Origin of the sequence: Bradyrhizobium arachidis, assembly GCF_015291705.1 — a bacterium.
Lineage (GTDB): Bacteria > Pseudomonadota > Alphaproteobacteria > Rhizobiales > Xanthobacteraceae > Bradyrhizobium > Bradyrhizobium arachidis.
This window is the reverse complement of sequence record NZ_CP030050.1, coordinates 506,271-563,941: the sequence shown is the minus strand read 5'-3', so window position 1 is coordinate 563,941 and position 57,671 is coordinate 506,271. Positions and strand designations below refer to the sequence as shown.

General features: G+C 65.3%; 45 protein-coding genes, 1 tRNA gene and 1 pseudogene (2 of these 47 cut by a window edge). 28 read left to right on the top strand and 19 right to left on the bottom strand.

Features of this window, described 5'->3' with window-relative positions; translation table 11 throughout:
- Positions 1-49: transfer RNA gene (locus WN72_RS02635), tRNA-Ser, on the bottom strand (it extends 41 nt beyond the left edge of the window).
- A gap of 196 nt (positions 50-245) precedes the next feature.
- Between WN72_RS02635 and WN72_RS02630 the strand changes: the two genes are divergently transcribed.
- The gene (locus WN72_RS02630; RefSeq protein WP_092218520.1) at positions 246-587 is read left to right on the top strand and encodes a hypothetical protein; all 342 of its coding nucleotides are present in this window, start codon (positions 246-248) and stop codon (positions 585-587) included.
- Between the two features lie 156 nt (positions 588-743).
- On the opposite strand, the gene WN72_RS02625 is transcribed toward WN72_RS02630, so the two are convergent.
- From WN72_RS02625 to WN72_RS02615, 3 genes are all read right to left on the bottom strand, one after another.
- Positions 744-2,207 (bottom strand): trehalose-6-phosphate synthase, encoded by a 1,464-nt coding sequence (locus tag WN72_RS02625; protein WP_027563537.1) that lies wholly within the window; start codon positions 2,205-2,207, stop codon positions 744-746.
- 334 nt (positions 2,208-2,541) lie between these two features.
- Positions 2,542-3,357 carry a trehalose-phosphatase gene (gene otsB / locus WN72_RS02620; RefSeq protein ID WP_092218476.1) on the bottom strand — a complete coding sequence of 272 codons (816 nt, stop codon included), beginning with the start codon at positions 3,355-3,357 and terminating at the stop codon, positions 2,542-2,544.
- 3 nt (positions 3,358-3,360) lie between these two features.
- The gene (locus tag WN72_RS02615; protein ID WP_092218475.1) at positions 3,361-4,848 is read right to left on the bottom strand and encodes an MFS transporter; all 1,488 of its coding nucleotides are present in this window, start codon (positions 4,846-4,848) and stop codon (positions 3,361-3,363) included.
- Positions 4,849-5,020: 172 nt separating this feature from the next.
- On the opposite strand from WN72_RS02615, the gene WN72_RS02610 reads away from it, so the two are divergent.
- Complete coding sequence (locus WN72_RS02610; protein ID WP_092218474.1) at positions 5,021-5,404, top strand: DUF3175 domain-containing protein; 384 nt, start codon at positions 5,021-5,023, stop codon at positions 5,402-5,404.
- A gap of 237 nt (positions 5,405-5,641) precedes the next feature.
- On the opposite strand, the gene WN72_RS02605 is transcribed toward WN72_RS02610, so the two are convergent.
- Positions 5,642-7,675: a methyl-accepting chemotaxis protein gene (locus WN72_RS02605; RefSeq protein WP_245003223.1), complete on the bottom strand. Its 2,034-nt coding sequence runs from the start codon at positions 7,673-7,675 to the stop codon at positions 5,642-5,644.
- Between the two features lie 206 nt (positions 7,676-7,881).
- Positions 7,882-9,921, bottom strand: coding sequence for a methyl-accepting chemotaxis protein (locus WN72_RS02600; RefSeq protein ID WP_194482976.1), 2,040 nt, complete (start codon positions 9,919-9,921; stop codon positions 7,882-7,884).
- 341 nt (positions 9,922-10,262) lie between these two features.
- On the opposite strand from WN72_RS02600, the gene WN72_RS02595 reads away from it, so the two are divergent.
- The 4 genes from WN72_RS02595 (at position 10,263) to WN72_RS02580 (ending at position 15,303) form a co-directional block, all read left to right on the top strand.
- On the top strand, positions 10,263-10,748 hold the full coding sequence (locus tag WN72_RS02595) for a (2Fe-2S)-binding protein (RefSeq protein ID WP_027563543.1): 486 nt from the start codon (positions 10,263-10,265) through the stop codon (positions 10,746-10,748).
- 84 nt (positions 10,749-10,832) lie between these two features.
- Positions 10,833-13,175, top strand: a complete 2,343-nt coding sequence (locus tag WN72_RS02590; RefSeq protein WP_027563544.1) for a xanthine dehydrogenase family protein molybdopterin-binding subunit — start codon at positions 10,833-10,835, stop codon at positions 13,173-13,175.
- A 13-nt stretch (positions 13,176-13,188) separates the two neighbouring features.
- A complete protein-coding gene (locus tag WN72_RS02585) occupies positions 13,189-13,989 on the top strand; it encodes an FAD binding domain-containing protein (protein ID WP_092219435.1) in 801 nt (266 codons plus the stop codon).
- Positions 13,990-14,196: 207 nt separating this feature from the next.
- Positions 14,197-15,303, top strand: coding sequence for a CaiB/BaiF CoA transferase family protein (locus tag WN72_RS02580; RefSeq protein ID WP_027563546.1), 1,107 nt, complete (start codon positions 14,197-14,199; stop codon positions 15,301-15,303).
- Between the two features lie 192 nt (positions 15,304-15,495).
- Here the strand turns inward: WN72_RS02580 and hppD are convergent, their stop codons facing one another.
- Positions 15,496-16,614: a 4-hydroxyphenylpyruvate dioxygenase gene (gene hppD, locus WN72_RS02575; protein ID WP_092219437.1), complete on the bottom strand. Its 1,119-nt coding sequence runs from the start codon at positions 16,612-16,614 to the stop codon at positions 15,496-15,498.
- A 122-nt stretch (positions 16,615-16,736) separates the two neighbouring features.
- On the opposite strand from hppD, the gene WN72_RS02570 reads away from it, so the two are divergent.
- Both WN72_RS02570 and WN72_RS02565 read left to right on the top strand, forming a co-directional pair.
- Positions 16,737-17,216, top strand: coding sequence for an Lrp/AsnC family transcriptional regulator (locus tag WN72_RS02570; RefSeq protein WP_167381117.1), 480 nt, complete (start codon positions 16,737-16,739; stop codon positions 17,214-17,216).
- Positions 17,217-17,287: 71 nt separating this feature from the next.
- Positions 17,288-17,599: a DUF1272 domain-containing protein gene (locus WN72_RS02565; protein ID WP_092219441.1), complete on the top strand. Its 312-nt coding sequence runs from the start codon at positions 17,288-17,290 to the stop codon at positions 17,597-17,599.
- A gap of 119 nt (positions 17,600-17,718) precedes the next feature.
- Here WN72_RS02565 and fahA read toward each other — a convergent pair whose 3' ends face one another.
- The 5 genes from fahA to WN72_RS02540 all read right to left on the bottom strand — a co-directional run bounded on the left by fahA (position 17,719) and on the right by WN72_RS02540 (position 23,323).
- A complete protein-coding gene (gene fahA, locus WN72_RS02560; RefSeq protein WP_092219443.1) occupies positions 17,719-18,990 on the bottom strand; it encodes a fumarylacetoacetase in 1,272 nt (423 codons plus the stop codon).
- A gap of 139 nt (positions 18,991-19,129) precedes the next feature.
- Complete coding sequence (gene hmgA, locus WN72_RS02555) at positions 19,130-20,476, bottom strand: homogentisate 1,2-dioxygenase (RefSeq protein WP_167381118.1); 1,347 nt, start codon at positions 20,474-20,476, stop codon at positions 19,130-19,132.
- A 2-nt stretch (positions 20,477-20,478) separates the two neighbouring features.
- Complete coding sequence (locus WN72_RS02550; protein WP_092219447.1) at positions 20,479-21,435, bottom strand: MBL fold metallo-hydrolase; 957 nt, start codon at positions 21,433-21,435, stop codon at positions 20,479-20,481.
- A 35-nt stretch (positions 21,436-21,470) separates the two neighbouring features.
- Complete coding sequence (locus WN72_RS02545; protein WP_092219450.1) at positions 21,471-21,695, bottom strand: DUF2783 domain-containing protein; 225 nt, start codon at positions 21,693-21,695, stop codon at positions 21,471-21,473.
- Between the two features lie 8 nt (positions 21,696-21,703).
- A complete protein-coding gene (locus tag WN72_RS02540; protein ID WP_092219452.1) occupies positions 21,704-23,323 on the bottom strand; it encodes an FAD-dependent oxidoreductase in 1,620 nt (539 codons plus the stop codon).
- 110 nt (positions 23,324-23,433) lie between these two features.
- Here WN72_RS02540 and WN72_RS02535 point away from each other — a divergent pair, with 110 nt between their 5' ends.
- The 3 genes and pseudogenes from WN72_RS02535 to WN72_RS47565 form a co-directional block, all read left to right on the top strand.
- Positions 23,434-23,976: a MarR family winged helix-turn-helix transcriptional regulator gene (locus tag WN72_RS02535; RefSeq protein WP_092219454.1), complete on the top strand. Its 543-nt coding sequence runs from the start codon at positions 23,434-23,436 to the stop codon at positions 23,974-23,976.
- Between the two features lie 85 nt (positions 23,977-24,061).
- A complete protein-coding gene (locus tag WN72_RS02530; RefSeq protein WP_092219501.1) occupies positions 24,062-24,781 on the top strand; it encodes a methyltransferase domain-containing protein in 720 nt (239 codons plus the stop codon).
- Positions 24,782-24,869: 88 nt separating this feature from the next.
- Positions 24,870-24,950, top strand: a pseudogene (locus WN72_RS47565) (MarR family winged helix-turn-helix transcriptional regulator); the annotation flags it as partial.
- Positions 24,951-25,008: 58 nt separating this feature from the next.
- On the opposite strand, the gene WN72_RS02520 reads toward WN72_RS47565, so the two are convergent.
- Positions 25,009-25,815, bottom strand: coding sequence for an N-acyl homoserine lactonase family protein (locus WN72_RS02520; RefSeq protein WP_027563557.1), 807 nt, complete (start codon positions 25,813-25,815; stop codon positions 25,009-25,011).
- A 382-nt stretch (positions 25,816-26,197) separates the two neighbouring features.
- Between WN72_RS02520 and WN72_RS02515 the strand changes: the two genes are divergently transcribed.
- The 4 genes from WN72_RS02515 to WN72_RS02500 all read left to right on the top strand — a co-directional run bounded on the left by WN72_RS02515 (position 26,198) and on the right by WN72_RS02500 (position 32,791).
- Positions 26,198-27,739, top strand: coding sequence for a caspase family protein (locus WN72_RS02515; RefSeq protein ID WP_092219458.1), 1,542 nt, complete (start codon positions 26,198-26,200; stop codon positions 27,737-27,739).
- 146 nt (positions 27,740-27,885) lie between these two features.
- Positions 27,886-28,560, top strand: coding sequence for an OmpA family protein (locus tag WN72_RS02510; RefSeq protein WP_167381119.1), 675 nt, complete (start codon positions 27,886-27,888; stop codon positions 28,558-28,560).
- 158 nt (positions 28,561-28,718) lie between these two features.
- A complete protein-coding gene (locus WN72_RS02505; protein ID WP_092219462.1) occupies positions 28,719-29,648 on the top strand; it encodes an efflux RND transporter periplasmic adaptor subunit in 930 nt (309 codons plus the stop codon).
- Positions 29,648-32,791, top strand: coding sequence for an efflux RND transporter permease subunit (locus tag WN72_RS02500; protein ID WP_092219464.1), 3,144 nt, complete (start codon positions 29,648-29,650; stop codon positions 32,789-32,791). Before WN72_RS02505 ends, WN72_RS02500 begins: the two co-directional genes overlap by 1 nt.
- A 31-nt stretch (positions 32,792-32,822) precedes the next feature.
- Here the strand turns inward: WN72_RS02500 and WN72_RS02495 are convergent, their stop codons facing one another.
- Positions 32,823-33,497, bottom strand: coding sequence for a Crp/Fnr family transcriptional regulator (locus WN72_RS02495; protein ID WP_027563562.1), 675 nt, complete (start codon positions 33,495-33,497; stop codon positions 32,823-32,825).
- Positions 33,498-33,732: 235 nt separating this feature from the next.
- Here WN72_RS02495 and WN72_RS02490 point away from each other — a divergent pair, with 235 nt between their 5' ends.
- The 4 genes from WN72_RS02490 to WN72_RS02475 all read left to right on the top strand — a co-directional run bounded on the left by WN72_RS02490 (position 33,733) and on the right by WN72_RS02475 (position 42,469).
- Positions 33,733-35,793, top strand: coding sequence for an AsmA family protein (locus WN72_RS02490; RefSeq protein ID WP_092219503.1), 2,061 nt, complete (start codon positions 33,733-33,735; stop codon positions 35,791-35,793).
- A gap of 258 nt (positions 35,794-36,051) precedes the next feature.
- On the top strand, positions 36,052-38,499 hold the full coding sequence (locus WN72_RS02485; RefSeq protein ID WP_027563564.1) for an adenylate/guanylate cyclase domain-containing protein: 2,448 nt from the start codon (positions 36,052-36,054) through the stop codon (positions 38,497-38,499).
- Between the two features lie 226 nt (positions 38,500-38,725).
- Entirely contained in the window at positions 38,726-39,592 is an 867-nt protein-coding gene (locus tag WN72_RS02480; RefSeq protein WP_027563565.1) for a hypothetical protein, read from the top strand.
- Positions 39,593-39,718: 126 nt separating this feature from the next.
- Entirely contained in the window at positions 39,719-42,469 is a 2,751-nt protein-coding gene (locus WN72_RS02475; protein ID WP_092219466.1) for a beta strand repeat-containing protein, read from the top strand.
- A gap of 286 nt (positions 42,470-42,755) precedes the next feature.
- On the opposite strand, the gene WN72_RS02470 is transcribed toward WN72_RS02475, so the two are convergent.
- Both WN72_RS02470 and WN72_RS02465 read right to left on the bottom strand, forming a co-directional pair.
- Positions 42,756-44,012, bottom strand: coding sequence for a Spy/CpxP family protein refolding chaperone (locus WN72_RS02470; RefSeq protein WP_244553957.1), 1,257 nt, complete (start codon positions 44,010-44,012; stop codon positions 42,756-42,758).
- Between the two features lie 151 nt (positions 44,013-44,163).
- Positions 44,164-45,183: a LysM peptidoglycan-binding domain-containing protein gene (locus WN72_RS02465; RefSeq protein ID WP_092219472.1), complete on the bottom strand. Its 1,020-nt coding sequence runs from the start codon at positions 45,181-45,183 to the stop codon at positions 44,164-44,166.
- 170 nt (positions 45,184-45,353) lie between these two features.
- On the opposite strand from WN72_RS02465, the gene WN72_RS02460 reads away from it, so the two are divergent.
- The 3 genes from WN72_RS02460 (at position 45,354) to WN72_RS02450 (ending at position 49,481) form a co-directional block, all read left to right on the top strand.
- Positions 45,354-46,049 carry a hypothetical protein gene (locus WN72_RS02460; protein ID WP_092219474.1) on the top strand — a complete coding sequence of 232 codons (696 nt, stop codon included), beginning with the start codon at positions 45,354-45,356 and terminating at the stop codon, positions 46,047-46,049.
- Positions 46,050-46,284: 235 nt separating this feature from the next.
- Entirely contained in the window at positions 46,285-48,948 is a 2,664-nt protein-coding gene (locus WN72_RS02455) for a bifunctional diguanylate cyclase/phosphodiesterase (protein ID WP_092219476.1), read from the top strand.
- A gap of 173 nt (positions 48,949-49,121) precedes the next feature.
- The gene (locus WN72_RS02450; RefSeq protein ID WP_027563571.1) at positions 49,122-49,481 is read left to right on the top strand and encodes a hypothetical protein; all 360 of its coding nucleotides are present in this window, start codon (positions 49,122-49,124) and stop codon (positions 49,479-49,481) included.
- A 61-nt stretch (positions 49,482-49,542) separates the two neighbouring features.
- Here the strand turns inward: WN72_RS02450 and WN72_RS47445 are convergent, their stop codons facing one another.
- Both WN72_RS47445 and WN72_RS02445 read right to left on the bottom strand, forming a co-directional pair.
- Entirely contained in the window at positions 49,543-49,665 is a 123-nt protein-coding gene (locus tag WN72_RS47445; RefSeq protein ID WP_265441090.1) for a hypothetical protein, read from the bottom strand.
- 96 nt (positions 49,666-49,761) lie between these two features.
- A complete protein-coding gene (locus tag WN72_RS02445) occupies positions 49,762-49,938 on the bottom strand; it encodes a hypothetical protein (protein ID WP_156950902.1) in 177 nt (58 codons plus the stop codon).
- Between the two features lie 132 nt (positions 49,939-50,070).
- Here WN72_RS02445 and WN72_RS02440 point away from each other — a divergent pair, with 132 nt between their 5' ends.
- From WN72_RS02440 to WN72_RS02430, 3 genes are all read left to right on the top strand, one after another.
- Positions 50,071-50,208, top strand: coding sequence for a hypothetical protein (locus WN72_RS02440; protein ID WP_156950903.1), 138 nt, complete (start codon positions 50,071-50,073; stop codon positions 50,206-50,208).
- A gap of 126 nt (positions 50,209-50,334) precedes the next feature.
- Positions 50,335-51,450: a lactonase family protein gene (locus tag WN72_RS02435; RefSeq protein ID WP_027563572.1), complete on the top strand. Its 1,116-nt coding sequence runs from the start codon at positions 50,335-50,337 to the stop codon at positions 51,448-51,450.
- Positions 51,451-51,642: 192 nt separating this feature from the next.
- Positions 51,643-52,530 (top strand): efflux RND transporter periplasmic adaptor subunit, encoded by an 888-nt coding sequence (locus tag WN72_RS02430; RefSeq protein WP_027563573.1) that lies wholly within the window; start codon positions 51,643-51,645, stop codon positions 52,528-52,530.
- 130 nt (positions 52,531-52,660) lie between these two features.
- Here WN72_RS02430 and WN72_RS02425 read toward each other — a convergent pair whose 3' ends face one another.
- Positions 52,661-53,509: a caspase family protein gene (locus tag WN72_RS02425; RefSeq protein ID WP_027563574.1), complete on the bottom strand. Its 849-nt coding sequence runs from the start codon at positions 53,507-53,509 to the stop codon at positions 52,661-52,663.
- A gap of 426 nt (positions 53,510-53,935) precedes the next feature.
- On the opposite strand from WN72_RS02425, the gene WN72_RS02420 reads away from it, so the two are divergent.
- From WN72_RS02420 to WN72_RS02410, 3 genes are all read left to right on the top strand, one after another.
- A complete protein-coding gene (locus WN72_RS02420) occupies positions 53,936-55,663 on the top strand; it encodes a hypothetical protein (RefSeq protein WP_092219505.1) in 1,728 nt (575 codons plus the stop codon).
- Between the two features lie 236 nt (positions 55,664-55,899).
- Positions 55,900-56,622 (top strand): thermonuclease family protein, encoded by a 723-nt coding sequence (locus WN72_RS02415; RefSeq protein ID WP_092219479.1) that lies wholly within the window; start codon positions 55,900-55,902, stop codon positions 56,620-56,622.
- 106 nt (positions 56,623-56,728) lie between these two features.
- On the top strand, positions 56,729-57,671 hold the 5' portion of the coding sequence (locus tag WN72_RS02410) for a pyridoxal-phosphate-dependent aminotransferase family protein (RefSeq protein ID WP_027563577.1). The gene runs 245 nt beyond the window's last position; the window shows 943 of its 1,188 coding nt (coding positions 1-943); it begins with the start codon at positions 56,729-56,731; the stop codon falls past the right edge of the window.

Below are 57,671 nucleotides of genomic sequence, written 5' to 3'. Positions count from 1 at the left end.
GCACACACGCTTTCCAAGCGTGCGCCTTAAGCCACTCGGCCATCTCTCCGGAGCGCCCTCTCTTGAAGGGGCGCCGATGATTTTGCAAGGGATCGCGGGAAAATCGGATGATTTTTCCGCAACATATTGTGTTTGCAAGAGAATATCGCGTGTCACGAGACCGCTCGGAACCGCCGATGGGCTGAACCGGCGGCGGGTTTGGCGCGACGATTCACCTGAGCCCACCAATGACCACCGGGGACGCCATGACCATCCGCAAGACCATCGCCGCGCTGAGCCTGATTTCGGCCCTTGGCTCCGCGCTCGCCGCACCGGCGCTCGCCCAAGTCTGCACCCGGCAGGGCGTGGACGTCAGCTGCGACGACGGGCGGCGCGGCATCCTGTCGGGCAACGCCATCCTCTGGCCGGACGGGACGCGCTCGAGCTCGACGCCGCATCAGAGCGTGATCATCGGCAACAAGAGCTCGATCCATGTCGGCCCCGGCGTGTTCGTCGGCCAGGGCAAGGGCATGGTGCCGCTGGATGATCCCAACGCGCCGAACAAGCGGCAATGCGCGATCCTGGATGGCGTGTCGTATTGTTATTGAGGTTTTCGTCTTCACCTCTCCCCGCTTGCGGGGAGAGGTCGGCTCGCCTTTGCGATCCGGGTGAGGGGATACAGGTCTCTCGATGGATCTCACATGTGGAGAGAGGCCCCTCACCCCCGACCTGCTCCCCGTAAGAACGGGGAGAGGGAGGAGAGGCTAAATCAGCCGCACGCCCGAGATCGCCGACTTCAGCCAGCGCAGCGCCTGCGGCGGCTGGGAGACAAGCGGGGCGACTGCGGCCTTCTCGGTCCGGCACTTCTCGAGCTCGGCGACGAAGTCTGCCGACCATTGCTGGATGGTGTGGCCGCGCAGCTTTTTCATCATCGCGTCCCAGCGCATCTTGCGCTCGGTGAGCGGCATCGCGGCGGCGACAGCGATGGCGCGCGCCATGCCGTCGATGTCGTGCGGATTGACCAAGAGCGCGGTGTCGAGCTCGTTGGCGGCGCCGGCGAATTTCGACAGCACCAGCACACCGGGATCGGCCGGGTTTTGCGCGGCGACGTATTCCTTGGCAACCAGGTTCATGCCGTCATGCAGCGGCGTCACCACGCCGACCTGCGCGGTGCGGTAGAGACCGGCGAGCACGGCCTGGCTGAAGCCCTTGTTCAGATAACGGATCGGCGTCCAGTCGACCTCGCCATGGCGGCCGTTGACGTCGGTGACGAGGCGCGCGACCTCGTTCTGGAGATTGCCATAGGCCTCGATGCCGCCGCGCGAGGGGTTGGCGATCTGGAGCAGCGAGATGCTGCGCGAAAACTGCGGCTGCTCGGTCCAGAGCCGATCGAACGCGCTGATGCGGTTGACGAGGCCCTTGGAATAGTCGAGCCGGTCGACGCCGATCGCAAGCCGCTCGCCGTTGAGGCTGCGGCGCAGCCGCGAGACATCCGGATGCGACGCTGACTTCGCGGCATAGGCTGCGAACTTCTCCGCATCGATACCGATCGGGAAGACCTCGCAGCGGGTGCGGCCGTGCTGCGAAAGCACGATACCATCCTCGACGGCGAGGCCGAGCTCACCGCCGACATAGGAGAGGAAGTTCTGGCGATCCTCCTCGGTCTGGAAGCCGATGAGATCGTAGGCCAGCATCGCCGTGATCAGCTCGCGATGATGCGGCACGCCCTGCATCACCGCGGCGACCGGCCACGGCGTATGCAGGAAAAAGCCGATCGGATCGTCGACCGAAAGATCGCGCAGCTCCGCGCCGAGCGCGAGGAAATGATAGTCCTGCACCCAGAACGCGGTCTTGGGTTTGCGGAAGCGCATCAAGGCGCGCGCCATGAAGGCGTTGACCTCGCGATAGCTGACATAGTCGTCGCGCGAGACGCGGATCAGATCGCTGCGCGAATGCAGCGCCGGCCACAGCGCCGAATTGGCAAAACCTTCGTAATAGCCGCCGTAGTGCGCCGCCGGCAGATCCAGCGTCGCAATCGCGCCGGAACCCAGCGCCTCGATCTCGGCAAACGGTTCCTTCTGATGGCCGTCGCGCACGCGGCCGGAGGAACCCACCCAGATCGCTCCTGAATGTTCAACAACTGGAAGCAACGCGGCCGCCAAGCCGCCCGTCATGGGCTCGTTGGGCTTGCCGCGCGCGACACGATTTGAAACGACAACCAAGTTCACAGGTCGTCCCCTCCTGTTCATTCCACCCCGTTTAACTGCCGTTCATCAATATGGTTCCTGTCATGATTTCTTCGGATTGAAACCAAAATCGGGCATGCGCGTTGGAACTGGTTTTCCTTGCGGAACCTGAAATTCCACTGCAAAGACAGTATTTGCGACTGATCGCGCAGCAGGCATTCCGGCGCGCAATGATACCGCGCCGGGTTTATTGTGTCGGTGACGTGGCGTTGCCTTGGTTTTACCTAAAGCGCGTTCGCGCTTTAGGTAATTTTGAGCATGATGCTTTCGGAAAACCGATCGACACTTTGCGCCAACGCGGCCCTTCGGGTCCGGATCATGCTTTCGGGTCGAGCAGGTGCGCGAGGAACGCGCGCACGTCGCTCGGCGCGTCGAAGTGGCCGTTGACGCCGATGGCGCGGCGGCCGACCGAGAAGGCGAGGCCATTCATATCGGGCATGATCGCGAACACGGTTTCATCCGTGACGTCGTCGCCGATGAAGATCGGGCGGCGTCCCTTGAAGGGCTCGTGCTTCATCAGCTCGCGCACGCCGCTCGCCTTGGTGAAGCCCGAATGCTTGATCTCGCAGACGAACTTGCCGGGCAGCACCTCGATCGGCGCATTGGGCAGGTCGGCGCGGATCAGCGAGACGGATTCGTAGATCGCCTTCTCCGCATGCGGCGCAAGGCGGTAATGCAGTGCCAGCGAATAGCCCTTGTCCTCGAGCAGGATGCCGGGGCTGAGCTTGGCGATCGCAGCGAGCCGCCGCTTCAGCTCCTTGTCCAGCGGCGGTGCGTGCACGTCGTCCGCTTCGCTGTCGACCGACAGCCGCATCTCGGCGCCGTGACCGGCAACGGCGCGGAAAACATCCGGCGCGAAGATCAGGTCGATGTCGTTGAGCGATCGGCCGCTGACCAGCGCCAGCGCGCCGGAGGTGCGCTCCACCAGCGCTTTGAGCGTCTCCGACAGGCCCGGCGGCACCCACACCTCGCGCGGCGTCGGCATCAGGTCGAGCAGCGTGCCGTCGATGTCGAGCAGGATCGCGGTTTCGCCGAGATGCGGCACGAGCGCATGCGGCACCGGCACGGCGTCGGGAGCTTCATCATCGGCCATGGCGCGCATCTGATCCAGTTCAGCGAGTTCTGATGTCATAGTCTACTCCATGAAGGCGAGCGGCCGCGCAATTTGTTCGAGCGATTTGCGTTCCGCGGAGACGGCATAGCGCCACGCCACGATCGCGGCCGCGATCATCAGGAACGATCCCAGCAGATAGCCGGCGAACACGCTCGTGCGCGATCCCGTGTCGATCAGCGCGCCGAACAGCGCCGGCCCGATCACGCCGCCGATGCCGGTGCCGACCGCATAGAACACCGCGATCGCCAGCGCGCGGACTTCGAGCGGAAACGTCTCGCTGACGGTAAGATAGGCCGCGCTCGCGGCGGGCGAAGCGAAGAAGAAGATCACCATCCAGGCGATGGTCTGTCCCTGCGCGCTCAAGGCGCCGATCGAGAACAGATAGCCCGACAGCGCCAACAGCAGGCCCGACATGCCATAGGTGAACATGATCATGGTGCGGCGGCCGAGCGTATCGAACAGGCGGCCGAGCAGCAGCGGGCCGAGGAAGTTGCCGGCGGCGAAGGGAAGCAGATACCAGCCGACGTGTTCGGCACCAATGCCGTAGAAATCGGTCAGCACCAGCGCGAAGGTGAAGAAGATGGCGTTGTAGAAGAACGCCTGCGCGCTCATCAGCACGAGGCCGACCAGCGCGCGCTGGCGATAGACGAAAAACAGCGTGTGCACGACCTCGCGGATCGGCGTGTGATCGCGCATCTTCAGCCGGATCTTTGCGAAGCGCCCGTCGCTCGCATGCTGGTCATGGCCGATCACCGAGCGTTCGATCTCATCGACGATCGCATGGGCCTGGTCAGGCCGGCCATGGATCATCAGCCAGCGCGGACTTTCCGGGATCCACATCCGCATCAAGAGCACGACGAGGCCGATGGCCGCGCCGATCAGATAGGCGAGGCGCCAGCCGAGATCGGGACCGATCACGGCGGGATCGAGCAGGACGATGGCTGCAACCGCGCCCATTGCTGCGCCGATCCAGAAGCTGCCGTTGATGACCAAATCAGTCCAGCCGCGATAGCGCGCCGGCACCAGCTCCTGGATCGTCGAATTGATCGCGGTATATTCGCCGCCGATGCCGGCGCCGGTGAGGAAGCGGAACACCGCGTAGCTCGCGATATCCCACGACAGCGCGGTCGCGGCCGTCGCGGAGAGATAAAGCGCGAGCGTGATGAAGAACAGCTTCTTGCGGCCGATACGGTCGGTGAGCCAGCCGAAGCCGAGTGCGCCGAGCACCGCGCCGGCGAGATAGGCGGAGTTGGCAATGCCGAGATCGAGATTGGAGAATTGCAGCACCGGGCTCTGCTTCAGCGCGCCGGAGAGCGCGCCGGCCAGCGTCACCTCGAGCCCATCCAGGATCCAGGTGATGCCGAGCGCCAGCACGACGCGGGTATGAAAGCCGCTCCACGGCAGCGCGTCGAGCCGCGAAGGAATGCTGGTCTCGACGATGCGCTCAGTCGCGGCCGCCGCCGAGATCGCAGGTCCATAATTCAACGCTGGGCTCTGCTGCAATTCCATCGCGTTGTTGTCTGACCAATGAAAGCAGCCCCGGTTCACAGGATGTGGACAGGGGCGATGATGGAGCTGGGGCATTCGACCCACCTGCGACAACGTCTGCGGCGAAGGCAGGTTCCCTTGGGAACGGCCGCCAATACCGCCCGTTTCCGATGGAGCTGCAAGGAGTTGACGCATGGCTCATGTCAGAAAGACGACACATTCGCGCAAAACAGCCGGCCACAAGACCGCGCGCCGGAAGACCAGCGCCCGGCGCAGCACCGCGCGCAAGAGCACCAAGCGCGCCGCGCCAAAGCGCTGGTCACAGCGCGTGACAAAAGAGAGCGACGCGCTCGACCTCAAACAGGGCGTATTCAAGCTGACCAGCGCGAAGAAGATCGCGGCCTCCCTGAAGCGATCGGCCGAGCACAGCTCGCGCCGCAAGACCGGCGCGTACCGGTCGGCGCTGTCGATGCTGACCTTCTACATCAATCGCGCCGGCAAGACGCTGCCGAAGACGCAGCGCTCGCGGCTGGAGCGTGCGAAGGTGGAGCTGAAGCGGGCGTTCGGGAGGGAGTGAGACAGTTTGTGAGGATGAGCCCTCGGACTACGCCCTTCGCTCCGCTGTCGTCCCGGACAAGCGTAGCTCCCGACGACGCGTAGCGTTGTCGGGAGCGGAGCGCCGATCCGGGATCCATAACCACAGGGAGTGGTTATCGGGCGAGCGGGTAACTCCGAGTCTTCGCCAAACCGCTCCCTGTGGTTATGGGTCCCCGCGTTCGCGGGGACGACAGCGGAGGGTGGCGCTACAGCGGCCTTACGCCGCGCGGATATTCGCCATGAAGCGGTCGAGCTCGGCGCGCAGGCGGGTGCTTTCGCTGGAGAGCGACTTGGCCGAGTTCAGCACCTCTTCCGAGGCCGAGCCGGTCTCGGCGGCGCCGCGATTGACCTGGCCGATGTCGGTGGCCGCGGTCTGGGTGCCCTGCGCGACGGTCTGGACGCTGCGGGCGATCTCCTGCGTCGCGGCGCCCTGCTGCTCGACGGCGCTCGCGATCGAGGTCGAGATCGACGAGATCTGACCGATGGTGGCGCCGATCTCCTTGATCGCCGCGACCGATTCGGCGGTGGCGCCCTGCATGCCCGCAATGTGCGAGGAGATCTCGTCGGTCGCCTTCGCGGTCTGGCTCGCCAGCGACTTCACTTCGCTGGCAACGACGGCAAAGCCGCGGCCGGCTTCACCGGCCCGCGCCGCCTCGATCGTGGCGTTGAGCGCCAGAAGATTGGTCTGCTCGGCAATCGCGGTGATCAGCTTGACGACTTCGCCGATCTGCTGGGCGGCATGCGAGAGTTTTCCGATGCGGCCGTCGGTTTCCTTGGCCTGAACCACGGCAGCTTCGGCGATCCGGCTGGAGTCGCGGACCTGGCGGCCGATCTCTTCGACCGAAGCCGAGAGCTCTTCCGTCGCGGTTGCGACCGACTGCATGTTCGAAGAGGCCTGCTCGGAGACGCCGGCAACCTGGCTCGACAGGCTCTGCGTCGTCTCGGCGGTACGGGTGAGCGTCGAGGCTGCCGATTCCAGCTGCACTGCGGAAGACGAGACGTTCGACACGATGGCGCCAACGGCGCTTTCGAAATCATCAGCAAAGCGGATCAGCTCGGAGCGGCGGTTCGCTGCCTGCTCCTTGTTCTGGGCTTCGCTGGCGGCGGCGTCGCGCTCGGCCTTGGCCACGGCCTGGACCTTGAACTCCTCGACAGCGCTAGCCATCTCGCCGATCTCGTCCTTACGCCCCAGGCCCGGCAGCACGACATCGAAATTGCCCGAGGCAAGCTCGCGCATCGCCTTGCACATCGCGATCATCGGACGCGAGATGCCATTACCGAGCATCAGGGCGAGCACCGCGCCGACGGCGAGGCCGCCCAGCGCCATCATCAGCATCAACTGCTCGGTCTCGCCGATGGTCGCATTGGCGCTCGCCTCGATCCGCTCCTGATCGGCGGTCAGGTCCGACCGCAAATCGGCCGAAAGCTTGAGGATCGACGCCGCCGACTTGGTCATCTCGCCGTTCGACTTGACGATGATCTTCACATTGTCGGTCAGCTTGGAGAACGAGGTGCGATACTGCTTGAGCAGATTGCCGATCTCGGTGACGCGATCGGTGATCTTCTGGTCGTTGGCATAGATGGAGACCAGCAGAGTCTCCAGGAACTTGATGCGGGCGACGACGCCGTCGGCGTTCTTCGGCTCCGGCTTGGCGACGAAGGCGCTCACCGAGGTGGAGACCGCCAAATATTGCGAGGTGACGTCCTTGGCCGTGGTCTGGACCGACGCAAGGCCTGCCAGTGCAGCCGTGTCGGCGAGATCGTCGAACTTGAAGCGAATCTTGTTGCCAACGCTGTTGAGCTCGTCGGCCGCGATCTTGTTGTTCTCGCGCGTCAGCGTGATGATCTCGCTGAAGATCTTGGCGAAGCGCTGGAACTCGGCCTCGAGCTTGCCGACCTGCTCGCGGCGCGCGGCTCCGGTCGTGGCCGCCATCGACTTGGCGATCGCGCCCCTCAGATTCTCTTCCGCCGCCTTGGCCGCGGTCTCGTCGTCCGCCGCGCCGGTCAGCGTATAGGCCCGCGCCAGCCCCTGATAGGCGATCAGGTCGCGATCCACGGTCCGGGCGAGATCGGCTTCCGATACGCTAGCCCGGTAGGAAGCTACGGCGCCCTGGATCCGCTCGAAGCCGAAATATGCGAAAGCCATGCTGACGGCGAGGATGGCCAGCACCGCCACGAAGCCGAGGATGATTTTTGCGCGAAAGCGCAAGGTGAACAGCTTCGATGAGCTCGGCTTCGACTTGGCAGACATTCCCCCACCCCATTCCATTCGCGGAAAACCAGGCGCAGTCCGGAAGCAGCCCGCTTCCTGACTCATCGGCACGTTACGGGGCAAAGGATAAGCTGTGGTAAATTTGTGCCACCGCAACTGGCGGTTAGGTGTCGCAGGAATGCGCACTCCGCTGTCGTCCCCTCGAACGCGGGGACGACAGCGGAGGGTGGGCGCTATAGAGAGCCTTACGCCGCGCGGATATTCGCCATGAAGCGGTCGAGCTCGGCGCGAAGGCGGGTGCTTTCGGATGAGAGCGACTTGGCCGAGTTCAGCACCTCTTCCGAGGCCGAGCCGGTCTCGGCGGCGCCGCGGTTGACCTGGCCGATGTCGGTGGCCGCGGTCTGGGTGCCTTGTGCCACGGTCTGGACGCTGCGGGCGATCTCCTGCGTCGCGGCGCCCTGCTGCTCGACGGCGCTCGCGATCGAGGTCGAGATCGACGAGATCTGACCGATGGTGGCGCCGATCTCCTTGATCGCCGCGACCGATTCGGCGGTGGCGCCCTGCATGCCCGCAATGTGCGAGGAGATCTCGTCGGTCGCCTTCGCGGTCTGGCTCGCCAGCGACTTCACTTCGCTGGCAACGACGGCAAAGCCGCGGCCGGCTTCACCGGCCCGCGCCGCCTCGATCGTGGCGTTGAGCGCCAGAAGATTGGTCTGCTCGGCAATCGCGGTGATCAGCTTGACGACTTCGCCGATCTGCTGGGCGGCATGCGAGAGTTTTCCGATGCGGCCGTCGGTTTCCTTGGCCTGAACCACGGCAGCTTCGGCGATGCGGCTGGAATCGCGGACCTGGCGGCCGATCTCCTCGACCGAGGCCGACAGCTCTTCGGTCGCGGTCGCGACCGACTGCATGTTGCTGGAGGCCTGCTCGGAGACGCCGGCGACCTGGCTCGACAGGGTCTGCGTGGTCTCGGCGGTCCGGGTCAGCGTGGACGCCGCCGATTCCAATTGCACGGCCGAGGAGGACACGTTGGAGACGATGGCGCCGACCGCGGTCTCGAAGTCGTCGGCAAAGTGGATCAGCTCGGAGCGGCGTGCGGCCGCCTGCTCCCTGTTCTGGGCTTCGCTGGCGGCGGCATCGCGCTCGGCCTTGGCCACCGCCTGAACCTTGAATTCTTCCACGGCGCCCGCCATCTCACCGATCTCGTCCTTGCGCCCCAGCCCGGGCAGGACGACGTCGAAATTGCCCGAGGCAAGCTCGCGCATCGCCTTGCACATCGCGATCATCGGACGCGAGATGCCGGTGCCGAGCAGGAAGGCGAGGACCGCGCCCAGCAGCGTGCCGCCGACGGCCAGCATCAGCACCAGTTGCTCGGTCTTCCCGATGGTTGCTTCCGATTCCGAATCCAGCCGCTGCTGCTCGGCGACGAGATCCGCCTTCATGGCGGTGGCGCCTTGCAGGATCGCGCCGGCTGAACCGCTCATCTCGGTGACGAGCTCGTCGACTAACTTGGCGTTGGCGATCAGCTTCTCCAACGCTTCGCGATAGGCGACCAGGATGGTCTTGGCGTCCTTCAGGCCGGCGACGATCTTGTCGTCCATGGAATAGACCGCGCCGAGCGAGTTCTCGACGAATTTCAGCCGCGCCAGCGCGCTGGTCGCGATCGCCTGGTCGGACGTCAGCACGAAATTGGTGGCCGCGGCGCTCGCGGTCTGAAACTGGGCGTTGACCTGCTTGGTGCCGAACTCGATCGACTGCGCCTCGGAATCGGAGGCATTGTTGCCGATATCGTCGAGCTTGTACTTCAGGAGATTCGCTTGGCGCGTCAGTTGGTTCTGCACCAGCAGCGCACTGTCGCGCTTGGCCTGGAGCACCTTGGCGAAGGTCGCGGAGAAATTCGAAAACTCCTTGGCCAGCTTGGAGAGGCTCTCCTGCCGCGCCGGCGTCTTGGCGCCCTTGACGGCCTGATCGATGGCGCTCTTCAGGCTGGCTTCAGCGTCCAGCGTCGCCTTGGCGTCGTCTTCCTTGCCGGTGACGACGAAATATTTGACCGCCGAACGGTAGCCGAGCAGCTCGCGGTCGATGTTGCGGGCAAGGTCCGCCTCCGAAACGCTGGTGCGGTAGGACCCGACCCCGGCCGACACCCGCTCGAAGCCGAAATAGGAGAAGGCCATGCTGCCGGCGGAGATCACCAGGACGGCGGCGAAGCCGAGGATGATCTTGGCGCGGAACCGGAGGGTCGGAAAGATTGTGCGCTTAGACGGCGACGCGATACGCCCGGACATTCCAACCCCCATTTATTCTATTCAGCCGCGATCCGGAGGCGCCCCGCCCCCCGACCTGGATGCGCAAAACTAAGGCAGAATCGATAAGGGGCGGTAAATTCGGCACGCCTGCGCAAGGCGAACTTGATCGGCCAGAGGCCGACCGGTGGGATGACGGCTGGCATCCCACGCGGCCAGCCGGCCCGGCCACAGAATCCCCGACCCGCCCGCACAAGTCGTTGCGGCCACGGCGGGATCGATGACCTTTCCATGACCGGGGCGACCAAAATCCCAGTTGCAAAGTCCGGACGCCGCTGTCTCTAATTAGAAACAATCAAAATCATCCCGGGAGGACTACAACCGTGTCTACAGTCAAACTGACGGTGAACGGCAAGGCCGTCGCTGTCGACGTCGAGGATCGCACGCTGCTGGTCCATCTGCTGCGCGATCACCTCAATCTCACGGGAACCCATGTCGGCTGCGACACCAGCCAGTGCGGCGCCTGCGTCGTCCACATGGACGGCCGTGCGGTGAAGTCCTGCACCATGCTGGCGGGTCAGGCCGACGGCGCCAACGTCACCACCATCGAAGGCATCGCCAAGGGCGACGAGCTGCACCCGATGCAGGCCGCCTTCCGCGACAATCACGGCCTGCAGTGCGGCTATTGCACGCCGGGCATGATCATGTCGGCGATCGACATCGTGCACCGCCATGGCGGTCAGCTCGACGAGGCCACAGTCCGCCAAGAGCTCGAAGGCAATATCTGCCGCTGCACCGGCTACCACAACATCGTCAAGGCCGTGCTGGATGCAGCCGGACGCATGAAGGTCTCGCAGGCGGCCGAGTAAAGCGGCCCGCCTCGAATAAAGAACCACCGCTGCTGCTTTCGAGGGAAAGCGCAGTGAAAACAATTCCGGTCGGGAGGACCAGACATGGGTGTTGAAGGCATCGGCGCGCGCGTCGTGCGCAAGGAAGACAAGCGTTTCATTACCGGCAAGGGCCGGTACGTGGACGATATCAAGCTGACGGGCATGACCCATGCCCATTTCATCCGCAGTCCGCATGCGCACGCCAAGGTGCGGAAGATCGACTCGTCCGCCGCGCTGAAGATGCCGGGCGTGGTCGCGGTGCTCACCGGGCAACAGCTGGTCGACGACAAGGTCGGCAACCTCATCTGCGGCTGGGCCATCACCTCCAAGGACGGCAGCCCGATGAAGATGGGCGCATGGCCGGCGATGGCGCCGGAGACGGTGCGCTTCGTCGGCCAGGCCGTCGCGGTCGTGATCGCCGACAGCAAGAATCTCGCACGCGACGCGGCCGAATCCGTGGTCGTGGACTACGAAGAGCTACCGGCCGTCGCCGACATGCAGTCGGCCATCAAGGCTGGCGCACCGCAGCTCCACCCCGAGGCACCCGGCAACCAGGTCTATGACTGGGTGATCGGCGACGAGGGCGCGGTCAGCGCCGCCTTCTCGAAGGCTGCCAACGTGGTCAAGCTCGACGTCACCAACAACCGCCTCGCGCCGAACGCGATGGAGCCGCGCGCGGCGATCGCCGACTATGACGCGGCGGAGGAGCACTTCACTCTTTATACGACATCGCAGAACCCGCACGTCGCCCGCCTCGTGCTGTCGGCATTCTACAACATCGCCCCCGAGCACAAGCTGCGCGTGATCGCCCCCGACGTCGGTGGCGGCTTCGGCTCGAAGATCTTCATCTATCCGGAAGAGATGGTGGCGTTGTGGGCCTCGAAGAAAGTCGGCCGTCCCGTGAAATGGACCGGCGACCGCACCGAAGCCTTCCTCACCGACGCGCATGGCCGCGACCATGTGACCCATGCCGAGATGGCGTTCGACGCCAACAACAAGATCATCGGCCTGAAGGTGAAGACCTACGCCAATTTCGGCGCCTACATGTCGCTGTTCTCCTCGTCAGTGCCGACCTATCTCTACGCGACGCTGCTGTCGGGCCAGTACAACATCCCGGCGATCCACGCCGAGGTGATCGGGGTCTACACCAACACCACGCCGGTCGATGCCTATCGCGGCGCTGGCCGCCCCGAGGCGAGCTATCTGATCGAGCGTCTGATGGAGACGGCCGCTCGGCAGCTGAACGTCGATCCGGCCCAGTTGCGCCGGACCAACTTCATCACCCAGTTCCCGCACCAGACGCCTGTGATCATGGCCTATGACACCGGCGACTTTAACGCGTCGCTCGATGCGGCGATGAAGGCGATCGACTATGCCGGCTTTGCCGCGCGCAAGGCGCAAGCAAAGTCGCAGGGCAAGCTGCGCGGCATCGGCGTGTCCTGCTACATCGAGGCCTGCGGCATCGCGCCGTCCAAGGCGGTCGGCAGCCTGGGCGCCGGCGTCGGCCTGTGGGAATCCGCAGAAGTGCGCGTCAACCCGGTCGGCACCATCGAGATCCTCACGGGCTCGCACAGCCACGGCCAGGGCCACGAGACGACGTTCTGCCAGCTCGTCGCCGATCGCCTCGGCGTTCCGATCAGCCAGGTCTCGATCGTGCATGGCGACACCGACAAGGTGCAGTTCGGCATGGGCACCTACGGCTCGCGCTCCGCAGCCGTCGGCCTCACCGCGATCCTGAAGGCCATGGAGAAGATGGAATCCAAGGCCAAGAAGATCGCCGCGCATGCGCTGGAAGCGTCGGAAGCCGACATCGTCATCGAGAATGGCGAGTTCAAGGTGACCGGCACCGACAAGGCGATCGCCTTCCCGATGGTCGCGCTTGCGGCCTACACCGCGCACAACCTGCCTGACGGGATGGAGCCGGGCCTGAAGGAAAGCGCCTTCTACGACCCGACCAACTTCACCTTCCCGGCCGGCGCCTATATCTGCGAGCTCGAGGTCGATCCCGGCACGGGCAAGACCTCCTTCGTCAACTTCGTCGCGGCCGACGATTTCGGCCGGCTGATCAACCCGATGATTGTCGAAGGCCAGGTCCATGGCGGCCTCGCGCAAGGCATCGGGCAGGCGCTGCTCGAGCACGCCATCTACGATGCCAACGGCCAGCCGGTCACGGCCTCGTTCATGGATTACTCCATGCCGCGCGCCGACGATCTGCCCTCGTTCAACCTCTCCCACACCACGACGCTGTGCCCGGGCAATCCCTTGGGCATCAAGGGTTGCGGTGAGGCCGGCGCGATCGGCGCCTCCGCGGCCGTGATCAACGCGATTACGGATGCGATCGGCAAGAACAATCTGGAAATGCCCGCAACCCCTGACCGGGTGTGGCGCACGATCCACGCGGCTTAAGGGAGGAACGAACATGTACCAGACCACCTATCATCGCGCCTCCTCGGTCGACGAAGCCGCCAGTCTGTTCGGCAAGGGCAGCGAGGCAAAATTCCTCGCCGGCGGCCAGACGCTGCTGCCGGTGATGAAGCAGCGCCTCGCGGGGCCCTCCGACCTGATCGACCTCGGCAAGATCAAGGAGCTGATCGGTGTCGAGGCCGCCGGCGACACGCTGACCATCAAGGCCGCCACGCCGCATTACGATGTGGCGACCAGCGATGTCGCGAAGAAGGCGATCCCCGCGCTCGCCTATCTGGCGTCGCTGATCGGCGATCCCGCCGTGCGGTATCGCGGCACGATCGGCGGCTCGATCGCCAACAACGATCCCGCCGCGGATTACCCGGCCGCATTGCTCGCGCTCGGCGCCACCGTGAAGACCAACAAGCGGTCGATTGCGGCGGAGGATTTCTTCAAGGGCCTGTTCACCACGGCACTTGAAGACGGCGAGATCATCACCGCCGTGTCGTTCCCGGTTCTGGCGAAAGCGGGCTATGCCAAGATGCGGCACCCTGCCTCACGCTTCGCGCTGACCGCCGTGTTCGTCGCGCAGACGAAATCCGGCGAGATCCGCGTCGCCGCCACCGGCGCCTCGCAGAGCGGCGTGATGCGGGTTGGCGCCATCGAAGCCGCGCTGAAGGCGAACTGGTCGCCGTCCGCACTCGACAGCGTCAGCATCCCCGCGAGCGGACTATTGGCCGACATCCACGGCACGGCGGAGTACCGCGCCAACCTCGTCAAGGTGATGGCGCAGCGCGCGGTAGCTGCGGCCGGGTGACACTCGCGCTCTAGCGCCTCGACACAAATTTTCCGCGGCGCGCAGAAATGCGCGCCGCTTTTATTATGCGCCCATGCGTGAAAAGCGCTTGCCTCGCTGGCGTGAAGGCGAGAAAAGTTAATCAGCCAATTAACTCGCCCCCAAGAGCAACGTCGGAGGCGCTTGCCGGACCACCGGCATTTGCCCGCGACCCGAGGAAACAAAAACGTGCTCGATAAACCAGCCCAGAACACATCCGTCCGCACCTCCGGCCCGCTGTCGGGCTTCCGCGTCGTCGAATTCGCCGGCATCGGGCCCGGCCCGTTCGCCTGCATGATGCTGGCCGACATGGGCGCCGATGTCGTGACGCTCGACCGCGTCGGCGCCAGGAAGAGCATGAAGTCGGTGGCCGGCCGCGGCCGCAAGGTGATCGAGCTCGACCTCAAGGACAAGGCGGCGATCGCGCAAGTGCTCGACCTGCTCGCCAGCGCCGATGCGCTGGTCGAGGGCTTTCGTCCTGGCGTGATGGAGCGGCTCGGGCTCGGCCCCGATGTGGTGCTCGCACGCAATCCAAAACTCGTCTACGGCCGCATGACCGGCTGGGGCCAGGAAGGCCCGCTCGCCAACGCGGCCGGCCATGACATCAACTACATCTCCATCACCGGCGCGCTCGCCGCGATCGGCACCAAGGAAGCACCGGTGCCGCCGCTCAACCTCGTCGGCGATTTCGGCGGCGGCGCGCTCTATCTCGTCGTCGGCGTGCTCGCCGCGCTGCTGGAAGCGCAGAAATCCGGCAAGGGACAGGTGGTGGACGCCGCGATGTGCGACGGCGCAGCATCGCTGATGTCGTTCTTCTTCGACATGACGACGCTCGGCCGCTGGACCGAAGGGCGTAACCAGAACTTCCTCGATGGCGGCGCACATTTCTATGGCGTCTACGAATGCGCCTGCGGCCACTTCGTCTCGATCGGCTCGATCGAGCCGCAGTTCTACGCGCTGCTGCGCGAGCACGCGGGCCTGACTGACGCAGATTTCGACGCGCAGATGAATCCCAAGGCCTGGCCGGCGCTGAAGGAGAAGCTGAAGGCCGTGTTCAAGAGCAAGACGCGCGAGGACTGGTGCAGGATCATGGAAGGCACCGACATCTGCTTTGCGCCAGTGCTGACCATGTCGGAAGCGACGCAGCATCCGCACATGGTGGCGCGCGAGGTCTTTCTCGAGCGCCACGGCGTGAAGCAGCCTGCGCCCGCGCCGAGATTCTCACGCACGCCGTCGGCGGTGCGTGAGCCGGAGGGTGCGGAGATCAGTGCGGTGACGGCCGCGTGGAAGCGATAGGTCTAGCCCCGGCAAAGATCGCGTAGGGTGGGCAAAGGCGCGAAGCGCCGTGCCCACGTTCTTTCCGCAATTCGATAAAGGTGGTGGGCACGCTCCGCTTTGCCCACCCTATACGACACTGGGGTTATGGGTCCCCGCCTTCGCGGGGACGACACCGGTGATGTAGGCGCAGCTCGCGCCTAACGCGGCGCCCTACGCCGCGTTACCCACCTTCAACACCCCGCGCCGGATCTGGTCCTCCTCGATCGACTCGAACAGGGCCTTGAAATTGCCCTCGCCAAAGCCGTCGTCGCCCTTGCGCTGGATGAATTCGAAGAAGATCGGGCCGATCGCGTTCGCCGAGAAGATCTGCAGCAGCACCTTGGTCTGGCCGCCATCGACCACGCCTTCGCCGTCGATCAGGATGCCGTTCCGCTGCAACCGTACGACGTCTTCGCCGTGCTTGGGCAGGCGTGCGTCGATCTTCTCGAAATAGGTCTCTGGCGGCGACGGCATGAAGGGCAGGCCGGCGGCGCGCAGGCCTTCGATCGTGCCGTGGATCTCGCGGCAGCCGCAGGCGATGTGCTGTATGCCTTCGCCGCGGTAGGTTTTCAGATATTCCTCGATCTGCCCGGAATCGCCGGCGTCCTCGTTGATCGGAATCCGGATCTTGCCGTCTGGGCTAGTCAGCGCCCGCGAGAACAGGCCGGAGGCGCGGCCCTCGATGTCGAAGAAGCGGATCTGGCGGAAGTTGAACAGCTTTTCGTAGAAGCCGGCCCAGACATCCATACGGCCGCGATGGACGTTGTGGGTGAGGTGGTCGAGATAGAACAGGCCGGCACCATGGGGTCGCGGATCGCGCTCGCCGAGCCATTCGAACTCGGCATCATAGGCCGAGCCCTTGGCACCGTAGCGATCGACGAGATAAAGCAGGCTGCCGCCGATGCCCTTGATCGCGGGCACGTCGAGCGTCTTCTGCGCCGACGACACATCCGCTTGCTCCGCGCCGAGCGCAATCGCGCGCTCATAGGCCGCCTTGGCATCGACGACGCGAAACGCCATGGACGGCGCGCAGGGGCCGTGGGCGGCGACGAACTCGAAGCCGTGGGTGCCGGGCTCCTCATTGACGAGATAGTTGATGTCGCCCTGGCGATAGACCGTGATCTTCTTGGTCCGGTGGCGCGCGACGGGCGCATAGCCCATCAACTTGAACAACGCGTGCAGTTCTTCCGGATTGGGATGCGCATATTCGACGAACTCGAACCCGTCGGTGCCCATCGGATTGTCGGCGGTGATTGTGGCCGGCGGTGCATCGTGCGGAAACGGACCCATGGTGTTCTCCCAAATGGCGGCTAGAGAGGGACTATCCTTCATCGGACGCGCGAGGAGCGTGCAAACGAGACGGGATTTGGCTATCCTATGCACGATCCGTGCACGAAATGGGTAAAAGACGCATGATCTCCGTGGACGCCTTTGACCTCAAGATCCTGACCGCGCTCCAGGATGACGGTCGCCTCACTAACCAGGAGCTCGCCGAGGTCGCGGGCCTCTCGGCCTCGCAATGCTCGAGGCGGCGGATGCGGCTGGAGGAAGAGAAGGTGATCGCGGGCTATCACGCTGACCTCTCCAGCGAGGCGCTCGGCTTCGGCGTGATCGCCTTCATCCAGGTGGGGCTCGCGACCCATTCGCCGGACAATTCAAAGCGCTTCCGTGCCCTGGTCAACCGCATCGACGAGATCCAGGAGGCCTATTCCTTGACGGGAGATGCCGACTACGTGCTCAAGGCGGTGCTGCGCGACCTCAAGGGCCTTTCCAACCTTGTGAACGACGTGCTGATGCCGCACCAGAGCGTCGCTCATGTGCGCTCATCCATCGTGCTCGATCGTCTCAAGGAAAGCTCAAAGCTGCCGCTGAAGGAGATCAAGCCCGGCTGAAATCGAGGGAACTACGGCATTCGCGCTACGCGCGCGATCTGCGATGATCGCCTGCTTGCGGAGATTTAGCCATGGCCCTCCAGCTTCGACCGAACTGCGAATATTGCGACCGCGACCTGCCGCCTGATGCAACGGACGCGCGGATCTGCTCCTATGAATGCACGTTCTGCGCGGACTGCGTCGAGACCAAGCTCTCCAACGTCTGCCCGAATTGCGGCGGCGGTTTTGCTCCGCGCCCGATCAGGCCGACGCAGGAATGGCGGCCGGGCGTGTGCACGAGCAAGCAGGCGCCGTCCGACAAGCGGGTGCATCTGAAGTACAGCGTGGAGGATGTCGCGGCGCATTGCGCGCGGGTACGCGACGTGCCGCCGGAGAAACGATAGGTCTCGTAGGGTGGGCAAAGCGAAGCGTGCCCACCACAAGCAGATGGTGGGCACGGCGCTCTCGCGCCTTTGCCCACCCTACGACACCGGAGCGCGCTACGAGACTGCACGCGCGGCCATTACTCCGCCGCCAGAATCGTCCCTTCGACCTCGCCGAACCCGACGCGATAGCCGTTGCCCTGACACCAGCCGCGCATCACGAGGCTGTCGCCGTCTTCGAGGAACGAACGCTTGGCGCCACCGGGCAGCTCGGCCGGCTCGGTGCCGTTCCAGCTGATCTCGAGCAGGCTGCCGCGCTGGCTCTTCTCGGGACCTGAGATGGTGCCGCTGCCGAGGAGATCGCCGACATTCATGGCGCAGCCGGAGGAGGCGTGGTGCATCAACTGCTGCACCGAGGACCAGTACATGTATTTGAAATTGGTGCGGCTGATGCTGGCAGGCGCGTTGGCACCGGCGGCGCGCAAGGAGACGTCGAGCTCGACATCGTAGTTCTGTGGCCCCGCCTGCTTGAGATAATCCAGCGGCACGGGCTCCTGCTCCGGCCCGTTCAGGCGGAACGACTCCAGCGCCTCGCGTGTCACCACCCACGGACTGATCGAGGTCGCGAACGCTTTCGCCAGGAACGGCCCGAGCGGGACATACTCCCATTGCTGGATGTCGCGCGCGCTCCAGTCGTTGAGCAGCACGAAGCCGAAGATCATCTCTTCGGCCTGGCTCTCCGTGAGCATGCCGCCCATCGGCGAAGGCTGACCGACCACGACGCCCATCTCCAGCTCGAAATCGAGCCGCTTGCACGGACCGAAGCTCGGCACGTCCACATTCGGCGGCTTCAGCTGCCCGCGCGGGCGCTTCACCTTGGTGCCGGAGACCACGACGGTGGAGGCGCGGCCGTTATAGGCGATCGGCATGTGCAGCCAGTTCGGCTGCAACGCATTGTCCTTGCCGCGGAACATCACGCCGACATTGGTGGCGTGCTCCTTCGAGGAATAGAAGTCGGTGTAGCCGGACACTGCGAACGGCAGATGCAATCTTGCATCTCGCATCGGCACCAGCGCCTGCTTCCGCAGCTCCTCGTTGTCGCGCAGCTCGGGATAATCCGCACGCAACAGCTCGCTGATGCGCGCGCGCGTCCTGGTCCAGACTTTCGGTCCGAGCGCCATGAAGGAATTGAGCGAGGGCCCGGAGAACACGCCGAGCAGCCCGACGTCGAGTCGCGAATCCTGCTCGAGCTCCCAGAGATCGAGCACGTAATTGCCGATGGCGACGCCAACCCGCGGCGTCGGATTGGCCGCGGTCGAGAACACGCCATAGGGCAGGTTCTGGATCGGGAAATCGGAGGCGGGATCGACCTCGATGAAGGAGCGGAGGCTGGGGTCGTTGGGGTGGGGCATTGGTTTCCTGCCGGATTTTTTGAAACTCTCTCCGCCGTCATTCCGGGGCGCGCGGAGCGCGAGCCCGGAATCCATACTCACGCTCGTGGTTATGGATTCCGGGCCTGCGCCTTCGGCGCATCCCGGAATGACGAAACAATTACGGCTTGTTCGGATCGAACCGTTTCTCCAGGCCCTTCCAGCAATCCGCGTAATCATCCTGGAGTGTCGAGGACTTCGCGGCATGCTCCGTGACGCGCTGCGGATAGCGGGTTTCGAACATGAAGGCCATGGTGCCGGTCAGCTTCACCGGCTTCAGCTCGCCGTTGCTGGCGTGCTCGAACGCGTCGCGATCGGGGCCGTGCGGCAGCATGCAATTGTGCAGTGAGATGCCGCCGGGCACGAAGCCTTGCGGCTTGGCATCGTAGACGCCGTAGATCAGGCCCATGAACTCGCTCATGATGTTCATGTGATACCACGGCGGCCGGAAGGTGTTGTCGGCGACCATCCAGCGCTCGGGGAAGATCACGAAATCGATATTCGCCGTGCCCGCAGTCTCGGACGGCGAGGTCAGCACCGTGAAGATCGACGGATCGGGATGGTCGAAGCTGATCGCGCCGACCGGCGAGAACGCGCGCAGATCGTATTTGTAGGGCGCGTAATTGCCGTGCCAGGCGACGACGTCGATCGGCGAATGCGGCAGGGTCGTCTTGAACAGCGAGCCGCCCCATTTCACGAACAGCTCGGTCGGCGTGTCCTTGTCCTCGTAGTTTGCGACCGGCGTCAAGAAGTCGCGCGCATTGGCGAGGCAATTGGCGCCGATCGGCCCGCGCTCCGGCAACGTGAAGGCGCCGCCGTAGTTTTCGCAGAGATAGCCGCGCGCAGGCCCGTTCGGAATCTCGACGCGGAACTTCACGCCGCGCGGGATCACGATGATCTCGCCGGGCTCGGCATCGATGCGGCCGAACTCGGTGGCGAGGCGCAAATTGCCCTGCTGGAGCACGAACAGCAGTTCGCCGTCGGCATTGTAGAAGTGCTGGTCCACCATCGACTTGGTGATGAGATAGACATGCGCGGCCATGCCTGCCTGCGTGTTCACATCCCCCGCCGTGGCCATGGTCTGCACGCCCTGGAGGAACGTCACCTCCTCCTTCGGCAGCGGCGTCGGGTCCCAGCGCAGCTGCGCGATCGGCAGGTCGTGTTCATGGCACGGCGCCGAGCGCCACAGGCCGGCATCGACCTTCTCGAAGCGCCCGGAATGCTTCACCGAGGGACGGATGCGATAAAGCCAGGAGCGCTCGTTGGTGCCGCGCGGTGCGGTGAAGGGCGAGCCCGACAGTTGCTCGGCATAGAGGCCGTAGGCGCAGCGCTGCGGCGAGTTGCGGCCGATCGGCAGCGCGCCCGGCAGCGCCTCGGTCTCAAAACTGTTGCCGAAGCCGGACATGTAGCCCGGCGTCACCTGCGCCGAGCTGCGGACGATCTGATCAGGCGAGGTATTGATGTTCATGACTATCCTCCTCCTTGCAGGGCGGCCCACATTTCCTGGTCGCGCTTGTCGGTCCAGATCACGGGATCGTCGATCCCCGACGCCTCGTCATAGGCACGCGACACGTTGAACGGCAGGCAGTGCTCGTAGATGGCGAAGCTGGAAAACTTCGGGTCCATCACCTCGCGCGTCGCCGCCATCGATTCCTTCAGCGTACGTCCCTTGGCGACCGAGATCTCGGCCGCGCCATAAAGCGAGGTGACGAAGTCACGCGTCATCGCGATGGCCTCGCGCACCGTGCCAACGCCCTTCAGCGCATCGCCGCGGCCTGGTGCGATCGCCTTGGGATTGAAGTTGCGGATCTCGTTCAGCGTCAGCGGCCATTCGCGCAAATGCGCATCGCCGCAATAGCAGGCCGAGTGATATTCGATGAGGTCGCCGGAGAACATCACCTCGGCATCCGGCACCCAGGCGACGATGTCGCCCGAGGTGTGACCCGCGCCGAGCTGCATCAGCCGCACCTCGCGCTTGCCTAGATAGATCGACATCTCGCCTTCGAAGGTCAGCGTCGGCCAGGTCAGGCCGGGAATGCTGGCAGCATCCTGGAACAGGCGCGGGAAGCGGCCGTATTCGGAATCCCAATCCTGCTGGCCGCGTTCGGCGATCAGCCGATGGGTCTCCTGCGAGGCCACGATGCCTTGCGCCTTGTAGGCGGAGGCGCCAAGCACGCGCACGGCGTGATAGTGCGACAGCACGACATATTTGATCGGCTTGTCGGTGACGGCTTTGACGCGCTCGATCACCTTGTTCGCCATCGCCGGCGTCGATTGCGCGTCGAACACGAGGCAGCCGTCATCGCCGACGATGATTGCGGTGTTCGGATCGCCCTCGGCGGTGAAGGCGTAGAGATCGGTGCCGATCTCGGAGAAGGTGATCTTCTTTTCGGAGAGATCGCCGGTGGATGCGAAGTTCTTCGCCATCAGGTCATCCTTAAGTCTTTGCTTCAGGTTCTGGGTTATTGTTGTTGCTGTTGTTGCTGCTGGCCGTCGATCATGCGGCGCTTCGCGAGCCGAATCGCCTCGCGCAGCACGTCGATGTCGCCGATATGGTTGGCGAGGATCAGCACCAGCGCCGCGTCGAAATCGGCGCTCTGCTCCTCGGTGAGACCGCGATGCGCCTCGACGATGGCGCGGAAGGCGTCGTCGGGGCGTGCGAAGTTCGAGCTGGTCGAAAGCGGCATGCGAAACCTCAATTGACGCCTGTGGCGCGCGACAGCGCCGCCGCAATCGCCTCGCGCGTCGGATGGCGGAAGCGCGCCGCGACATAGCCATCGGGCCTGAGCAGGTAGGCTGCGCCCGGCGCGGCGTCGTAGCGCTTTGCGACCAGGCCCTGGGGATCGGCAAGTCCGCCCTCGCCACCGACGCGAATATCCTTCAGGCCTCCCGGCGCATCGATCGCCGCTCCGTTCCTGAACGACAGCAAGGTGAAATCCGTTCCACCTTTGCGGAACGCATCGGTCAGATAGGCCTGCTCGCCGGCAACGGGGGCGTCGAGCATGGAACAGCCGGGAGACGGGCCACCGCGCCACGCATCTGCGTCGGGCGATGACAGCGGCGAGTCATAGCTGCACGGCACCGAGAGCCGGCCGCCATTGACCATACGCTTGCCGAACTCGGTCTCCTTGGCGAGCGACAGCACCGCCTTGCGCAGCCGCGCCTCCTGATGCGAGTTCGGCGCCATGAAATCGGTCGAGCGGGTGGATTCGCGGATGTTTTCGTCCGCCGCGAAGCTCCGTTCGAGATGGTAGCTCTCGAGCAGGCTCGCCGGCGAAGTGCCACGGAGTACGCGGTCGAGCTTCCAGGAGAGATTCTCGGCGTCCTCGAGCCCCGAGTTTGCGCCGCGTGCGCCGAACGGCGAGACCTGATGCGCGGAATCGCCGGCAAAGATCACGCGGCCGTGGATGAAGCGGTCCATCCGCCGGCACTGGAATTTGTAGAGCGAGATCCACTCGAAATCGAACTTGTCGTGGCCGAGCATGCGCGCGATCCGCGGCCGCACGTTCTCCGGCTTCTTCTCGACCACGGGATCGGCGTAGCGATTGAGCTGGAGGTCGATGCGCCAGACATCGTCGGGCTGCCGGTGCAGCAGCGCCGAGCGTCCCGCATGGAACGGCGGATCGAACCAGAACCAGCGCTCGGTCGGGAATTCCGCCGTCATCTTGACGTCGGCGATCAGGAACTGATCCTCGAACACCTGGCCGGCAAACTCGGCGCCGACCATCTGCCGCAACGAGGAGCGCGCCCCGTCGCAGGCGACGACATATTGCGCGTGCAGGCGATAGGCGCCCTCCGGCGTATCAATCGTCAGCGCCACGGAATCGTTGCGGCTCTCCAGCGCCGTCACCTTGTTGCGCCAGCGCAGGTCGATCGCGGGCAGATCGCCGATGCGGTCGACCAGATAGGCCTCGGCGTAATATTGCTGGAGGTTGATGAAGGCCGGCCGCTTATGACCGTCCTCGGGCAGCAGGTTGAACTGATAGAGCTGGGACTCGCCATGAAAGATGCGGCCGACGCTCCAGACCACGCCCTTCTCGACCATGCGGTCGGCGACACCGAGCCGGTCCCAATATTCGAGCGAACGCTTCGAGAAGCAGATCGCGCGCGAGCCCTCGCCGATGCGGTCGGCATCATCCAGAAGGACGACGCGCTGGCCGCGCTGGGCGAGATCGATCGCCAGCGACAGCCCCACCGGGCCGGCGCCGACGACCACCACCGGATGCTCGGCCGGATTTGGGCCGGGGCGATCCTGGTCGGGGTGGCGGCGATAGCCGAACTGGGTTTTGGCCTTTTGCGTATTGGCCTGCGCCATGCGCTAACCTCGGCTCTGGTCAGGAGAGGACTGATCTGCTAGATAGTCTCACGTGCAACTATTTTGGACCGGAGCCGGCCGGCCGTCAACTGGAATTCGGAGCGCTCTCCTTGGCGAGGACATCCAGCGACATCGCGCTGAAGACGCGGCAAGCCGACGAGGCTTCACCGCGACCGAAGGCGCGCCTCGATCTGTTCAAGTTCGTGCCGTTCCGCCTCAACCGGCTCGCGGCGGAAGTCAGTGCCGCGCTGTCGGTCGAATATCAGGAGCGTCACGGCCTCGACATTCCGGCCTGGCGCGTGATCGCCACGCTCGGCTTCCGCAACGATGCCTGCAGTGCGCAGTACATCTCGCAATGCACCCGCACGCACAAATCCACCATCAGCCGCGCGGTGACCACGCTGCTGAATGCGCAATTGATCGAGCGCGTCGAGAACGAAGCCGACCGGCGCGAATTTCGCCTGCAACTGACGAAGAAGGGCCGCGCGCTCTATGAAGAGCTGTTCCCGCAGCTGCTGCGGCGGGAAGACGAGATCCTCGCCTGCCTCTCCGCGCAGGAGCGCAAGCAACTGTCCGCGCTTCTCGGCAAGATCGAGGAGAGCCTCGATCTGATCCAGACCAGCGAAGAGGCCGACGCGAAGCAGGCGTATTAGGGATTCATGGAGGCGCGGACGTCGGCGTTTGGGGGTCCGGTTGAGGAAACTTGGTAGGCCCGTGACGGCACTGGCTCATATAGCGATGCTCCTTGCGGCGCTTGCCGCGACTCGCGCATACGCCGCTGACATAGGTCATCTGGCTCCCCCCGGAGTCGCTGCAAACGAGTTTCCCTCACCACAGCGTCCTGTTGCACGGATCGTCAGCCCACGCCGTTCCGCCGAAGAGCGCCGCGACGCCCTCAATGAGGCCGGTCAAATCGCACGTATTCTCGAACTGAAACCAGGCATGACAGTCGGCGACATTGGAGCCGGCGGTGGCTACCACACGGTCAGGCTCTCGCACCTCGTCGGACCCGCCGGCTCTGTCATTGCCCAGGACGTCACGCGGGATTACCTCATCGAACTCGCCAGGCGAACAGAACTTCTGAAGTTGACGAACGTGCAATTCGCACTCGGCGAACCACACGACCCGCGTCTGCCCGCTTCCTCACTGGATGCCGCAATCCTTGTGCATATGTATCACGAGATAGCCCAACCCTATGCCTTCCTCTACAATCTTGCGCCCGCCTTGAAGCCGGGTACGTGGGTTGGAATTGTCGATCTCGAGCTTCCGACGTCGAAGCATGGCACGCCAATTGCGCTCTTGCGCTGCGAATTGAGTGCCGTCGGCTATCGCGAGGTCGCCACATATAAGCTCGCAGGCGACGGAGGATACCTGGCGATATTCTCTCCGCCGGAGCTAGCGGCTCGAAAATCTCCCCGCGATATTGTCGCTTGTGGGGATCCTGCCGACACTCGTTGACACCATATCTGCCGCCCGTCTCGCAGACCGCACACGTCCGAAGAAAAGGTCAGACCGGAATTGCCGATTGAGACTCAAACCGGCGCCCTCGGCGCTGCTCCGCAGGATCGAAGCGAGTCTCGACCTGATCCAGACCAGCGAAGAGGCCGACGCCAAGCAGGCGTATTAGCTTCTTCCGTCATTCCGGGGCGCCGCGATAGCGGCGAACCGGGAATGACGCTATCGCGTCATTTCGCAAACGACCTTGTCGGCGGCAGATGCAGCGCCCAGGCATCGACCTTGTCACTGGCGCGCGGATAGATTTCCGTCACGATCGGATCATGACCGGGAATGAATCGATCAGGATGCCCGGCGAGACGCTCGATCGTTTCCCAGCCCGCCGCCATGTCGCCGACATTGTAGACGATCGGGAACGGGCTCCTGCGCTGGAGATTGGCGTAGTAGTGCGCGGCGTCGGACGCGAGCACCACCGGCCCGCGCGCGGTCTCGACCTTGACCACCTGTAAGCCGTCCGAATGGCCCCCGACACGATGCACGGTGACGCCGGGTGCGACCTCGCCGTCGCCGGAATAAAACGTGACGCGCTCACCATAGACATGGCGCACCATCTGCGTGACGTGCTCGACCGTGAATGGATGTCGCAGCAGGCCGTTGCACATGCAGCGGCCGGTTGCGTAAGCCATCTCGCGCTCCTGAAGATGGAAGCGCGCGTTCGAGAAACGGTCGAGATTGCCGGCATGGTCGTAATGCAGATGCGTCACGATGATGTCGGCAATGGCTGACGCAGCGACACCGAAGCGCTCCAGCGCATCGACCGGATTCAGCGTCAGCTTGCGCGCCCGCGCGCTCGCCTCCTCGGCATTGAAGCCGGTATCGACCAGGATGTCGCGGCCCTTCCCTCGGATCAGCCAGACGAAATAGTCGAGGTCCTGCGCCGCGCTGTCATGCGGGTCCGGGGCCAGGAAGTTCATGTTGGGGGTGCGCGGCGACATCGTCGCATAGCGCAGCGCGTAGATTTCGTAGGCGTTTCCCATGGTCTTGCTTTTCTTGAGTTGGATCTTGCGGGACGATCGGGCGCACCAAGCCATTGTCCGCAAGAAAGGTCAAACGCCGGAGGCTGCGATGACCGCGAGCCTGCCATGTGAGTCCGCGAAGTGAGACCAATCACATTCTCTTCGCCCCGGCTGCCCTAACTTGCTGCCGTAAAGATCGAACCGGATCGCTCGAGCCGCAATCATGACAGCCTGTTCATTCTCCTCCCGGCGCGCCCATGCGTTGCGATCAATCGTCGCGATTATCCCGAATCTCCAAGCGGTTGACGCCCCCCTTCCCGGGTTTGATAATGCCTGGAGCGTAAGTTAAGGTCGCCGCGGCGCAAGCTGGGAACGGCGCCTTTTTGGCTGGACCGCGCTGATTATGAAAATTCGCTTTCTCGTTCTTCTGTCCCTCCTCATTTCGCTTGTCCCGGCTGCGCCGTCCCTGGCCGCCGGCGACCGCTATGCGCTGATCATCGGCAACGCCAAATATCCGGATGCGGATGCCCCGCTGAAGGAACCGATCAACGACGCGCGCGACGTTGCCGACGAGCTCAAGCGCGATGGCTTTTCCGTGGAGATCGGCGAGAACCTGACCGGCGACGGCATGCGCCGCGCCTTCGAGAAGCTCTATGGCAAGATCAAGCCCGGATCGGTGGCGCTGGTGTTCTTCAGCGGCTTCGGCATCCAGTCGGCGCGCCAAAGCTACATGCTGCCGGTCGATGCGCAGATCTGGACCGAATCCGACGTGCGCCGCGACGGTTTCAGCCTCGAGACCGTGCTCGGCGAGCTCAACACCCGCGGTGCCGGCGTCAAGATCGCGCTGGTCGATGCGTCCAGGCGCAATCCGTTCGAGCGCCGGTTCCGCAGTTTCTCGGCGGGCCTCACCCCGGTGATCGCGCCGAACGGCACGCTGGTGATGTATTCGGCGGCGCTGGCTTCGGTGGTGTCGGACGCCGGCGGCGAGCACAGCCTGTTCGTGCAGGAACTGCTCAAGGAGATCCGCGTCCCCGACCTGATGGCGGAGGAGACGCTGAACCGCACCAAGATGGGTGTCACCCGCGCCTCGCGCGGCGAGCAGGTGCCGTGGATATCCTCTTCCCTGGCCGAAGATTTTTCGTTCATTCCGGGAGCCGGCGGATCGCGCCCGACAACGACGCCACCGCCCGCGCCTCCCGCTCCGCCCGTCGTCGCCAACAACCCGCCGCCGGCACCACCGGCGCCGCCCTCACCACCTCCGCCGCCGAAGCCGGCCGACACGGTTGCAGCGCCCGCGCCTGCTCCTGCGCCTCCCCCTACGCCCGCACCGGCGCCCTCGCCGAAGCCGCAGGTCGAGGCCGCCCTACCCCCGCCGCCACCACCGGCGAAGCCGGCCGAGACAACCCCCGCCCCGAGCGTGGATAGCGGGCCGAGCGCGGCCGCTTTGGCTGAGGATCCCACCATCAAGGGCCTGACCGCCAAGATCGCCGCCAATCCTGATGACGTGAACGCGCTGTACCGGCGCGGCCAGGTCTATGCCAGCAAGGGTGCCTACAACCTCGCCATCAAGGATTTCGACGACACGCTGCGGATCAACTCGAAGGACGTCGAGGCACTGAACAACCGCTGCTGGACCCGCACCGTGGTCGGCGACCTCCAGGGCGCTCTGAAGGATTGCAACGAGGCGCTGCGGCTGCGGCCGAATTTCGTCGATGCGCTGGACAGCCGGGGGCTCGTCAACCTCAAATCGGGCGCGGTGAAGAACGCCATCGCCGATTTCGACGCGGCCTTGCGGATCAACCCGCGCCTGACCTCCTCGCTCTACGGGCGGGGGCTCGCCAAGCAGCGCAACGGCTCGGCCCAGGAAGGCGCGCTCGACATCGCCAATGCCAAGGCGATGGATCCGAACATCGTTCAGGAATTCGCAAGCTACGGAGTACGCTAGTATTTTTTTGAGTTGAGGCAGCACACGCCTCGAACCTCGGCGGCCCAAGCAAGACTAAAGAACGGATGCCGCAAGCGGCCTTTCCGGGGGCTTATTGCAAGGAATTTTGGGAACCGCGCAGGTCGGCTGCGCAGGAGGGACTGGCAATGAGATTTGCTGCAAAAGGACTTACCGCGATCCTGTCGGTCATGGCGATCGGCGCCGCGCTGTCGCTGCAGGCCGCACCCGCCGTCGCCGGCGAAGACGGCAACAGCAAGAACGTCACCGAAGACGAGATCGTCCGCGCGCTGGCCCCTCCGCCGAAGAAGCCGCTGACCCGCGGCCTCTCGATTGGCGCTCCGCAGGCAGATCCCGCGCCGAACGCGGCGGAGACCAAGCTGATCCAGTCCGTGCGCGGCCGCTCGACCCGCTCGCTGTCGTCGACCGAGCGCGAGGAAATCGCGTCAGTCGCCAAGGACAAGCCGAACATCGATCTCGAGATCACGTTCGACTACAACTCCGCCAATATCAGCGCCAAGTCGCTGCCCTCGGTGCAGGCGCTCGGCCGCGCGCTGACCAGCGCCGACCTGAAGGGCTCGACCTTCGTGGTCGCCGGCCACACCGACGCTGCCGGCAGCGAGGCCTACAACCAGGACCTCTCGGAGCGCCGCGCGGACTCGATCAAGCGCTATCTGGTCGAAAAATACAGCATCTCCGCGACCGACCTCGTCACGGTCGGCTACGGCAAGAGCAAGCTGAAGGATCCGAGCCAGCCGATGGCGGAGGTCAACCGCCGCGTGCAGGTCGTCAATATGGAAAACAAGACCACCGCATCGAAGTGAGCGCGACGCAATCCTTTGCAATGACCCGTCGTGATGTGGTGTAAAGTCTTGCTTCCGGAGCGCGTCCCGCAGCCTTGCGGGGCGCCGCTTTATTTCAGGGAAACGCTCTTGATAGGCCTCGTGCGGATGGCCGTGAGCCAGGCCAGGACAATCCGGCGATGAACGTCTCCGAATATCTCAAACCCGCCGGAACCGTGTTGTTCGTCGTCGTACTCGGCGTCGGCTATTATCTGTTCGAGCATCGGCATCGTCCCGAGGCGAAGGAAACGCCGGGCGAGGCGCTCGTCATCGTGACGAAGTCGACCAATGCCTGCTTCTCCGACCTCGTGCGCGTGACCGGCTTCTTCGTGCCGCGCCGCGAGGCCGTCGTCGTCGCCGACCAGGAAGGCTCCAGGGTCACCGACGTCTTCGTCACCGAAGGCACCATGGTCACCGAAAACCAGGAGCTGGCGCGCCTGACCCCGCCGCCGCAGATTCCGGGTCAGCCGCAGCGGCCCGGTCCGCAAGGCCCGATCTCGCTCAAGGCGCCCGCGCCGGGCCTCGTCACCGAGGTCCGCACCATCGTCGGCGCGCCCGCTTCCCCGCAGGCCGGCCCGATGTTCCGCATCGCAGTCAACAACGAGATCGAGCTGGATGCGCAGGTCCCGGCCGTGCACATGCCCAAGCTCAGCCCCGGCGCGACGGTGCGCATCAGCCGCGACGACGCGCCCGACCTGATCGGCCGGGTCCGCCTGGTTGCGCCCGAGATCGACCGCGCCACCCAGCTCGGCCGCGTCCGCATCAGCGTCACCAACAATCCCTCGCTGAAGGTCGGCGTATTCGCCCGCGCCTCCATCGATGCCAAGCGAAGCTGCGGCGTCGCGGTTCCCAAGACCGCGATCGACCATCTCACCGTGCAGGTCGTCAAAGGCAACATCGTCGAGACGCGCAAGGTGCGGGTCGGGCTGACGTCCGACACCGCGACGGAAATCCTGGAAGGTCTCGAGGTCGGCGAGATCGTCGTGGCCGACGCCGGCTCTTCGCTGCATGACGGCGACCAGATCAAGACCATGTTCGCCGATGAACTCGATCGCACGCGGGTACGCTGATGGCTCTCAATATCTCGGCATGGTCGATCCGCAATCCGCTGCCGTCGGTGGTGTTTTCGATCATCCTCCTGATTCTCGGCTGGGTCTCCTTCACCAAGCTCGCGGTGACGCGGTTGCCTTCGGCCGACATTCCCGTGATCTCGGTCGCGGTCTCGCAGTTCGGCGCGGCGCCCGCCGAGCTCGAATCCCAGGTCACCAAGACGGTTGAAGACGCCGTCTCCGGCGTCGAGGGCGTGCGGCACATCACCTCGTCGATCACCGACGGCCTGTCGGTGACCACGATCCAGTTCGCACTGGAGACCAACACCGACCGCGCGCTCAACGACGTCAAGGACGCGGTGACGCGTGTGCGGTCGAACCTGCCCCAGAACGTCACCGAGCCGCTGATCCAGCGCGTCGACGTGATCGGCCTGCCGATCGTCACCTATGCCGCGATCGCACCCGGCAAGACGCCCGAGCAGCTCTCTTATTTCGTCGACGACGTGGTCAAGCGCGCGCTGCAAGGCGTGCGCGGCGTCGCCCAGGTCGAGCGCATCGGCGGTGTCGAGCGCGAGATCCTGGTTTCACTCGATCCCGACCGTCTCCAGGCCATGGGGCTCACCGCCGTCAATGTCAGCCAGAGCCTGCGCGGCACCAATGTCGACGTCGCCGGCGGCCGCGCCGAGATCGGCAAGAACGACCAGGCGATCCGCACGCTGGCCGGCGCCAAGACGCTGAGCGATCTCGCCGGCACCATGATCCCGCTGTTCGGCGGCGGCGAGGTCCGTCTCGACGATCTCGGCACCGTCACCGACACCATCGCCGACCGCCGCACCTTCGCCCGCTTCAACGGCGAGCCGGTGGTCGCGCTGGGCATCAAGCGCTCCAAGGGCGCCAGCGACGTGGTGGTCGCCGCCGCCGTGCAGAAGCGCATCGACGCGCTCAAGGCCGCCTATCCCGACGTCGATCTCAAGCTGATCGACACCTCGGTCGAATACACCAAGGGCAACTACGAGGCGGCGATCTCGACCCTGTTCGAAGGCGCCATCCTCGCGGTTGTCATCGTGCTGTTGTTTCTGCGCGATTTGCGCGCGACCATCATTGCCGCGATCTCGCTGCCGCTGTCGATCTTCCCGGCGTTCTGGGCGATGGACATCCTCGGCTTCTCGCTGAACCTCGTCAGCTTCCTCGCCATCACGCTGTCGACAGGTATCCTGGTCGACGACGCCATCGTCGAGATCGAGAACATCGTGCGGCATATGAACATGGGCAAATCGCCCTACCGCGCCGCGCTGGAAGCCGCCGACGAGATCGGCCTCGCCGTGATCGCGATTTCGCTCACCATCATCGCGATCTTCGCGCCCGCGAGCTTCATGTCGGGCATCGCGGGACAGTTCTTCAAGCAGTTCGGCATCACCGTCTCGGTGCAGGTGTTCTTCTCGCTGCTCGCGGCACGCTTCGTGACGCCGATGCTGGCAGCCTACTTCCTCAAGCATCACGCACACGAGGAGCCGCCGCCCGGCCGCATCCTGCGGACCTACCACAGCATCGTGTCGTGGTCGGTGAAGCACTATTTCATCACCGTGCTGATCGGCTTCGGCATCTTCGCCGCCTCGATCTGGAGCATCACGCTGCTGCCGCAGGGCTTCCTGCCGGCGCAGGACAGCGCGCGCTCGCTGCTTGCCCTCGAGCTGCCGCCAGGCACCCAGCTCGCCTACACCGAAAAGGTCACCGAGGACATCGTCGCGCGCCTGCGCAAGCGACCCGAGGTGAAGAGCATCTTCGTCGACGGCGGCCGCGTTCCGCCCGGGACCCAGGAAGTCCGGCGCGCCGCCCTGATCATCAACTACACGCCCAAGAGCGACCGCGACATCACCCAGCGCGAGCTCGAATTCTCGATCAGCCAGGAGTTGGAGAACGTTCCCGATATCCGCTTCTGGTTCCTGGACGAGAATGGCCTGCGCGCGATCTCGCTGGTGGTGACCGGCGTCGACGCCAACATCGTCAACAACGTCGCCAGCGAGCTTGCGACGCAGATGAAGCGGATTCCGACCATCTCCAACGTGATCTCGGAAACCGCGCTGGAGCGCCCTGAGCTCCGCATCGAGCCGCGTGCGGACCTTGCCGCGCGCCTCGGCGTCTCGACCGAAAGCCTGTCGCAGACCATCCGCGTGGCCACCATCGGCGACGTCGGCCCCGCGCTCGCCAAGTTCGACGTCGGCGACCGCCTGGTGCCGATCCGCGTCCAGCTCGAGGACGCCGCGCGCGGCAATCTCAAGACGCTGGAGCAGTTGCGCGTGCCGCTCGGCGAGCACGGCGAGAAGGGCGGCGTGCCGCTCTCGGTCATCGCCGACGTCAAGCTCGACCAGGGCCCGACCAGCATCAACCGCTACGATCGTGAGCGGCAGGCCACCGTGGCCGCCGACCTCGTCGGCTCCGCAGCACTCGGCGATGCCACCAAGAAGATCTACGAACTGCCGGTGATGAAGAGCCTGCCGAAGGGCGTGAAGGTCTCACCGTCCGGCGATGCCGAAAGCCTCAACGAGTTATCCGACGGCTTTGCCACCGCGATCACGGCCGGCCTGATGATGGTCTATGCAGTGCTGGTGCTGCTGTTCGGCACTTTCCTGCAACCGATCACCATCCTGTTCTCGCTGCCGCTGTCGATCGGCGGCGCGATCGCGGCCCTGCTCGTCACCGGCAAGCAGCTGACGACGCCGGTCTGGATCGGCATCCTGATGCTGATGGGCATCGTCACCAAGAACGCCATCATGCTGGTGGAGTTCGCGATCGAGGCGATCAACGGCGGCAAGCCGCGCGATGAGGCGATGATCGACGCCGGCATGAAGCGCGCCCGTCCGATCGTGATGACCACGATCGCGATGGCCGCCGGCATGATGCCGAGCGCGCTCGCGGTCGGCGCCGGCGGCGAGTTCCGCTCGCCGATGGCACTCGCGGTGATCGGCGGCCTGATCTTCTCGACCATCCTGTCGCTGGTGTTCGTGCCCGCGATGTTCATGGTGATGGACGATCTCGGCGCGCTGATCTGGCGCTTCGGCAAGCGGCTGATCGTGCACAGCGAGGATGCCGAGACGGACGGCCATCACGAGGCCGCGAATGCGGCGCCGGCGCCGAAGAACATCGTGCACCCGGCGGCGGAGTAGTTGCGATGCCAGAAGCGCGGAGCTAGTGACTTCACTCGTTCCGTGCGATCGCCGTCAGCTTGGCCATGTTCCGCAGCAATATCCGGCCGCGCTGAAGATCGAGGATCGCTTCCTTGCGCCAGGCCTGGAGCTGGCGGTTGACGCTCTCGCGGGCAGCGCCGACGAAGATGCCGAGCTGCTCCTGCGAGATGTGCACCTCGGAGCCGAAATCGGCAGCGAGGGCACAGAGCCGCCGTGCCAGCCGCACCGGCAGCGGCTGCAACATGGATTCCTCCATGCGCTCGCTCTGCCAGCGGATGCGTTGGCATAAGAGCGCGATGATCTTGATCGCGACTTTCGGCTCGCGCTCGAGGAAGCCGAGGAAATCCTCGCGCCGCAGCACGAACAATTCGCTGGCCTCGCCCGCGGTCGCGTCCGCCGTGCGGCTCTGGCCGTCCAGCACCGCGACCTCGCCGAACAAATCGCCCGGTCCCATGAAATTCAGCGTCAGTCGGCTGCCATCGGAGGCGCCGGTCTCGATACGGACCTGGCCGCGGCGCACGCCGAACAGCGCGTCGCCGGGGTCGCCCTTCTGGAACAGCACCTCGCCATTGCCCAGATGCTGGGTGTGGCAGAGATTGGACAGCCGCTGGAGCTCATCTGCGCCGAGGTCGGCGAACATCGCGTTCATCTTCAGGATGACCGCAAATTCGGCCTGCTTGCTCATTTCAATGTCCTTGTGAATTTCTTGGCAAATCGCTTGGAACCATCAACATCAGGATCGCGTAAAACCGCGCCGGGGAAGTGTGTCATAAGTCACATAACTTTGCAGCTCCCCCTGACTATTTTTGACCGCTTGGAACCACTTCCCGTCCCGGGATAAACTCAGGCGGAAAGGACGCGGCGCAAAGTACCGGTATTTGCCGGTTTCGACGCCGATGGTCCGCCGCTGGAAAGTCGACATGAGAGCAGTGAAATTCGCCGGCGCGGCGGTGGCCGCCGTCATCATCGTGATCGCACTCCTGCTGGTGGTCGGGGTCCCCTCCGGCTTCCTGACCTCGACGATTGCCTCGCGGGTCGAGAGCGCGACCGGCTATCGCCTGTCGATCGACGGCACCACCAAGATCAGCGTTTGGCCGACGCTGAACGTCACGCTGAACGATCTCACGCTCCAGGATCCCAAGGATCGTAGCGGCATCACGCGCCTGACGGTCGACAGCGTGCAGGCCGACATGTCGCTCGCCAGCGTATGGTCGGGCCGTCCGAAGATCAGCGAGCTCGTCGTCACCCGTCCCGTGCTCTATCAGCCGCTGCTGCGTGAGCGCCTGCCGAATGCCGGCACTTCGTCGAAGCCGCTCGCGCTCGACACGGACGGCGCCACCATCGACCGCGTCAAGATCACCGACGGCGAGGTCGCATTCTCGCGGCTGCGCGATCGCGTCGAAGGTCGTATCAGCGCCATCAACGCCGATGCCGTCGTCGACCGCGACCGCAAGGTCAACATCACCGGCACCGCGCGCGTCGGCGAGCATCCGACCAGGTTCGACATCAAGGCAGCGACGCCGGCGCCGCCGACCGACCGGCCCACGATCCCCGTGGATTTCGCCATCGACATGCCCGATGTGCTGAAGTCCCAGCTCGCCGGCCACGCCGAGATGCGGCTGAACGGCGACATCGTGATGATCAACGGCATCAACGGCACGCTCGGCGACGGCGCGTTCAACGGCTGGGCGTCCGTCGACATCGCGAGCAAGCCGCTGGTCAAGCTCGATCTCGACTTCCAGCGGCTGGCGATTCCCTTGGCGAAATCCCCTGACGGCGCGTCCGGGCGACCCTGGAGCGATGCGCCGATCGACGTCTCCGGACTGAACTATGTCGATGCGCAAATCAGGTTCTCCGCGAACGAGGCCATGATCGGCGATGCCCGCCTCGCACCGCTGGCCCTCGATGCAAAGCTCGCCGGCGGCGTGCTGAAGGCCGGCACCGCCAATCTCGGCGCCTATGGCGGCCAGGTCTCGGGCGAGGTGATCCTGGATGCGACCACCGGCGCGCCGAGCTTTGCCATGCATTCCGACCTCGTCGGCGTGCGCGCGCTGCCGCTGCTGCAGGGCCTTGCCGAATTCGACCGCATCGACGGCAAGCTGCAGGCCAAACTCGCGCTGCGCAGTGCCGGCACCAGCCAGCGCGCGCTGATGGCAAACATGCAGGGCACGGCCTTCGTCAATTTCCAGGACGGCGCCATTCGCGGCATCAACGTCGCGCAGATGATCCGCTCGCTGACATCGGGCACGCTGTCCGGCTGGCAAGACAGCCAGAACAGCAGCCAGGAGCAGAGCACGGACCTGTCGCAGCTCTCGGCCTCCTTCCGCATCGACAAGGGTCAGGCGGTGACGACCGATCTCAACCTGATCGGGCCGCTGGTACGGGTGACTGGCGCCGGCACGATCGCACTCGACACCAAGATGATGGGTTTTCGCGTCGAGCCGAAGCTGGTGATGACGACCGAAGGCCAGGGCCGCACCAATGAGCCGGTCGGCTTCGGCATCCCCGTGATGATCCAGGGCAGCTGGTCGCAGCCGAAGATCTATCCTGACATGGCCGGCATGCTCGATAATCCCGAGGCTGCCTATGCCAAGCTGCGCGAGATGGGCAAAGGCCTGTTCGGCCCCGACGGCGCCGGGCTCGGCAATATTTTGGGCAGCCTCGGCCTCGGCGGCGCGACCGCGCCGGGTGGCGGCAACGTGCCCGGCAATGCCAATCCGCAAACCCAGCAGCCGGGCCAGAACAATCTGCTCGGCGGCCCCTTGGGCGAGGCGATAGGCAGCCTGATCCAGCAGGGGCTTTCCAGCGGTGCCGGAACAGGTACGGCGACGGGCACCGGCCGCAGCCGCAGCCTGCCGGCAGTACCCTCCCCGCCGGCACCGCAGGCTTCGCCCGCACCCCCGGCCCTGGAAGACCCGCCGGCGGCGCAGCAGGACAGCCAGCCCATGAACGATGTGCTGCGGCAGCTCTTCAATCGGTGATTGGCGGACCAACGGACGGGACTCCACGTTCCCCCTTACATGAGCCCGCCATCCGCAGCTTCCTCCGAACGGATGAGGCTGCGACATTTCACCGCCAGTCCAGCAGCCCTGCCGTCCACAACGGGTAACCACACCTGCTGTTTTCAGCCGGTCCCGGGACGGTCACGGAACGATCCCTTGGCCCAAATTATGGTAGAAGGCTGCCGGGGCTGGTACGGCCCGTAGCGCCGGCGTCGATGGCGGCGCAAGAGGATCGGGATGGCAGGGGCGAACGACAAGACACGGTTTCTGCGCGAGGGCCTGTTCGCCAAATATGTCGTCTCCCTCGTCGGCCTCGTCGTGTTCGTGCTCGCCGTCAACGGCGCGATGGAGACCTGGATCTCCTACCGCGCCACCAAGACATCGCTGACCGACGGGCTCGAGGACAGGGCGCAGGCCGTCGCCCGGCGCATGGAACAGTCGATCTCCGAGCTCGAGCGCCAGATCAGCTGGGTGACGCGGGCGAGCCAGGACACGCTCGAGAAGCGCCGCGCCGACTACGCCCAACTGCTGCACCAGGTCTCGGTCGTCAACCAGCTGTTCCAGCTCAACGGCGAGGGCCGCGAGGTGCTGCGCGTCTCGCGCCAGTCGACCACGACCGGCGGCAATGCCGACCTCTCCCGCGACATGCGCTTCACCGACACGGTGGCCCGCGGCGTCAGCTATTCGCCGGCCTATTTCGTCGACCAGCGGCCGATCATGTCGATCTCGGTCGCGCATTCCGGCTTCAACGCCGGCGTCACAGTCGCCGAGATCGATCTCAGCTTCCTCTCCGACTTCCTGTCCGACGCGCAGGTCGGCAAGGCCGCCTTCGCCTATGTGGTCGATCCGCGCGGCCGCGTGCTGGCGACGTCGTCGAAGGGGCCCGACGTCGGCAAGGACCTGTCGAAGCTGCCACAGGTGGCGGCTGCGATCGCGCCGGGGCGCGAATCCGAAACATCGGGTACCGACTTCAACGGCCATTCGGTGATGAGCGCTGCGAGCACCGTTCCGAAACTTGGCTGGAGCGTGCTGTTCGAGCAGCCGACCACGCAAGCCTTGACGCCGATCCGCGACCAGCTGGTGCGCATCGCGCTTTTGATCGGCATGGGCCTGATGGTGGCGATCCTCGCCGGGACGCTGCTCGCCCGCCGCATGATCATCCCGATCACCGCGCTGCGCGACGGCGCGCACAAGCTCGGCGAGGGCGATTTCAGCCACCGCATCGACGTGCACACCTCCGACGAGCTCGAAGACCTCGCCGGCCAGTTCAATCGCATGGCGACCCAGCTCCAGGAGACCTATTCGAACCTGGAGACCAAGGTCGAGGAGCGCACCCGTGACCTCGCGCAGTCGAACCACGAGCTCAAGGTGCTGGAAGAGGTCGGCCGCGCGGTGGCCTCCTCGCTCGATCTCAACGCCGTGCTGCCGACCATTGCCGCGCGCGCGATCGAGATCACCCACGCCGACGCGGTGCTGATCTACGGCTATGACGCAGAGGCACACAGCTTCAACCTGGTGGAGGCGGGCGGCATCGACAAGTCGGCCGAAGGCGCACACGTCACCATCGGCGAAGGCGAGAACATCCTGAGCGATGCCGCGGAGAGCGGCGAGCCGATCGCGATTGCCGATCTCGACCACGCGGCCGAGCAGCCGCTGCGCGATGCCGCGATCGATGCCGGCTTCCACTCGGTGCTGGTGGTGCCGCTGGTCGATCAGCAGGGCACGCTTGGCTCGCTGGTGGTACTGCGCCGCGCCAGTGGCGCGTTCGCCGCCAGCATCATCGGCCTGATGCGCACCTTCGCCAACCAGGCCGTGCTGGCAATGCGCAATGCGCGGCTGTTCACCGAGGTCGATCACAAGAGCCACGCGCTCGAGACCGCGAACGAGACCGTGCGCGCCCAGGCCGACAAGCTGCGCGTGCAGACCGAGCAGCTCAAGGACTGGAACAAGTCGCTGGAGGAGCGCGTCGAGACCCAGCTCGGCGAGATCGAGCGCATCCGCAAGCTCGAGCGTTTCCTGGCGCCGCAGGTGGCGCAGCTGATCGCCTCCTCCGACAGCCCCGAGGGGCTGCTCACCAGCCAGCGCCGCGAGGTGACGGTGGTGTTCTGCGATCTGCGCGGCTTCACCGCGTTCACGGAAGCCACCGAGCCGGAAGAGGCGATGAACGTGCTGCGCGAATACCACGCCGCGCTCGGCCAGCTCATCTTCAAGTATGAGGGCACGCTCGACAAATATGCCGGCGACGGCGTGATGATCCTGTTCAACGCGCCGATCCAGTTCGAGGACCACACCAAGCGCGCCGTGAAGATGGCGGTGGAGATGCGCGACACCATCGGCCCGCTGACCGAGCGCTGGCGCAACCGCGGCCATAGCCTCGGGTTCGGCATCGGCGTCGCGCTCGGCTATGCCACGCTCGGCCAGGTCGGCTTCGAGCAGCGGCTCGAATATGCCGCGATCGGCAGCGTCACCAATCTCGCCTCCCGTCTCTGCAGCGAGGCCAAGCCGAACCAGATCGTGGTCAGCCGCCGCGTCTACGGCATGGTCGAGCCCTGGGTCGAGGCGCGCGCGCTCGACGATCTCCAGCTCAAGGGTTTTAATCATCCCGTGCTTGCGATGGAGATTTTGAGCTGGCGCGAGGGGGTCGAGAACGTGGTCGATGCGTCGGTCGCGCGGCGGCGCGGGTAGAAGCCAACTAAGATTCGAAAACAACCCCATGCACAGTAGCCGAGGCTCCGGCACGACGCCAAATTTTCGCCGGAGCTACGGATTTTGCGAAATTGCCTTTGACGCGTCGGGCAAAACACTGGCAGAATGGCATCATCGCGTTCTTCCCATCCCGAACCACATCTCCCCTCGCTGCGACTAACCATCGCCTCGGCGTCGAGGCTCAATTTCCGATGGGAGACGGCCTGTGGCGTTTGCCTTGCCTTCGCGCGCGTATGATTTGCAGATGCTGGACCGTCCCACTGAGCGGGCACGCGACCAGGGCTGGGTTTACGGGCTGCCGCCGGGCATCACATCCGAGCAATGGCCGCTCGATCCCGTCACCGGCTATCCGCTGATGCACGGCTTCACGCTGCTGCTGCCGGAGGATTATCGCGTGCATGGCGCGGACATCGTCGCGGTGTCGTTCTTTGCCACTGCGCCCGATCACAATGACGGCGGCGCGCCCGATGGTCCTGAAATCCGCGAAGCGGTGATGGCACGGCCAGCGCATCCGCGGCTCTCGCGCATGACCGACATTCTCGATTACGAATATGCCGCGCTGCTGCTGACCAAAACCGAATATGACGGCGCGTTCGCGACGCCGCCGGCGCCGCTTGCGCTGGCGACGGCCGACCGGCCGCGCTGGCTCGATGTCGGCGGCGCCTGCGCGTTCTTCGAGGCCGCGGCGCCTTACGCGAAGAAGATGTTTTCAGCGTCACCGCGCGCCGATCTGAGCGAGACCCGCGCGATCACCTTGAGCCCGCGCGCGAACGATCCCAATGCCGGCAAGGGGCCGCAGGACGAGCACACCAGGGAAAACCCGCCGACCGGCTATCAGCCCTATTACTACTATGTCGGCGGCGTCCCTGGCCGCGACAATTTCCGCCTGCATGACTGGAGCAAGGACCACGCCCACAACCATCTCGGTGGCACCATGCGGCCGTGCCAGGCGGTGCCGGAGATGAGCCCGTTCTATATCGAGTTCGAGGAATATTTCGGCGGCTACAATTTCGGCGGCGGCAATGCGCAGCTCGACTTCGGGGATATGAAGTTCGATTGGGCGTGCGGCTAAGTCTTTCATAGGACGCGATCCACACCGCGTCATCCCGCCGTCATCTCCCCCCGATACCGCTCTCGTCCCAAGCATTTTCGCAGCGCCGGCCGGCGCCGCATTTCCAGGGCACGTCAGGGAGGGATCATGGCTTCTTTCACCGTGGCAAGCGGTTCCACAGTCACGTCCGCAAAGACCGTCGGCAATACCGACACCGGCATCATCCAGGCCGGCGGCACGCTGTCCGACACCACCGACATCACCTGGACCGGCGGCGCGGCCGGGCAGACCGTGGTGATCGACAATGCCGGCACCATCCTGGCGACGAGCCGCGGCATCGACACCAAGGGTTCCTTCACGACGGGCAATCTCAGCTTCACCAACGAGGCCGGCGCGAAGCTGATCACGGGCGACGATGCGTTCCGCATCAACACCGCACTCTCCACCGGCACCATCACCGTCGACAATTCCGGCAGCATCGTCTCCGGCGCGGTGGACGCCAGCGGCAACATCATTGCGGCCTCGAGCGGGCAGGCGCTCGACTTCGCCGCGATCGTGTCGGCCACCGAAGTCATCAACATCACCAATCACACCGGCGCGGTGATCGGCGCCTCCGGCAATGATGCGATCCGCCCCGGTGCCGGCATCATCACCATCACCAATGACGGCCTGATCGACGCGACCGCCTCGGCGAGCCGCGCGATCAATCTGAACACGTCGAACCTCACCAACATCACCTCGTTCACGCTTGATAACGAGCAGCATGGCGTGATCCAGTCGCAGGGCGATGCGGTGCGCATCACGGCCTCGACGCTGACCACGACCGCGACCTATTCGGTCACGGTCGACAATGCCGGCACCATCCAGTCGACCGGAACCGGATCCGCCAACGGCCAGGCGATCGATTTCACCGATCTGGTCTCGACCAGCGGCAGCATTCACCTCATCAACGAGGCGACCGGTGTGATCAAGGCGGCCGATGCCGACGCGGTCCGCGGCGGCGTCAACATGGTCGTCGACAATTACGGCAAGATCTTCGGCGGCGGCACGGCCGGCGACACCAATGACGGCGTCGACTTCCAGGGCAATGCCGGTGGCGTCGTCAACAACCATGCCGGCGGCACCATCGAGGGCACGCGCCACGGCATCACCGGCGACCAGCCGATCACGATCAGCAACGATGCGGGCGGCAGCATCATCGGCGATGCCGGCTCCGGCATCAACATGGACACCGCGAGCACGACCACCACGACCATCCTCAATTCCGGCCTCATCACCGGCCATGCCGACGGCGTCAGCGACGGCGACGGCATCGACGTCGATGGCCTGATCGCGCTGACGAATTACGGCTCGATCACCACGACGGGCCACAGCGATGGCATCCTGGCCGAGGCGATCACGATCGGCGGCGGAAGCATCGTCAATTACGGCACGATCTCGAGCGTCGAGCGGGCGATTACGGTCGACGATTCCAACCTCGGCAACGCCTTCGCGCCGACGACGGTCGAGAATTGGGGCCTGATCCACGGCGGCAATGGCGAGGCGATCTCCATCACCGACACCTTCGCCGACATCATCACGAACCACGGCACGATTGACGGCAGCGTCGCGCTCGGTGGCGGCGACGACATCGTGAACGACTACACCGGCGCGACCTTCACCGCGGCGGTCGATGGCGGCGACGGCATCGATACGTTCAACCTGCTCGGCAACGGCTCCGGCACGCTGGCGCATACGGTGAATTTCGAGCTGCTCGACGTCAAGGCCGGCAGCTGGAGCGTCACCGATGCCGAGAGCTTCGCCTCCGGCATCACCATCGACGCGGGCGCCAGGCTCGCGCTCGCCGATGGCGGCTCGCTCACGGGCGCCGTCACCGACAATGGCGTGTTCGCGTCCACCCATTCCGACGTCTTCGTGTTCAATGCGACGATCTCCGGCAACGGCGCCTTCGACCAGGCCGGCACCGGCACAACGGTGCTGAGCCAGAGCAACGGCTACACCGGCGGCACGACGCTGCATGCCGGAACGCTGGAGCTCGCGGCGCTCGATGCCGCCGGCACAGGCGCGATCACCTTCGAGGACGGCGCGCAGACGCTCAAGATCGACAAGGCGGCGCTGGACCACGGCCATCTCGACAACACCATCGAAGGCTTCGGCGTCGGCGACACCATCGACCTCGCCGGCATCGGCAAGGCCAGCCAGGTGACGCTGTCGGCCGACAACGTCCTCACCCTCACCGGAAGCAAGTCCGGCACGATCACGCTGCAGCTCGACTCCCATGCCTATGCCTCGGGCCTGAACTTCCAGCTGTCGTCCGACGGCAATGGCGGCACCAAGATCACCGCGATCGCCGACAATCTCGTCGAAGGCAACGACGGCAACAATCTGCTGATCGCAAAACTGTTCAGCCCGGTCGGCAGCTTCCTCGACGGCAAGGGCGGCAACGACATCCTGATCGGTGGCCAGCATTCCGACGTGCTCAACGGCGGCGGCGGCAACGATTTGCTCTACGCCGGCGCCGGCGCCGATCAGTTCCGCTTCAACGGCACCGACCAGGCGGCCGGTCAGCGCGCCACCGACACCGTATTCGACCTCAACTTCAACAAGGGTGACGCGCTGGTGTTCTACGACTACGAGGCCGGCACTTTCGCCTCATCAGGTGCGCATGCCGCGGCCGTGCTCGATAACGGCGAAGGCGCCGGCTCCGGCGCGGTGGTGAAGTCGATGGCGGCGCTGGTCGATCTCGTCAAGGACTCGGCCGACGTCACTGCCCATCGCGGCGGCGCCAACGACCTCGTCATCGACATTAGCCAGAGCAACGGCAGCCACGAGACGATCCTGCTCGATCATCAGTGGCAGGCTTACTCGCTGGCTTCGGGCGGCCATTTCTTCAGCTAGAAGCGGGATGCGTTGAAGTCGAACGAGTCGAGCCAAAAGAATTGCTCTCTCCGGTCCCTCCCCCCTTGTGGGGGAGGGCGATCGCATATGGCGTCCTGGACGGCCTGAGCGCGCGCCTCGTCCTTCGAGACGACCGCTTCCAGCGGTCTCCTCAGGATGAAGCTAAACAGCACCGCGCCGGTTGAAGCTGCTGCCGCGCACTCGGTCCTCATCCTGAGGAGCCCGCCTAAAGCGGGCGTCTCGAAGGATGGCCGGAGGAACGGCTCTCAATGTGATTCCTCTGCGCTCACGCGCCCCGCTTCGGGCCGATGGCCTCGAAGGCGGCCTTCTGCTCGTCGGTCAAATCCGCCTCGAAATCATCGAGCGCATCGCCGACGGTCTTGACCGCCTCCAGCATGGCGCCGAGCCGCGCCTTCACCGCGGCGAGGCGGGCTTGCGGGGTCGCTGCGGCCTTCGCTGTGCACGGGCTCAGCGTCTCCATGGTGCGCAGCGTGGTGTCCTGAAGCACGTCGAGGCGTGCGCGGCCGGTGTCGTCGAGCTTGAGCGTCGCGGCGATGTCGGCGGCGGGCCATTGCTGCTGCACGAGCTGCTCGTACTGGCGCTGCGCCTGCACGTCATAGCGCGGATCGTTGTCGGCCTCGCAGGCGCTTGCCGCCTGCGCATCCTTCTTCTGGCCGGCCGCGAGCGCGGCGCGACGCTCCTGGCCGAGCGCATCGAGCTTTTTCTTCTGGCCGTCGTCGAGCAGGCCCTCGAATTTAGCCAGCGGCGCTGCGACCGCGTCGGTCGCCTTGATCATCGCCTCGATGCGCTCGCGCATCAGGCCGAGGCGATCCGCCGCGGTCGCGGGCACCTCTGCCGGGCAGGCCGCGCGAATGCTGTCGCGGGCGGCTAGCCAGGCGGCACTGAAATCGTCGAGTGCTGCGCGCTGCACTTCGTTCGGCTGCACGGCGGTGACGATGCGATCCATGGGGAAGCCAGCGGGATCGCTGGCATCACAGACATTCTGCGCCGACGGAACCTTGCGCGCGCGCCGGCCTTGCGGCGCGGTATAGGCGGCGAGCTCGGTCGCGGCATAGGGCGCGAAGATCGCGGCATAGATGTCGCCATAACCATAGAGCGAGAGGCTGGTCATATCGCCGAGGATGACGGCGTTGGCGAGATCGTCCTGCGCGAACGGCCAGAACACTGGGCCGGCCCAGCCATAGCTGCCGTCGGGATGACGCCACCAGCCCTGCGGGCGGCGGCCGCCACGCCAGCCCGACAGCGCGGCCTGCGCCGTGAGCGCCGCACGCACGATGTAGGGATTGGGCGGCTGACCGCGCTCGGCACCGCGCGGATCCTGCGATCTCAGCGCGGCGGAGCGGTATCGGCCGCCCCGCACCGCCATGCGGGAATGGCGCAGGCGTGACATGCCGATCATGTGGCCGACGGCGAAGCGGGCGACGCCGAGCGGACCGCCCCGTAATCCGAACTGTGCCTCGGCCTTGCTCGGCAGCAGCACCGCCAAAGTCGCGAGGACTGCGCCCGCCAGCACCAGTCCCATGCGAGGCCTCCGCATGACGACCGAATTGACCACTGAGTTGACCACCTCTTGGCCCTCCTCCAGCGCCAGGCACGCAGTGCGCGGTACAGAGATGACTCAGAGCGGAACCAAAGGTTCCGACCCCGCGCCGGTCAAAGCGTCGCAGAAATCATCAGTGTGCCTTCGGCAGCACAAAGGTCTGGCCGGGATAGATCAGGTTCGGGTTGTGGATCTTGTCGCGGTTGGCGTTGAAGATCACCGCATAGCGGGCGCCATCGCCGTAAGCGAGGCGGCTGAGCGCCCACAGGCTGTCGCCGCGCGAGATCACGCGGCTGCCGCCCGCATCGGCCGGCGCGGTATTGAAGACCTCTGCCGGCGAGGCCGATGCGACCGCATTGGCGGTCGGCGCGCGCGCCAGGACCTTCGGCTTCGGCGTCCCCATCAGCCGCGGACGGGCCGCCGACCTCTCTGGCGCGGAGGCGAGGCGCGGCGCAGCTGACGGCAGGGAGGCCACGACGTCTGACTTGTCGTCGGGCTTCTCGGCCTGCCGCGCGGCAGGTGCCGGGCGCGCCGGCGGCGGCGCGGCTTCGGCGATGATCACCGGCATGGTGCGGGCGGACTGGGTGACGGTGCCGTTGGACGCTGTCGCGCGCAGGGTCAGTTCATAGGAGCCGGCGGGGAGCTGGGACGGGGTCATCACGAACTGGCCCGCCGCATCGGCCACCACGGAGTCGAGCGGCTTGCCGTCGCGCAGCAGCTCGACCTTGGCACCCGGCGTGGCCTGCCCCGCGATCACCGCAGCCTCGCCGTGATCGTCGACGCGCGCGACGTCGAACCGGGGGCCGGCATCGGCCGCAGCCGCCGGCGGATTGGCCGGGGCGAGCTCGCCGAGTGCCGCAATCTGCTTCTGCGTCTCGGCGAGCGGAGCCGCCGCCTTTGGCGGGACGACCGGCTCGGGGGACGCCGATGGTGCAGGCTGCGCGGCGGCAAGCCTGGACTCATCCGGCCTGGCTTCGGCTTTGGATTCAGCCTTGGCCTCAGGCTTCGCGGCCTTGACCTCAGGTTTGGCGGCGACCTCGGTCTTCTCCCCGCCCGGCAACAGCCGGCGCAGCTCGGTGGGCCCGATCACCAGCGCGGTGCCAACCAATGCGAGCAGACAGAACGCAATGAAGGCCTTGGAAGCGGTCAACATCGATGCAGAACCTTGGATCGCAAATCAGCCGATGGCAGCAAATTGCGCCGATTTCGCTGCGGCAGCAAGTCGGCCGATGGGATGATCACTCTTTCGGATGAACCGGCACCGCCCCGCCGGAGTCCAATGCGCAAGGCCGCAGCGCGGCATTTATTTTAGGGATTTCTTCCGTGACCAGATTTTGCCGTCCCGCGCCATGGTTGGCGCTTGCCCTGTTCCTTGCCGCCTCCCCCGCGCTCGCCGCATCCGGCCCGCCGCCGGGCTTCGTCCTCACCGACAACGCCGATCTCGCCTTCACCTCGCCCGACGGTGCGACCAAGCTCGAGCAGTACATGAAGGACAGTGAAGACCTTTTCGAGGTCAAATGGCAGGTCTGGGCCCGACGCGGCGAGCAGATGACGGAGCTGAAGCCGGAGCAGGGCTATGGCGCCGGCTTCCGCTTCACCGCCGATTCGCAATGGCTGGTGCGGATGCAGAAGACGGGCTCGGGCTCGCAGGATCTGTTCCTCTACCATGTCGAGAACGGCGCCTTCGTCAATGCGACCCGGAAATCGCTCAGCGATCTTGCCTGGGCCTATTTCCACAGCCGGCCCGATACGAAGAACATGAAGCTCGACTACCACATCTCGGCCAATCTGATGAAAGGCACCGAAGATGCCTATCGCTGGCTCGGCGTCGACTGGCCCAACAACCGTTACCTCGTGATCTCGCTGTCGGGGGCGATGGACAAGCATCCGAAGAACGTCGCCGTGAAGGGATTGGCGGATTGGAAATGCCGCTATGACCTCAAGATCGGCAAGTTCGATGTCCCGGCGATGTTCGCCAAGGGCAATGCGGAGGCGCTGGAGTGGGAGATCAAGCGGTGAGAGCCGCTCGGTAGCTTCGTAGGGTGGGCAAAGCGAAGCGTGCCCACGCGCTTTTTGCCGCCACGAAGAGATGGTGGGCACGGCGCAAGGGCGCCTTTGCCCAGCCTACGGTCTCGTAGGCGCCCGCATAGGGAACCCAAGCCTCTGATTCCATTCCGATTCATATTTTCCTAACCCTTACTGGTAACGGGGTCTTGTCGGTTTTGCTGCATCTTGCATCCCACGGGAGGGCTGGATGGGCACATCAATCCGATGGACCGCGCGGATGCGCGCGTTGCTGCGCCGTTGGCAGGGAGCGCCGCTGACGTGGCTGATCGGCGGCGGCTTCGTGCTGATGGTCGCGATGGCCATCGGCACCGCGCTCACCGTCGACCGCTTCCGCCAGAATGCGATCGAAAGCGGCCGCGACAGCCTGGAAAACTCCGTCCGGCTGCTGGCCCGGCACTTCGACCGCGAATTCGCCGATTTCGCGGTGCTGCAGAAGAGCGTCATCGCCGAGCTCGAAAGCCACGGCATCGAATCCGCCAACGTCTTCCGCAGCGAGATGGGCACGCTCGCCATGCACGAGGTGCTGCGCGCGAAAGCCAGCGGCTGGTCCGACGTCGCCGGCGCCAACGTGTTCGATGCCGAGGGCGTTCTGATCAACTCGTCGCGGCGCTGGCCGGTCGCCGACATCTCGGTCGCCGACCGCGGCTATTTCGACCGCCTGAAGAATGATCCGACGTCGCAGGAGGAGATCGAGGTCGTTCCCGGCCGGTTCGGCAACGGTCCCGCCATCGTGTTCGCGCGGCGCGTCTCCGGCCCGCACGGCGAATTCCTCGGCATGGTCTCGCGCGCGATCTCGCCGGAGCAGCTCGAATCCTTCTTCGCCTCGAGCGGGCTCGGCGAGGAATCCTCGATCGCGATGCATCACCAGAACGGCCAGCTGCTCGCGCGCATTCCGCATGTCGATGCCATGATCGGAGAGAATTTCCGCAACGGCACGCCGGAGCAGCGGTCGGTGTTCGAACGCACCTTCGTCACCACGCAGCTCGCAAGCCCGATCGACGGCAAGGACCGCATCGTCGCCTCGCGCCTCCTGACCGGCGAGCCGCTGGTCGTGGTCGCGACCAAGTCGCTGGACGCCACGCTCGCCACCTGGCGCACGCAGACGAAGTTCTTCGTGTTCGTGGCTGTGCTGTCGATCGGCCTGCTCGTGCTCACGCTGTTCCTGATCTTCCGCCAGATGACCAACCGCCTCTCGGTGGAGAAGCAGCGGCTCGACACCGCGATGAACACGATGACGCAGGGCCTCCTGATGTTCGATCGGGACCAGCGGCTGATCGTCTGCAATCGCCGCTACATCGAGATGTACGGCCTTTCCGCTGGCGTGGTGAAGCCCGGCGCCTATTTCCGCGACGTGATCCAGCACCGCTACGACACCGGATCGTTCCACGGCGACGTCGATGCCTATTGCGACGACATCCTGGACAATGTCGGACGCACGCAGAGCGCCATCGTCGAGACCGCCGACGGCCGTCTGATCGAGGTCAAGAACCAGCCTGGTGCTGCCGGCGGCTGGCTTGCCACCCATGACGACGTCACCGAGCGCATCCGCGCCGACGAGCGCATCGCACATATGGCGCATTACGACGCGCTGACCGACCTGCCCAACCGCGTGCTGATGCGCGGCCATCTGGAGCGCCGCGTCGCCGAGCTCGCCCAGGGCAAGCCGTTCGCGATCCTCTATATCGACGTCGACGAGTTCAAGGGCGTCAACGATTCGCTGGGACACGAGGTCGGCGACGAGCTGCTGCGCCAGGTGGCGAACCGTCTGCGCGCCTGCGTCAGCGGCAACGATCTCGTCGCACGGTTAGGGGGCGACGAGTTCGCCATCATCAAGGCCGGCACCTGCGATGAGCCGGAGCTGGCCGCGCTGGCAGACAATATCCTGACGGCACTGCGCACGCCGGTGAACTGCAAGGGCCAGGAGATCCCGACCGACGCCAGCATCGGCATCGCGATCGCGCCCGACCATGGCGACAATCTCGACGATCTGCTCAAGCGCGCCGATCTTGCGATGTATGCGGCCAAGACCGAGGGCCGCGGCACCTTCCGCATCTTCATCCCCGAATACGACGCCAAGGCGCGGCAGCGCCGCCAGCTCGAGCTCGATCTGCGCCAGGCGCTCGCCCGCGGCGAGTTCGAGGTGCACTACCAGCCGCTGGTCGACCTCGCGGCCAATGTCGTCACCGGCTGCGAGGCGTTGGTGCGCTGGCGCCATCCCGAGCGCGGCATGGTCTCGCCCGCGGACTTCATTCCGGTCGCGGAAGACACCGGCCTGATCGGCGAGATCGGCGAATGGGTCCTGCGGCAGGCCTGCACCGAGGCGGCGAGCTGGCCGGGCGATATCCACGTCGCCGTCAACGTCTCGCCGGTGCAATTCCGATCGAGCACGCTGGCGCTGAAGGTCGCCGCGGCGCTTGCGGAGTCGGGCCTCTCACCCGGCCGGCTCGAGCTCGAGGTCACCGAGACCGTGCTGATCCGCGACGACGAGGAGGCGCTCACTATCCTGCAGCAGCTGCGCGAGCTCGGCGTGCGGATCGCGCTCGACGATTTCGGCACCGGCTATTCATCGTTGAGCTATCTGCACCGCTTCCCCTTCGACAAGATCAAGATCGACCGCAGCTTCATCAGCGACATCGGCCAGTCCGAGGATTCCTCGCCGATCGTGCAGGCCGTGGTGCACATGGCCGCCGCGCGCCACATGGCGACGACGGCCGAAGGCGTCGAGACCGAGGCCCAGCGCGAGGTGCTGCGCCAGCTCGGATGCAGCCAGATGCAGGGCTGGCTATTCAGCCCGGCCGTACCGGCCGCGAAGCTGAAACAGCTGCTGTCGGCGCAGGCGGTGGCGGCGTAGTAGCCCCGGCGAGCTCACCGCGCCAAAATAGGATCAAACCTCAGGCCTTGCGGTTATCGCCCTGCCGAGGCGGCTGGAACTCTGGCCGGCGGGCGGCAGCCAACATGCATCACGCGCCTCGCAGCAGGCTTCGCGTCTGCGCGCTCGCGCGTGCGCGGATCGAGCGAGGCGACATGGCGGTCGTGACTTTCAGGATGATCCCTCTTCTGGCGGCCATCGCGATGATCGGCCTGCCTGCGCAGGCCCGCGACGATGGCCGCTACGCCAACTCGCCGCTCAAGGGCTGGTTCGAGAGCCTGCACAGCAAGGCCGGCGGCCCCTGCTGCGCCGATGCCGACGGCACCGCGCTCGACGATGTCGACTGGGACACGCGCGACGGACATTATCGCGTGAGGCTCCAGGGCGCCTGGATCGAGGTGCCCGACGATGCCGTGATCACCGAGCCGAACCGCGCCGGCCGCACCATGGTCTGGCCCTATTACGTCAACGGCCGCGCCTTGATCCGCTGCTTCATGCCCGGCAGCATGATCTGAGCTTCACCTTGAGATCGCAAGGCGGATCAGTCAGCCCTACGGCTGCGCGACGTGCGCGGGCTCACTTCACCTGCCGGGCCGCCTGGATTTCGACGAACTCGGCGTCGGGATGGCTGACGATGGTGGCGACCCAGATGCCGCTGATGATCAGCGACCAGGCGGTGTCCCAATAGATCCAAAACACGTGCCAGCCTCCCTTTCGCACTCCTCCGCCCGCGGGATCAAGGTAACGGCAAGACGAGGCCGCTGTTCCCAATGAAAGTACGGCGCGGGCGAGGCGCTATTTTGATTTGGTCGGCGGGGCGCTGCGATCGGTTTGGCCGGTGTGGCGCTTTGCCACGACGTCCTCATCGCGCGGGCCCTGGCGCGGGCGCGGCGGCGGCTTCGGCTGGCCGGCCTGACCGCCATGCTTGCCGCCCATGTCGGGCTTGCCTTCAAGATCGTTTTCGCGGGGCATGACGGGTCAATGCGCGGGCGCGGCATTGGTTCGCTGTTTTCACTTGTGAATGAGTTCATAGGATCGTCGCCGTTTGCAGTGCACGATCGCTGGCGGCGATGGGGGTATCGAACGGATGATGGATCTGGCCTGATGCGGAAACGACTCGTGGTCTGGACGATCTTGACCTGCGCGCTGGTTGCGGTCGCGGTGTGGGGCGTGCTCGGAGCACCCGACTATGCGACCGGCCCGCATTTGCCCTCCCGCAGCCTGACGGCGGCGGTGCGCTAGCCGTCCCGCACAACCGATACAATTTCGGCATTGATCGATCTTAATTGGGATTTGGTGCGGCGGCGCGGCTCCCGCTATCCTCCAGGGCAAAAGGACCGGGCCGCACCGGCTTGATGGAGGAGCCCCATGTTGAGACCGACACGCCGCGGCGCATCAGGCGCTGCGATCGCCACCACACTTGCTTTGCTCGCCCTCATCTCTGGAGTCCGCCCCGGCATGGCCGAGACCTTCGCCTATGTCGGCAACGCCGACAGCAACGACATCAGCGTGTTCAAGCTGGCCGACAACGGCGAGATGACGGCGGTGCAGACCGCGGCCTTCACCGGCGTCGAGAAGCCCGGCTCCTCGACGCCGCTCGCGATCACGCCCGACCACCGCGTGCTGATCGCCGGGGTGCGCTCGCAGCCGTTCCTCGCGGTGAGCTTTGCGATCGACCCCAGGACGGGCCAGCTCAGCCACATCGGCAACGGGCCGCTCGCCGACAGCATGGCGAACATCGCCGTCGACCATAGCGGCAAATTCCTGTTCAGCGCCTCCTATGGCGGCAACAAGGTCGCGCTCAATCCACTTCAGGCCAACGGCGTTGTCGGCGAGCCGAAGCAGGTGATTCCGACCGGGCTCAACGCGCACGCCTTCCTGCCATCGCCCGACAACCGTTTCGTGTTCGCGACCAATCTCGGCTCGGACCAGGTGCTGAGCTTCGCGTTCGATGCCACCGCGGGCATGCTGACGCCGAACGATCCGCCGACCCACAAGGTGCCGGAAAAATCGGGACCGCGACACTTCGTGTTCCATCCCAACGGCAAGTTCGTCTACATGATCCACGAGCTGAACGGCGACGTCGCCGCATTCACCTATGAGGCCAAAAGCGGCGCGTGGGACGAGATCCAGCGCACCACCGCATTGCCGGAAGGGTTCACTGGCAAACCGTGGGCCGCCGACATCCACATCACGCCCGACGGCCGCTTCCTCTACGCCTCCGAGCGCACCACCAACACGATCGCCGCCTACAAGGTCGATGCGACCAGCGGCAAGCTGACCACGATCGGCAGCGTGCCTACCGAGAAGCAGCCGCGCGGCTTCCACATCGATCCCACGGGGCGCTACCTCGCCGCGGTCGGCGAGCTCTCCGACAGCATGACGGTCTATGCGATCGACCAAAGCAGCGGCGCGCTGGGGAAACTGAAGTCCTATCCGACCGGCAAGAAGCCGAACTGGGTGGAGTTCTTGAGCCTGCCGTGAGGGCGCTTCGCTTACCCTCCCCTGGAGGGGGAGGGTAAGAGGCAACGGCGAACCTCTTCGTCATTTCAAAGACTAATCCTACAGGCGGCATCGCGCCGCCTGCGCTGCGGCATTCTCATCCGGCCGGCCCATGGCCCGCCGCGGTTGCTTCTGCTATCGATGAGGCCGTCAAGGCCCCAACCGGAATGACCGATGCGTCCATTGCCTGCGCGTTTCTTTTCCAGACATCTCGTTGCGCTCACCGGACTGCTGCTGCTGTCCGCTCCTGCCGCGCGCGCCGCCGAAGACGAGGCGCCGAAGGGGCCGGCGGTCACGGTGCTGAAGGCGGCAAAATCCTGCTTCTCCGACATCGTCGAGGCCACCGGCACCATCATCGCGCGCGAGGAAACCTCGGTGCGGCCCGAGCGTCCCGGCCTGAAGGTGACGGAGGTGCTGGCGGAAGCCGGCGACACCATTACGGCCGGCCAGGTGCTGGCGCGCCTCGCGCTGCCCGAAGGCGGCACGCTTCAGGTCGCCGCGCCCGTGGCGGGCGTGATCGCGACCTCGACGGCGCAGATCGGCAATTTGGCCTCGGCCAAGGGCGAGGCGCTGTTCACGATCGTGGCGCGCAGCGAATACGATCTGGTTGGTCTGGTCGCGACCACCGATATCCGCAAGCTCGCGGTTGGCCAGCAGGCGACGGTGCGCATTGCCGGCGCCGGCGATCTCGACGGCAAGGTGCGCCGCATCGGGCCGACCGTCGAGCCGAACATCCAGCAGGGCATGGTCTATATCGGCATCTCCTCGCAGAAGCGGCTGCTGCTCAACGCGAGCGGGCGCGCGCTGATCAAGACCGGGCAGAGCTGCAACGTCGCGGTGCCGCTCACCGCCGTGCAATATTCGTCCGCCGGCACTGTGGTGCAGGTGATCCGCCGCAACCGCGTCGAGACCAAGCGCGTCGAGATCGGCTTGATGTCGGGCGGCAATATCGAGGTGCGCGACGGCCTCAACGAAGGCGACATCGTCGTCGCCCGCGCCGGCGCGCTGCTGCGCGAAGGCGACCCGGTGCGGCCGGTGATGGCCGCGGAAGCGGCGAAGTAGGGACGGCTTCGTAGGGTGGGCAAAGCGAAGCGTGCCCACGTCTTCTATCGAGATCTTTGAAAGATGGTGGGCACGGCGCGTTGCGCCCTTGCCCACCCTACGATCGCTTCACAAGACGAGAGAGCAGAAACTAGCCGCCGGCTTCGTTGAACTGCACGTCCTCGAGCAGCGAGGACGACACGGTCGGGACCTGGTCGCCTTCGGAGGCGCGGGAGATGGCGACGCGGGTCTTGTTGAAGACGCTTTCGGCGCTGCCCTGCGCATTGAGGTTGTTGAGGAACTCGCCGACCAGCACGCTGTGCTCGCCCTTGCCGTCGTCGACGACCTTGCCGGGCGAAGCCGAGGACAGGATCAGCGCATTGTCGGGCGCGCTGATCGGCGCAAGACCATGGCTGTAGGAGCGGAAGCGGCGCTCATAGGGGTTGCGGCGGGAGGCGTCGACGACGACGAGCTTGGCCTTGGCGCCCTGCTGCTTCATCATGTCGAGCACGCCCTCGATGGACACGCCCTGGCGGCGGACGTCGCTTTCCTTCCAGATCACGGCGTCGACCGGCAGCATGTAGCTCTCGCGGCCGGCCTGCACGCCGAAGCCGCCGAAGAACAGCATGACGACGGTGTCGCGCTTGATCCGCGACTTCAGGCGGTTGACGGCGCGGACCATGTCGTCCTTGGTCGCGTCTTCCACCATGTCGACGTCAAAGCCGCTCTTGCGCAGGCTCGAGGACAGCGCGCGGGCGTCGTTGATCGACTGCGTCAGCGGCGCGCTGGCGTCGGGGTAATGTCCATTGCCGATGACGAGGGCGAGGCGCGAGGTCTGGCCGATCGAGCCGGTGACCTGGTCGGTCGAAACGGCCTTGGCGGCATCGAGCGCGCGCATGTTGAGGGCAGCATGGGCGCCGATCACCAGCGATACCGTGCCGATGAGGGCTGCGGCGACTGCGATCGTGCGTCGGGAAATGTCGAGCTGCCTTAAATTCATCTCGCTTCATTCCTGTCAGTGCCAAAGACCAGCCAAGCGCGCGCACACAGTTTGAGTAGCGCGATAGCGGCTTTAGGTTTGAGGGAGTGGCCGGGGATGTGCCCCCGAATTGCGCACAATTTGCGGCGCCGCACCAAACAAACCCTTAACCGGATATCGCCCGCGGGGCAATAGATTGCCCTAAATTTGAGCTAAGACACTGAATATGTTAACTAATTCTCCCGGCCCAATATGCGGATTTTTTGCGTCCCCGTAGCCTTCCGGAGTCTCATCATGCAGCCTCCGTGCCGAGTTTTTCTGTGACCATCATCACGTTTGTATTTCCCGCGAATCCGGGTAGCTTTTTCAAAGACTTGGCACGGGGGTGGCGCGCGGATGGGAGCGTGCCGGCCGCTCCTGACCAAGGCCCCCGCGACCAGGTATTTCATGAGCTTTCATTATTTCGCCGGTGCCGCCTGCCGGGCGCTGACAGCGCGCAAGGACGGCCCCTCTCTTTATGACGTCTGCGATCCCGTGTTGGCGGCGACGACCAGTGGCGATCCGCATCTGGCCAAATTCTACAAGACCGCGCTCGGCAATCCCGCATTGCGCCTGCTGCTCCGCCGCGCCGGACTGCCCGAGCTGCGCGAAGAGGCGAAGCTGACCCGGCTGCGCGAGGCGCTCACCCGCGCCCGCGACGATGCCGAGCCGGACTGGGCCGCGGTCGGCCAGCCCGTCGCCGATCTCGTCGACAGCATCGCGCTCGATCATCCCAAACCGCCGCCGGCGGCATTCACTGGTACGATGCCGCAGCCAGCGCAGATCGACGGCGTGATCCGCGACTGCGCGCAACATCTGCTCGGCTCGTATCGCAAGAACGGTTTCCTGCCGACCTATGCCGCCTTCAACCTGATCGGCGATCCCGATTTCCGCGGCCGTGAGCTGACCATGGCGCTGACGGGCCTGAATGCGCGCGGCTACAAGAACTCGTCGCTGCTGTTCAATCTCGCCCGCGTCTTCATCGCGCGCACGCACGCGCGCGCCGTGGTCAATCCGCCCTGGAAAGGCATCGCCGAGCCGATGTGGGAGCCGGTGCAGATCCGTCACCGCTCGGCCTACTACGATGCGTTCTTCATCGAGGCGCTGCTGAGCTATGTCGAGACCGGGCTCGCCACGCCCGCGGACAAGACCGCAGCCGAGCGCGCGATCGCCGACATGGTGGATTTCTGCGTCAACATCAGCCGCGAAGAGGTCGAGGGCATCGACGGCGCGCGGTTCAACGTCATCACCGCGCTGGCCCCTCCGCCGCATCCGCGCTTCTCGCGCTACTTCGCGCAGATCAAGCAGGACCTCGGCTTCGGCGTCTATGTGCCGGATTGCGACACCACGGCGTGCTCGATCTCCGCCGCGACGCAGGCCGGCTGCCTTGATGCGATCATCGACCAGCCGCTGCTGGATTTCTATGCCGGCTATCAAGTGCGCGCGGGCGTAAACGAGCCACGCGTGACCGTGCCGCTCAACGACAATATCGACTATGAGGGCGGCGTTGCGACCTGGATCGACAATCTCAGGGGCGAGCGCCCCTACGGCAACGATCTCGATCCGACGCTCAATCTCGACATTCTCGAGGTGAGCTTTCGCAACCTCGCGCGCTGGAAGATTTTGGAGACGCCGGCGCGGCTCGCCACCGTGCACCGGATCATCGGCTTCCAGAAGCGGCTTGCCGCGAGCGGCGCCTTCGCCAATCCGCGCTCGCACATCTATTATCTGCCGGAGCTCTACAGCGCCTATTTCGGCCGCTGCTATGCGGCGTTCCTGGCCCTGCCGCTGGCGGCGCAGGCGGCGATCGATCCCGACGGCGATTTCGATTTCATCCGCCACCGCGTGCTGTCCTACGTCAAGGGCGAGCTGATGACCGCCGAGATGAACGCGTTCGACGCCGCGCTGGCGCTGATCGCGCTCGGCCATCTCGGCGCCGATCCGCGCGCCTTCGCGCCGGCGCTGAACGTGATCATCGCAAGCCTTGGCGAAGGCGGCCGACGCGGCCCGTTCCGCGCCTATGAGTGGAACAAGATGAAGACGCCGACGCGGATTTTGGTCGGCGGGCCGGAGGTGACATCGGCGTTCGTGTTGATGGGGCTGGCGGTGGCGAAGCGGGCGATGGCGCGGGGGTGAGTCCGGTCTCGTGCCTCGGACACAGGTCTCGTAGGGTGGGCAAAGGCGCGGAGCGCCGTGCCCACGATCTCTCGCCACGCAAGACATCGTGGGCACGCTTCGCTTTGCCCACCCTACGGGACCTTTCAAATGACAGGAAGTTGAAAGCTCAATCGCCAGGCATAAGCTGGCCCACCGGCCAAAAGCCGACCACAATTGCGCGCCTCTATCGCCATTTTCATCACACGCGGACCGGCATGTTGCGAAAATTCCTGATTGCGCTGTGTTTCCTCGTCCCGTCGCTGGCCGAAGCCGCCGACATCAGCGGCACGGCAAAAGTCCGCGCCGGCGACGCCGTCGTGATCGGCAACACGCGGATCCGGCTCGGCGGAATCGACGCGCCCGCGGTCGACCAGCTCTGCCTCAACACCAAGGCCGAGCGCTGGACCTGCGGTGTCGCGGCCCGCGACGAGCTGGCCAAATATGCCGAAGGCAAGACCTGGGTCTGCCATACCCGATCGATCGACCGGCGCGGCCGCACTGTGGCGCGCTGCGAGGTCGGCGGCGAGGACATCCAGAAATGGCTGGTGCATAACGGCTGGGCGCTGGCCTACACCCGCATCTCCCATGACTACGAGCCGGATGAGGCTGCCGCGCGTGAGGCAAAAGCCGGGATGTGGCAGGGCGCCTTCATCGCGCCCTGGGACTGGCGGGTGCGCAACAAGAAGACTCCGATCCTTGGCGCGACCAAGCCGCCGGAGGGCGCGCATGCGGTGCTGCTCGCGTCCGCCTCGGGCCCTATCGCGCCCTCGCCGGACTGCACCATCAAGGGCAACGTCAACTCATCAGGCGAGTGCATCTATCACCAGCCGACCAGCCGCTGGTACGCGCAGATCAAGATGAAGATCAGCAAGGGTACCCGCTGGTTCTGTTCGGTCGAGGAGGCGGAGGCCGCCGGCTGCCGCGAGACTAAGAGATAAGAGCCCCAGACCTGCGTTTTCCGTGCTTTTCTCGGGCCGTCCCGCCGCGTAGAAAGAACAGATCAGCGACCCACCAGACAGTCTTCACGACACAAGGAAGATAGCAATGACCGTTCGCGCGGGCCGGGAATTTCTGGCCATCCCCGGGCCCACCACGATGCCCGACGAGGTGCTGCGGGCGATGCACCGTCCGGCGATCGACATCTACTCCAAACAGATGCTGGATCTGACCGAGAGCCTGCTCGGTGACATCTCGAAACTGTTTGCGACCAAGGGCAAGTCCTACATCTACATCGCCAACGGTCACGGCGCCTGGGAAGCGGCGCTGAGCAACGTGCTGTCGCGCGGCGACAAAGTGCTGGTGCTGGAAAGCGGACGCTTCGCGATCGGCTGGGGCAATGCGGCAGCGCTGATGGGCGCCGAGGTCGAGGTGCTCAAGGGCGACTGGCGCCGTGCGGTGCGGCCGCACGAGGTCGAGGAGCGCCTGCGCCGCGACAAGGAGCACACGATCAAGGCCGTCGTCGTGGTCCAGGTCGATACGGCCTCGGGCGTGCAGAACGACATCGAGGCGATCGGCAAGGCCATCAAGGCGTCCGGCCATCCCGCCCTCTACATGGTCGATACTGTCGCCTCGCTCGGCTGCATGTCGTTCGAGATGGACAAATGGGGCGTGGACGTCGCGATGTCCGGCTCGCAGAAGGGCCTGATGACGCCGCCCGGCCTCGGCTTCGTCGCCGCCAATACGCGCGCGCTCGAGGTGCACAAGAAGGCGAACATGTCGACGCCCTATTGGAGCTGGAGCGAGCGCGAGGGCACCGAGAATTATCGCAAATATGCCGGCACCGCGCCGGTGCATCTGTTGTTCGCGCTGCGCCAGGCGATCGACATGCTGCACGAGGAAGGACTGGAGAACGCCTTCCGCCGCCACAGCCTGCTCGGCGAAGCCGCACGCCGCGCCGTCGCCGTCTGGGCCGAAGGCCAGGTGCTCGGCTTCAATGTCGCGGAGGCGAACGAGCGCTCCAACACCGTGACCACGGTGACCATGAGCA

Excerpts from the sequence above, each read along its gene's own strand:
- WN72_RS02630 (WP_092218520.1), top strand. The coding sequence starts at position 246 with ATGACCATCCGCAAGACCATCGCCGCGCTGAGCCTGATTTCGGCCCTT.
- otsB (WP_092218476.1), bottom strand. The coding sequence starts at position 3,357 with ATGACATCAGAACTCGCTGAACTGGATCAGATGCGCGCCATGGCCGAT.
- WN72_RS02615 (WP_092218475.1), bottom strand. The coding sequence starts at position 4,848 with ATGGAATTGCAGCAGAGCCCAGCGTTGAATTATGGACCTGCGATCTCG.
- WN72_RS02610 (WP_092218474.1), top strand. The coding sequence starts at position 5,021 with ATGGCTCATGTCAGAAAGACGACACATTCGCGCAAAACAGCCGGCCAC.
- WN72_RS02605 (WP_245003223.1), bottom strand. The coding sequence starts at position 7,675 with ATGTCTGCCAAGTCGAAGCCGAGCTCATCGAAGCTGTTCACCTTGCGC.
- WN72_RS02600 (WP_194482976.1), bottom strand. The coding sequence starts at position 9,921 with ATGTCCGGGCGTATCGCGTCGCCGTCTAAGCGCACAATCTTTCCGACC.
- WN72_RS02590 (WP_027563544.1), top strand. The coding sequence starts at position 10,833 with ATGGGTGTTGAAGGCATCGGCGCGCGCGTCGTGCGCAAGGAAGACAAG.
- WN72_RS02585 (WP_092219435.1), top strand. The coding sequence starts at position 13,189 with ATGTACCAGACCACCTATCATCGCGCCTCCTCGGTCGACGAAGCCGCC.
- hppD (WP_092219437.1), bottom strand. The coding sequence starts at position 16,614 with ATGGGTCCGTTTCCGCACGATGCACCGCCGGCCACAATCACCGCCGAC.
- WN72_RS02570 (WP_167381117.1), top strand. The coding sequence starts at position 16,737 with ATGATCTCCGTGGACGCCTTTGACCTCAAGATCCTGACCGCGCTCCAG.
- WN72_RS02565 (WP_092219441.1), top strand. The coding sequence starts at position 17,288 with ATGGCCCTCCAGCTTCGACCGAACTGCGAATATTGCGACCGCGACCTG.
- fahA (WP_092219443.1), bottom strand. The coding sequence starts at position 18,990 with ATGCCCCACCCCAACGACCCCAGCCTCCGCTCCTTCATCGAGGTCGAT.
- hmgA (WP_167381118.1), bottom strand. The coding sequence starts at position 20,476 with ATGAACATCAATACCTCGCCTGATCAGATCGTCCGCAGCTCGGCGCAG.
- WN72_RS02550 (WP_092219447.1), bottom strand. The coding sequence starts at position 21,435 with ATGGCGAAGAACTTCGCATCCACCGGCGATCTCTCCGAAAAGAAGATC.
- WN72_RS02545 (WP_092219450.1), bottom strand. The coding sequence starts at position 21,695 with ATGCCGCTTTCGACCAGCTCGAACTTCGCACGCCCCGACGACGCCTTC.
- WN72_RS02540 (WP_092219452.1), bottom strand. The coding sequence starts at position 23,323 with ATGGCGCAGGCCAATACGCAAAAGGCCAAAACCCAGTTCGGCTATCGC.
- WN72_RS02530 (WP_092219501.1), top strand. The coding sequence starts at position 24,062 with ATGCTCCTTGCGGCGCTTGCCGCGACTCGCGCATACGCCGCTGACATA.
- WN72_RS02520 (WP_027563557.1), bottom strand. The coding sequence starts at position 25,815 with ATGGGAAACGCCTACGAAATCTACGCGCTGCGCTATGCGACGATGTCG.
- WN72_RS02515 (WP_092219458.1), top strand. The coding sequence starts at position 26,198 with ATGAAAATTCGCTTTCTCGTTCTTCTGTCCCTCCTCATTTCGCTTGTC.
- WN72_RS02510 (WP_167381119.1), top strand. The coding sequence starts at position 27,886 with ATGAGATTTGCTGCAAAAGGACTTACCGCGATCCTGTCGGTCATGGCG.
- WN72_RS02505 (WP_092219462.1), top strand. The coding sequence starts at position 28,719 with ATGAACGTCTCCGAATATCTCAAACCCGCCGGAACCGTGTTGTTCGTC.
- WN72_RS02500 (WP_092219464.1), top strand. The coding sequence starts at position 29,648 with ATGGCTCTCAATATCTCGGCATGGTCGATCCGCAATCCGCTGCCGTCG.
- WN72_RS02495 (WP_027563562.1), bottom strand. The coding sequence starts at position 33,497 with ATGAGCAAGCAGGCCGAATTTGCGGTCATCCTGAAGATGAACGCGATG.
- WN72_RS02490 (WP_092219503.1), top strand. The coding sequence starts at position 33,733 with ATGAGAGCAGTGAAATTCGCCGGCGCGGCGGTGGCCGCCGTCATCATC.
- WN72_RS02485 (WP_027563564.1), top strand. The coding sequence starts at position 36,052 with ATGGCAGGGGCGAACGACAAGACACGGTTTCTGCGCGAGGGCCTGTTC.
- WN72_RS02475 (WP_092219466.1), top strand. The coding sequence starts at position 39,719 with ATGGCTTCTTTCACCGTGGCAAGCGGTTCCACAGTCACGTCCGCAAAG.
- WN72_RS02470 (WP_244553957.1), bottom strand. The coding sequence starts at position 44,012 with ATGGGACTGGTGCTGGCGGGCGCAGTCCTCGCGACTTTGGCGGTGCTG.
- WN72_RS02465 (WP_092219472.1), bottom strand. The coding sequence starts at position 45,183 with ATGTTGACCGCTTCCAAGGCCTTCATTGCGTTCTGTCTGCTCGCATTG.
- WN72_RS02455 (WP_092219476.1), top strand. The coding sequence starts at position 46,285 with ATGGGCACATCAATCCGATGGACCGCGCGGATGCGCGCGTTGCTGCGC.
- WN72_RS02450 (WP_027563571.1), top strand. The coding sequence starts at position 49,122 with ATGGCGGTCGTGACTTTCAGGATGATCCCTCTTCTGGCGGCCATCGCG.
- WN72_RS02445 (WP_156950902.1), bottom strand. The coding sequence starts at position 49,938 with ATGCCCCGCGAAAACGATCTTGAAGGCAAGCCCGACATGGGCGGCAAG.
- WN72_RS02440 (WP_156950903.1), top strand. The coding sequence starts at position 50,071 with ATGCGGAAACGACTCGTGGTCTGGACGATCTTGACCTGCGCGCTGGTT.
- WN72_RS02435 (WP_027563572.1), top strand. The coding sequence starts at position 50,335 with ATGTTGAGACCGACACGCCGCGGCGCATCAGGCGCTGCGATCGCCACC.
- WN72_RS02430 (WP_027563573.1), top strand. The coding sequence starts at position 51,643 with ATGCGTCCATTGCCTGCGCGTTTCTTTTCCAGACATCTCGTTGCGCTC.
- WN72_RS02425 (WP_027563574.1), bottom strand. The coding sequence starts at position 53,509 with ATGAATTTAAGGCAGCTCGACATTTCCCGACGCACGATCGCAGTCGCC.
- WN72_RS02420 (WP_092219505.1), top strand. The coding sequence starts at position 53,936 with ATGAGCTTTCATTATTTCGCCGGTGCCGCCTGCCGGGCGCTGACAGCG.
- WN72_RS02415 (WP_092219479.1), top strand. The coding sequence starts at position 55,900 with ATGTTGCGAAAATTCCTGATTGCGCTGTGTTTCCTCGTCCCGTCGCTG.